The sequence below is a fragment of the Bradyrhizobium sp. AC87j1 genome, from assembly GCF_002936975.1.
Classification (GTDB): Bacteria; Pseudomonadota; Alphaproteobacteria; order Rhizobiales; family Xanthobacteraceae; genus Bradyrhizobium; species Bradyrhizobium shewense.
In genome coordinates, this window is the sequence record NZ_PTFE01000034.1 from 1 (window position 1) to 57,671 (window position 57,671).

41 protein-coding genes, 1 tRNA gene and 2 pseudogenes (1 of these 44 running past the window's edge) are annotated in these 57,671 nt (G+C 64.0%); 27 read left to right on the top strand and 17 right to left on the bottom strand.

Translation table 11 applies throughout. The features are described from left to right. From CV770_RS18920 to CV770_RS18955, 4 genes and pseudogenes are all read left to right on the top strand, one after another. Positions 1-4,825, top strand: a 4,825-nt coding sequence (locus CV770_RS18920) for a non-ribosomal peptide synthetase (protein ID WP_146101322.1), incomplete at its 5' end; no start/stop codon positions are given. A 1,130-nt stretch (positions 4,826-5,955) separates the two neighbouring features. Next, on the top strand, positions 5,956-7,197 hold the full coding sequence (locus CV770_RS18940) for a tyrosine-type recombinase/integrase (RefSeq protein ID WP_201759921.1): 1,242 nt from the start codon (positions 5,956-5,958) through the stop codon (positions 7,195-7,197). A gap of 625 nt (positions 7,198-7,822) precedes the next feature. Continuing rightward, positions 7,823-7,933: pseudogene (locus tag CV770_RS18950) on the top strand (Rho termination factor N-terminal domain-containing protein); the annotation flags it as partial. Between the two features lie 199 nt (positions 7,934-8,132). Next, the gene (locus CV770_RS18955) at positions 8,133-9,176 is read left to right on the top strand and encodes a GSU2403 family nucleotidyltransferase fold protein (protein ID WP_104463384.1); all 1,044 of its coding nucleotides are present in this window, start codon (positions 8,133-8,135) and stop codon (positions 9,174-9,176) included. Between the two features lie 528 nt (positions 9,177-9,704). Here the strand turns inward: CV770_RS18955 and CV770_RS18965 are convergent. Further along, positions 9,705-9,780: transfer RNA gene (locus CV770_RS18965), tRNA-Ile, on the bottom strand. Between the two features lie 348 nt (positions 9,781-10,128). Further along, positions 10,129-11,103: a Bug family tripartite tricarboxylate transporter substrate binding protein gene (locus tag CV770_RS18970; protein ID WP_104463421.1), complete on the bottom strand. Its 975-nt coding sequence runs from the start codon at positions 11,101-11,103 to the stop codon at positions 10,129-10,131. Positions 11,104-11,209: 106 nt separating this feature from the next. On the opposite strand from CV770_RS18970, the gene CV770_RS18975 reads away from it, so the two are divergent. Then, positions 11,210-12,187: a TAXI family TRAP transporter solute-binding subunit gene (locus CV770_RS18975; RefSeq protein ID WP_104463385.1), complete on the top strand. Its 978-nt coding sequence runs from the start codon at positions 11,210-11,212 to the stop codon at positions 12,185-12,187. Between the two features lie 70 nt (positions 12,188-12,257). Here the strand turns inward: CV770_RS18975 and CV770_RS18980 are convergent, their stop codons facing one another. Together CV770_RS18980 and CV770_RS18985 are read right to left on the bottom strand one after the other, a co-directional pair. After that, positions 12,258-13,472, bottom strand: a complete 1,215-nt coding sequence (locus CV770_RS18980; RefSeq protein WP_104463386.1) for an ABC transporter substrate-binding protein — start codon at positions 13,470-13,472, stop codon at positions 12,258-12,260. Positions 13,473-13,570: 98 nt separating this feature from the next. Continuing rightward, a complete protein-coding gene (locus tag CV770_RS18985; RefSeq protein ID WP_104463387.1) occupies positions 13,571-14,464 on the bottom strand; it encodes a substrate-binding domain-containing protein in 894 nt (297 codons plus the stop codon). 270 nt (positions 14,465-14,734) lie between these two features. Here CV770_RS18985 and CV770_RS18990 point away from each other — a divergent pair, with 270 nt between their 5' ends. The 3 genes from CV770_RS18990 to CV770_RS19000 are packed head-to-tail and all read left to right on the top strand — an operon-like array spanning position 14,735 to position 18,689. Continuing rightward, positions 14,735-15,565, top strand: a complete 831-nt coding sequence (locus tag CV770_RS18990; RefSeq protein WP_104463388.1) for an ABC transporter substrate-binding protein — start codon at positions 14,735-14,737, stop codon at positions 15,563-15,565. Between the two features lie 54 nt (positions 15,566-15,619). Continuing rightward, positions 15,620-16,726, top strand: a complete 1,107-nt coding sequence (locus CV770_RS18995; RefSeq protein WP_104463389.1) for a molybdopterin-binding protein — start codon at positions 15,620-15,622, stop codon at positions 16,724-16,726. 13 nt (positions 16,727-16,739) lie between these two features. After that, positions 16,740-18,689, top strand: a complete 1,950-nt coding sequence (locus CV770_RS19000; RefSeq protein ID WP_245453791.1) for a molybdopterin biosynthesis protein — start codon at positions 16,740-16,742, stop codon at positions 18,687-18,689. 386 nt (positions 18,690-19,075) lie between these two features. Here CV770_RS19000 and mobA read toward each other — a convergent pair whose 3' ends face one another. Beyond that, positions 19,076-19,708, bottom strand: coding sequence for a molybdenum cofactor guanylyltransferase MobA (mobA, locus tag CV770_RS19010; RefSeq protein WP_502693603.1), 633 nt, complete (start codon positions 19,706-19,708; stop codon positions 19,076-19,078). Continuing rightward, a complete protein-coding gene (fdhD, locus tag CV770_RS19015; protein ID WP_104463392.1) occupies positions 19,698-20,588 on the bottom strand; it encodes a formate dehydrogenase accessory sulfurtransferase FdhD in 891 nt (296 codons plus the stop codon). Before fdhD ends, mobA begins: the two co-directional genes overlap by 11 nt. A gap of 211 nt (positions 20,589-20,799) precedes the next feature. Here fdhD and mobB point away from each other — a divergent pair, with 211 nt between their 5' ends. From mobB to ybaK, 10 genes are all read left to right on the top strand, one after another. Continuing rightward, the gene (mobB, locus tag CV770_RS19020) at positions 20,800-21,327 is read left to right on the top strand and encodes a molybdopterin-guanine dinucleotide biosynthesis protein B (RefSeq protein ID WP_104463393.1); all 528 of its coding nucleotides are present in this window, start codon (positions 20,800-20,802) and stop codon (positions 21,325-21,327) included. Between the two features lie 9 nt (positions 21,328-21,336). After that, entirely contained in the window at positions 21,337-22,593 is a 1,257-nt protein-coding gene (locus tag CV770_RS19025) for a molybdopterin molybdotransferase MoeA (protein WP_104463394.1), read from the top strand. A 45-nt stretch (positions 22,594-22,638) separates the two neighbouring features. Next, positions 22,639-22,872, top strand: coding sequence for a sulfurtransferase TusA family protein (locus CV770_RS19030; protein WP_091956259.1), 234 nt, complete (start codon positions 22,639-22,641; stop codon positions 22,870-22,872). A 241-nt stretch (positions 22,873-23,113) separates the two neighbouring features. Continuing rightward, on the top strand, positions 23,114-24,547 hold the full coding sequence (locus CV770_RS19040) for a sigma-54-dependent transcriptional regulator (RefSeq protein WP_104463423.1): 1,434 nt from the start codon (positions 23,114-23,116) through the stop codon (positions 24,545-24,547). Beyond that, positions 24,540-26,564 carry a sensor histidine kinase gene (locus tag CV770_RS19045; RefSeq protein WP_104463395.1) on the top strand — a complete coding sequence of 675 codons (2,025 nt, stop codon included), beginning with the start codon at positions 24,540-24,542 and terminating at the stop codon, positions 26,562-26,564. The genes CV770_RS19040 and CV770_RS19045 overlap by 8 nt, the downstream gene beginning before the upstream one ends. A gap of 345 nt (positions 26,565-26,909) precedes the next feature. Continuing rightward, a complete protein-coding gene (locus CV770_RS19050; RefSeq protein ID WP_091956256.1) occupies positions 26,910-28,562 on the top strand; it encodes an OFA family MFS transporter in 1,653 nt (550 codons plus the stop codon). Positions 28,563-28,649: 87 nt separating this feature from the next. Beyond that, positions 28,650-28,931 (top strand): hypothetical protein, encoded by a 282-nt coding sequence (locus CV770_RS19055; RefSeq protein WP_091956255.1) that lies wholly within the window; start codon positions 28,650-28,652, stop codon positions 28,929-28,931. Positions 28,932-29,213: 282 nt separating this feature from the next. Continuing rightward, entirely contained in the window at positions 29,214-30,920 is a 1,707-nt protein-coding gene (locus CV770_RS19060; protein ID WP_091956254.1) for an NADH-ubiquinone oxidoreductase-F iron-sulfur binding region domain-containing protein, read from the top strand. Then, positions 30,917-33,685, top strand: a complete 2,769-nt coding sequence (gene fdhF, locus CV770_RS19065; RefSeq protein ID WP_104463396.1) for a formate dehydrogenase subunit alpha — start codon at positions 30,917-30,919, stop codon at positions 33,683-33,685. Before CV770_RS19060 ends, fdhF begins: the two co-directional genes overlap by 4 nt. Positions 33,686-33,905: 220 nt before the next feature. Continuing rightward, the gene (ybaK, locus tag CV770_RS19070; RefSeq protein WP_104463397.1) at positions 33,906-34,379 is read left to right on the top strand and encodes a Cys-tRNA(Pro) deacylase; all 474 of its coding nucleotides are present in this window, start codon (positions 33,906-33,908) and stop codon (positions 34,377-34,379) included. An 11-nt stretch (positions 34,380-34,390) separates the two neighbouring features. On the opposite strand, the gene CV770_RS19075 is transcribed toward ybaK, so the two are convergent. Next, positions 34,391-35,083, bottom strand: coding sequence for a GntR family transcriptional regulator (locus tag CV770_RS19075; RefSeq protein ID WP_104463398.1), 693 nt, complete (start codon positions 35,081-35,083; stop codon positions 34,391-34,393). A 153-nt stretch (positions 35,084-35,236) separates the two neighbouring features. Here CV770_RS19075 and tcuA point away from each other — a divergent pair, with 153 nt between their 5' ends. From tcuA to tcuB, 3 genes are read left to right on the top strand one after another with little or no spacing between them, the layout of a single operon-like run. Next, entirely contained in the window at positions 35,237-36,628 is a 1,392-nt protein-coding gene (tcuA, locus tag CV770_RS19080) for an FAD-dependent tricarballylate dehydrogenase TcuA (protein WP_104463399.1), read from the top strand. A 22-nt stretch (positions 36,629-36,650) separates the two neighbouring features. Then, positions 36,651-37,679: an alpha/beta hydrolase gene (locus CV770_RS19085; protein ID WP_091956249.1), complete on the top strand. Its 1,029-nt coding sequence runs from the start codon at positions 36,651-36,653 to the stop codon at positions 37,677-37,679. Positions 37,680-37,683: 4 nt separating this feature from the next. Then, the gene (gene tcuB, locus CV770_RS19090) at positions 37,684-38,784 is read left to right on the top strand and encodes a tricarballylate utilization 4Fe-4S protein TcuB (protein WP_104463400.1); all 1,101 of its coding nucleotides are present in this window, start codon (positions 37,684-37,686) and stop codon (positions 38,782-38,784) included. Between the two features lie 4 nt (positions 38,785-38,788). Here tcuB and CV770_RS19095 read toward each other — a convergent pair. Beyond that, positions 38,789-39,444 (bottom strand): annotated as a pseudogene (locus CV770_RS19095) (alpha/beta hydrolase). Positions 39,445-39,449: 5 nt separating this feature from the next. Further along, positions 39,450-42,854 carry an acyl-[ACP]--phospholipid O-acyltransferase gene (locus tag CV770_RS19100; RefSeq protein WP_104463401.1) on the bottom strand — a complete coding sequence of 1,135 codons (3,405 nt, stop codon included), beginning with the start codon at positions 42,852-42,854 and terminating at the stop codon, positions 39,450-39,452. Positions 42,855-43,505: 651 nt separating this feature from the next. On the opposite strand from CV770_RS19100, the gene CV770_RS19105 reads away from it, so the two are divergent. Further along, positions 43,506-44,126, top strand: coding sequence for a TetR/AcrR family transcriptional regulator (locus tag CV770_RS19105; protein ID WP_201759924.1), 621 nt, complete (start codon positions 43,506-43,508; stop codon positions 44,124-44,126). 12 nt (positions 44,127-44,138) lie between these two features. Here CV770_RS19105 and CV770_RS19110 read toward each other — a convergent pair whose 3' ends face one another. From CV770_RS19110 to CV770_RS19120, 3 genes are all read right to left on the bottom strand, one after another. After that, positions 44,139-45,446 (bottom strand): GGDEF domain-containing protein, encoded by a 1,308-nt coding sequence (locus CV770_RS19110; protein ID WP_104463403.1) that lies wholly within the window; start codon positions 45,444-45,446, stop codon positions 44,139-44,141. 248 nt (positions 45,447-45,694) lie between these two features. Then, on the bottom strand, positions 45,695-46,999 hold the full coding sequence (gene pncB, locus CV770_RS19115) for a nicotinate phosphoribosyltransferase (protein WP_091956243.1): 1,305 nt from the start codon (positions 46,997-46,999) through the stop codon (positions 45,695-45,697). Between the two features lie 89 nt (positions 47,000-47,088). After that, a complete protein-coding gene (locus CV770_RS19120; RefSeq protein ID WP_201759922.1) occupies positions 47,089-48,009 on the bottom strand; it encodes a LysR family transcriptional regulator in 921 nt (306 codons plus the stop codon). A gap of 100 nt (positions 48,010-48,109) precedes the next feature. Between CV770_RS19120 and pcaH the strand changes: the two genes are divergently transcribed. Further along, complete coding sequence (pcaH, locus tag CV770_RS19125) at positions 48,110-48,898, top strand: protocatechuate 3,4-dioxygenase subunit beta (protein ID WP_104463405.1); 789 nt, start codon at positions 48,110-48,112, stop codon at positions 48,896-48,898. Positions 48,899-48,901: 3 nt separating this feature from the next. Then, on the top strand, positions 48,902-49,528 hold the full coding sequence (gene pcaG / locus CV770_RS19130) for a protocatechuate 3,4-dioxygenase subunit alpha (RefSeq protein ID WP_091956240.1): 627 nt from the start codon (positions 48,902-48,904) through the stop codon (positions 49,526-49,528). Between the two features lie 24 nt (positions 49,529-49,552). On the opposite strand, the gene CV770_RS19135 is transcribed toward pcaG, so the two are convergent. Together CV770_RS19135 and CV770_RS19140 are read right to left on the bottom strand one after the other, a co-directional pair. Beyond that, on the bottom strand, positions 49,553-50,164 hold the full coding sequence (locus CV770_RS19135; RefSeq protein ID WP_104463406.1) for a LabA-like NYN domain-containing protein: 612 nt from the start codon (positions 50,162-50,164) through the stop codon (positions 49,553-49,555). A gap of 349 nt (positions 50,165-50,513) precedes the next feature. After that, positions 50,514-51,419, bottom strand: coding sequence for a helix-turn-helix domain-containing protein (locus tag CV770_RS19140; RefSeq protein WP_104463407.1), 906 nt, complete (start codon positions 51,417-51,419; stop codon positions 50,514-50,516). Positions 51,420-51,469: 50 nt separating this feature from the next. On the opposite strand from CV770_RS19140, the gene pobA reads away from it, so the two are divergent. Continuing rightward, complete coding sequence (pobA, locus tag CV770_RS19145; RefSeq protein WP_104463408.1) at positions 51,470-52,642, top strand: 4-hydroxybenzoate 3-monooxygenase; 1,173 nt, start codon at positions 51,470-51,472, stop codon at positions 52,640-52,642. A gap of 8 nt (positions 52,643-52,650) precedes the next feature. On the opposite strand, the gene CV770_RS19150 is transcribed toward pobA, so the two are convergent. From CV770_RS19150 to CV770_RS19160, 3 genes are all read right to left on the bottom strand, one after another. Further along, complete coding sequence (locus tag CV770_RS19150; protein ID WP_104463409.1) at positions 52,651-54,801, bottom strand: adenylate/guanylate cyclase domain-containing protein; 2,151 nt, start codon at positions 54,799-54,801, stop codon at positions 52,651-52,653. A 20-nt stretch (positions 54,802-54,821) separates the two neighbouring features. Continuing rightward, a complete protein-coding gene (locus CV770_RS19155; protein ID WP_038972013.1) occupies positions 54,822-55,490 on the bottom strand; it encodes a hypothetical protein in 669 nt (222 codons plus the stop codon). Positions 55,491-55,695: 205 nt separating this feature from the next. Continuing rightward, entirely contained in the window at positions 55,696-56,799 is a 1,104-nt protein-coding gene (locus tag CV770_RS19160; protein ID WP_104463410.1) for an HD domain-containing phosphohydrolase, read from the bottom strand. A gap of 272 nt (positions 56,800-57,071) precedes the next feature. Between CV770_RS19160 and CV770_RS19165 the strand changes: the two genes are divergently transcribed. Further along, on the top strand, positions 57,072-57,395 hold the full coding sequence (locus CV770_RS19165; RefSeq protein WP_018317042.1) for an STAS domain-containing protein: 324 nt from the start codon (positions 57,072-57,074) through the stop codon (positions 57,393-57,395). Continuing rightward, positions 57,395-57,671, top strand: partial view of a response regulator gene (locus CV770_RS19170; RefSeq protein WP_018317043.1) — the 5' portion only. Its footprint extends 89 nt past the window's final position; 277 of the gene's 366 nt are visible here — the first part of the coding sequence; the start codon lies at positions 57,395-57,397; the stop codon falls past the right edge of the window. Before CV770_RS19165 ends, CV770_RS19170 begins: the two co-directional genes overlap by 1 nt.

The window sequence follows — 57,671 nt, forward strand, 5'->3', positions numbered from 1 at the left end:
GGGCTACCTGAACCGCCCTGAGCTGACAGCCGAGCGGTTCATCCCCAGTCCCTTTGTCGAGGGCGACCGGCTGTACCGGACCGGCGACCTGGCACGCTACCTGCCGGACGGCAATCTGGAGTTTTTAGGCCGCAACGACGAGCAGGTGAAGATCCGCGGCTTCCGGATCGAACCGGGCGAGATCGTAGCAAAGCTTTGCGGCCACGCCTGCGTGCGCGAGGCGGTGGTGGTGGCGTGCGAGGATGGTCGCCGCGAGCAGCGCCTCGTTGCGTATGTCGTTGCCGCCGAAGCTGAGGAATTTGATCTTGCCGGCGGTTTGCGAGCGCATGTGAGTGCGGGGCTGCCTGACTACATGGTGCCGAGTGCGTTCGTGCGGCTGGCGGCGCTTCCGCTGACGCTGAACGGTAAGCTCGATCGAAACGCGCTGCCGGCCCCGGGCGACGACGCGTATGCGCGCCGGACCTACGCGCCGCCACAGGGCGAGATGGAGACGGTGCTGGCGCAGATCTGGGCCGAGCTGCTGGGGCTGGAGCGGGTCGGACGGGACGACAACTTCTTCGAATTGGGAGGGCACTCACTCTTGGCCGTGCAGATGATCGAGCGTCTACGGCGGCGGTCACTGCGCATCGAGGTGCGCACCTTGTTCGTCAAGCCGGTGCTGGCGGATCTGGCTGCAAGCCTGGGCCGCCATCAGGAGGTAGCGGTCCCGGCCAACCTGATCACCGAGCGGAGTGCGGCGATCACGCCGCAGATGTTGCCGCTGATCGAGCTGACGCAGGGCGAGATCGACCGGATCATCGCCACGGTACCCGGCGGGGTTTGCAACATCCAGGACATCTACGGCCTGTCGCCGCTGCAGGACGGCATCCTGTTCCATCATTTGCTAGCGGCCAAGGGCGATCCGTACCTACTGGTGTCGCAGATGGCGTTTGCCGAGCGTGGCCTGCTCGACCGCTATCTTGCCGCGGTCCAGCGGGTGGTGGATCGGTATGACATCCTGCGTACCTCGTTTGTCTGGGAGGGCTTATCGCGGCCGGCCCAGGTGGTGTGGCGGGAGGCGCGTCTGGAGGTGATCGAGGTCCAGCTGGATGGCGCTCATGGCGCTGGAGCCAAGCAGCTGCTCAGGGAGCGGTTTGACCCACGTCGGCACCGCATCGAGCTTGGCCGGGCGCCATTGCTGCGGTTTGTGATTGCGCGCGAGCCCGGAAGCGCGCGCTGGCTGCTGCTGGAGCTGCAGCATCATCTGATCGGGGATCACACGACGCGGGACGTGATGCATGCTGAGGTCCGGGCCGAGCTGGAGGGGCGCCAGCATGAACTGACGGCGCCGCAGCCATTCCGCAATCTGGTGGCGCAGGCGCATCTACGCCGTGATGACAAAGCCGATGAAGCGTTCTTCCGGGAGCTGCTGGCCGATATCGACGAGCCGACCACGCCCTTCGAATTGAGCGAAGTGCGCGGCGACGGCGGCGGGGTTCGAGAGGCGCATCGGACGCTGCCGTCAGTTCTCCATGCGAGGCTGCGCGAACAGGCGCGGCGGCTGGGCGTCAGTCTGGCGAGTCTGTGCCATCTGGCGTGGGGACAGGTGGTGGCGCGCAGCAGCGGCCGCGAGCAGGTGGTGTTCGGCACGGTGCTGTTAGGCCGACTGCAGGGCAGCGCTGGCGCCGACCGCGCCATGGGGTTGTTCATCAACACCCTGCCGTTGCGGCTTGATCTCGATGAGACCGCCGTCGAGGCGAGCGTGCGGATGGCGCAGGCCCGGCTGGCCGACCTGCTGGCACATGAGCATGCCTCGCTGGCGCTGGCACAGCGCTGCAGCGCTGTTGCGGCGTCGGCGCCGCTATTCAGCACGCTGTTGAACTACCGTCACAACACGGCGCCGGCTGTGCCCGGCTCCGGGACGGATGACGTCTTGTCGGGCATGGAATGGCTGGGTGGAGAGGAACGCACCAACTATCCCCTGACCGTGTCGGTGGAGGATTTTGGCGAGGCGCTGGGCCTCACTGTGCAGGCGGCGGAGCCAATCTCGGCGGATCGGATCTGCGGCTACATGCAGCGGGTGCTCGAGCAGCTGGCAAAGGCGCTGGAGCATGCCCCGGATACGCCCATACGCGAGCTGGACATCTTGCCGGCTGAGGAGCGCACCTATCTACTGGAGGATCTGAACCGGACGGCGCAGGCCTATCCATCGGACCTGTGCGTCCATGAGCTGTTCGAGGCGCAGGTGCAAAAGGCGCCGGAGGCGTTGGCGCTGGTCTGCGAAAACGAGCGGCTGAGCTATGGCGAGCTCAACGCACGGGCCAATCGGCTGGCGCATCACCTGATCGCCCTCGGGGTCAAGCCGGATCAGCCGGTCGCGATCTGCCTCGAACGCGGTCCGGCGATGGTGGTTGGTGTCTTGGCGATCCTCAAGGCTGGCGGTGCCTATCTGCCGCTGGACCCAGCCTATCCCAGCCAGCGGCTGCATCAGGTTGTCGACGATGCCGCGCCGCGGCTGCTGCTTTGCGACGTCGTCGGTCGCGCAGCACTCGGCCCCGAGGTGCTGACCGATGTGACGGTCATCGATCTGGAGACCGGCACGCCCGCCTGGGCCGAACGGGCGGCTTCAAACCCTGACCGGCGCACGCTTGGCTTCACAGCGTGCCATCTCGCTTATGTGATCTACACCTCAGGCTCAACCGGAAGCCCAAAGGGAGTCATGGTTCAGCATCAGGGGTTGGTCAATCTGCTGTCGGCTCAGGTCGGCCTCTTTGGCGCTTCTTCCAACAGCCGCGTCGTGCAGTTCGCCTCCATTGCTTTTGATGCAAGCGCTTGGGAGCTTGTCATGGCGTTTGGCTCCGGAGCCGCTTTGCACTTGCCTGCGGAAGAGATCCGTCAAGCGAGTAACAAGCTATCGGATTATCTCCAAAGCGAAGCCATCACCCACGCGACGTTACCCCCAGCGTTGCTTCAGACAAGCAAGGATCCGGAAGGTTTGGCTGCGCAAGTTCTCATTCTTGCTGGGGAGCTGCCGAAGGCAGAACTCATCCGAAGTCTGACCCCAGCATCAATTGTCAACGCTTATGGCCCGACCGAGGCGACAGTCTGCGCGACGCTCTGGACTTGCCCGGCTGACTTCAATGGGTCAGTGGTCCCGATCGGGCGTCCAATCGCCAACACGCGGGTGTACCTGTTGGATGGCCATGGCGCGCCCGTGCCATTCGGCGCGGTGGGCGAGCTTTACATTGGCGGGGTGGGGGTGGCACGGGGCTACCTGAACCGCCCTGAGTTGACAGCCGAGCGGTTCATCGCCAGTCCGTTTGTCGAGGGCGATCGGCTGTACCGGACCGGCGACCTTGCACGTTATCTGCCGGACGGCAATCTTGAGTTCCTGGGCCGCAACGACGATCAGGTGAAGATCCGCGGCTATCGCATCGAGCCGGGCGAGATCGTAGCAAAGCTTTGCGAGCACGCCTGGGTGCGCGAGGCGGTGGTGGTGGCGCGCCAGAACGGCGCCAGCAACAACCATCTGATCGCCTATGTGGTCTGCGCGCCCGCGGCCGGCTCGGAGGAGGGCGATGGAGGCGGGCTTGCGGCCGCCTTGCGGGCGCACTTGAGTGCGCGGCTGCCGGACTACATGGTGCCGAGCGCGTTCGTGCGGCTGGCGGCGCTTCCGCTGACGGTGAACGGCAAGCTCGATCGGAACGCGCTGCCGGAGCCGGCCGATCAGGCCTATGCGCTGGCGGCCTACCAGGCGCCGCAAGGTGCGGTCGAGACGGCGCTGGCACGGATCTGGGCCGAACTCCTGGGTGTCGAGCGCATCGGGCGCAACGACCACTTCTTCGAACTGGGCGGCCACTCGCTCTTGGCCGTGCAGATGCTCAGTCGAGCATTACATCTTGGGCTGAGTTTTAGCGCCACCGACCTCTTCCGAGCCCCTGTTCTGAAAGAGCTTGCATCGAAGATTCGTTTGCAGGTGCAGCCCAGTAACACGGCGGTGATTCCCGTTCGACCGACCGGATCGCAGCCACCTCTCTTCTTTGTCCCCACAGGTTTTGGGGATTGTTCGTATGTCCTCGGTTTGGCAGCGGAAATGGATGCAGACTGCCCGGTCTACGCTCTGCCATGGCCCCCTTTCGATGACGTTCGTCCACCGACACTTGAGGCGATGGCCACGGAGGTGATCCTTGCGATCAAACAGATCCAGCCACGTGGCCCATACCGCTTTGCTGGATACTCATCAGGTGCAATCCTGGCTTATGCAATTGCCGAGCAATTACTGAGTGTTGATGAAGTTGTGTCATTCATGGCGTTCATTGATGTTAGTCTACCTGCGGCTTCTTCAAACGGATCACTGAAGAATTTGGCGCGAGAATTTGTCTTGGATCGTTGTGGAATCTTGCGCGATGAATATCACGAGGTTTTGGAACGCGACACCGAACAATGTTCCATCTCTGAGTTGCTCGAAAAGGCGCAGAAAATAGGAGCGTTAACTCCAGATCACGATCTTCACAGTGACGTTTCGATGTATCAAAGGGCCGCGACATTTCACCGCGCGCTACAATCGTACCGCGTTCCGCCGCTCGCGATTGAAATACATCAGTTCTATGCGAGTGAGCCTCTCATCAGTCGTTGTCGACCACCTGATAAACAACCCAGTAGCGGCTTGCCAAACCAGGGGTGGGACCGGGTCGTGAATGCTGGGGCTATTCGTGCCGTACCGGTTCCAGGCAACCACACGACAATGGTGAGCAATCCAGAAAACCGCCGAGTTCTGGCTCGAGCCATTTCAACAGCCTTGATCGGGACTGATGAACAGACCGAGAGAACTTTCTCCGAAAGCTGAGGGTTCGAAGGTTCGTCTCGAGCCCCGGCGCCGCTCCGATAAGGGCGGAAGCTAATCATTTCCTTATGTTTATGTCAGCGATCGCTGACATCCCGAAATGTTGGCGATCGCCGACGTTTAAGGTATCAGCGATTGCTTACACATGCGGATGGACTATGTGCATACGCACACCTGCTGATCTCGGCGCCGTCATTTGCGACAGCCGAGAACACCTCAAGCCCGACCAGGCGACCCTGGCGACGAAGATCGGCGTCAGCCGACAATGGGTGATCGACCTCGAGCGAGGCCACCCGCGCGCTGAATTGGGCTTAGCACTGCTGAGCCGGACCCAGGCGATTAAGAAAATCGATGAATCAGTCGTTCCCTCCGTAAGCCAAAGAGAGTTATTAGGCGAAGCAAACTGCCGCGATTTCATTCAGAATAGGGGAGGCGACTGGCGAAAACGACGAGATCGTCGATCACATCGATGGTGATACGTTCTCGGCCGATCACGCTCTCTCCCCCCGAGCAGGCTGGCGCTGAGGATCATCAAGTATCCTCGAGTGTGTCCTCTTCACTGTCCGTCTGAAGGATGGCTTGCGACAGGAGCGCGGCGGCTCTTTCAAGTGGAGGAAGGAAGTGATCAAGCTCCCCACCGATGCGCGCGAAAGGCGCCGACACGCCAAGGCAGGCTATTAGCTCTCGGTCCGGGGAAACGGGCAACGAAAGGGCGCTTGCGATTTCCGGCGCTTCCGTAAGCTGATCTGCTATTGCGTTTATTCTGGCATGCCACCTTAAGAAGCTGCGTGACGCTCAGTCCCTCCTTCAAGTTACGCTCTATCTCGTCAATTTTACGATGAAATTGCCAATCCTACGATCGAAGGAAGGAAAGGTTTACTTTCAATAAGGCGCTGACATCTTAGTTCGGTTTTTAACAGCCGCGCTGTGGCGTCGATGCCGCGTCGAACGCAACCTGAAATTACACCTGGCGCCCCTCTTCGCCTTGCTGATGCCGTGAAAATCGCGTTCCCTCTGGGAGGAATGACGGTCGCGGGCCTACGTCGCGAGCGCGATCGTAACCGATTGGTTATTGAGAAGATCGCCGGCAAGGAATTTACGACGCTGGCTCATATCGAACGGATGCGAGAGCTATGCCGCGAAGAAGCAAGGGGACCAGACTTCGGCTCAAAGCCGCACGCCGAAACAAGAGCGGAAAGATCACCCACCGAGCGACCTGGATCATCAGAGACAACGGCCGGGATGTCGGCACAGGCTGCGCTGCAGATGAGATTGCGGCCGCGGAGGAAAAACTAAGGGACTATATAACCTCTAAACACACCCCGAAGCGACGAATTCGCCACATAGACGATATCGCAGTTGCGGACGTTCTCTCGATCTATTTGGACGCGCAATTGGACAAGCTTCGCGGCCGTTTCAGTGTCGATGGGGAGAGCGAAGATACCATCCCCGATATCCGCAAGTTCAAAAAGCGCATCGAGCGGTTGAACGACTGGTGGGGAGCAAAAATGCTGGGCGAGGTAAATGGGGAGGCGTGTCGCTCGTACGTCAAGAAGCGCGCCAAGAGGGGAGGTGCGCGCCGAGACCTTGAAGACCTCCGCGCAGCCATTGGTCACCATGCGGCTGAAGGATATCATCGGGAAATCGTCAAGATATCGCTGCCAGAGAAGGGCCAACCTCGAGACAAGTGGCTGACGCGGAGCGATGCGGCCAAACTGATTTGGACCTGCTGGCGCTATCGCGAAATGCAAAAGGGCTCGCGTCGGCCGATCGACGACCTGAAGGTCCCGACAAGCAAGCGTCCACTGCGCCATCTTGCACGGTTTATTTTATTGGGGATCTACAGCGGAACTCGTGCTGGAGCTATCGCAGCTGCATCTCCTATTCCCGCGATTGGTCGCTCTTATGTCGACTTAGAGCGCGGCCGCTACTACCGCCTGAAGCAGGGCAACGCGATAACCAACAAACGGCAACCGACCGTGCCGATCCCCTTGCGCTTGCTCGCGCACCTGCGGCGCTGGCACCGAGCTGATCCAGAGGCGAAGCATTTCGTGGAGTACAATGGGAAGTCTGTGACCTCAGTCAAGACGGCATTCAAGAGTGCTGTTAGGCTCGCAGGGCTCGGCCCGGGAATCTCCCCTCACACTTTGCGACATACCGCAGCGACTTGGCTTATGCAGCGAGGCGCGGATCCATGGCAGGCAGCGGGCTATCTCGGAATGTCGCTTGAGGTGCTGCTCAACACTTACGGCCATCACCATCCCGACTATTTGTCTGATGCCGTCGACAAAATCGCCAAGCGCGATCCAGCCAGCGAACGGAAAGCGCACGTATCTGGTGCGGTGATTCCGATCGGGCGAAATGGCGCCCGATAAGTTACTGACTTATGACCCCGGACGGCGGATCCCGCATAGCTTTATCGAAGGCGCGCTCGCGTGCGTACCGGTCGGCCCGGTCCTGTGCCCAGCCGTGCTCCACGCATTCGTGCATGGCGCCGGCCTCCTGCAGCACGTTGCATGACAGTTGGCGGATGCGCCGCAACCGCCGAGATAGGCGTGCTCCGCGAACTGAGAAGTGCCATCTCCAAGTGGGCTCGCTCGGCTGGCGAGCGAGCGAGGCGGATCGGGAATTATGAGGAGTTCTTGCGGAGCCGTTCCGTCCGCGGAAGTACGACCCTGATCTTCGGGTCGACCTCGTCAATTACGGACGATCGCTGCCGCAGCATCTGAGAGAGACTTTCAAGCACAACGAAGAAGGCGTCCCGCTGCGCGTCATCGAAAGCGAAGCAGTCGATCTGGTGCCCGCTTTGGGCGTATATTATCGATATCCCGCCCAACGCAGCGGATGTGGTTGTGTCTGAGCTTTCCAGAGGCCGGACGCGCCGCATCAGGTTTGAAGCCTCACCGGCACTCTCCTTGCCAGACCTGCGGACCTTATCTTCTCACGTCCGCAATTTCAGAGCCTTCTCGTCCCCCTTCCAAAGGTTAGAGGACCACCCCAATGCGGGAAATTAAACTCCAGGACCTCAAGTCGAAAACCTCGTCTGAGCTGGTCTCGTTCGCGGAAGAGAACGGGATCGAGAATGCCAGCACCATGCGCAAAGCGGAGTTGGCGGACCTGATCTGCCAATTGTGATGTTGCCTTCGCGGAGGGAAACAGATCAGTGCGCTTGGGGGCGGTCACGATGTGAGCGAGTTCCCTGTTTCAACAGTTCGGACGAGTTTTTAGTGGAGCTGTTGAAGTCATTGATTTTAAATGATAAATATCGTTCCAGCACTAGGGTTCAAAATCAGGTTGAAATGTTGAAACGATGGATTTTCAAGAGCTTAACAACGATCAACGCCGTGAGGTGGTCAATAGTCAGCAGCGCTTCCAGGCCTTGAGGGACGCCAAGGAGGCCTACGGTGCCCATCGGGGTTCCCTGACCTGGGTGGAGTCGAAAGGCCGCGAATACCTCGTCCGGAGCTACTACGACAAGGCCGGCCTCAGGAAGCAAGCCTCGCTCGGCGCGCGTTCGCCCGAAACTGAAAAGATGAAGGCGGACTTCGAAGCTAAACGTGCTGCTGCAGAAGACCGGGTGAAGAACTTGCGCGATACCATGGAGCGTCAAGCCGCGGTCAATCGTGCGCTCGGCTTGGGCCGCGTACCGCTGATTGGAGCCCGGATCGTGCGCGCTCTCGACGGCTTCGGAATGTTGGGCTCTGGGATTCGCATTCTCGGGACGAACGCGATCTACGGTTATGAGGCCTCTTCCGGTGTCAGACTCGATCCGGGCTTGGCTACGACGGAAGACATCGATCTGCTGCTTGACGCGCGCGGCGGGCTTACGTTCGTCGCAGACGACGACGTGTCAGAGTCATCGCTCATGAAGATACTCAAGCGAGTGGACACCAGCTTCGAACGCGCCAAGCAGACGTTCCGCGCTATAAACCGGGACGGCTATCTCGTCGATTTGATTAGGCCAATGCAGAGCCCACCTTGGCGGAAGGCTCCAGACAAGATCGGCCCGGACCCGGAAGATTTGACCGCTGTGCAAATCGAAGGACTCGATTGGCTGCAGAATGCTCCCGCGTTCGAGGCAGTCGCGATCGACGAAAAGGGCGAACCGGTACGCATCGTGGCTCCAGATCCGCGGGTTTGGGCCGCCCATAAGCTATGGCTGTCCCGTCGTGCGGACAGAGAGGCGCTCAAACGCCAACGCGATGCAGCGCAGGCTGAAGCGGTAGGCGCTCTGGTGGCCAACTATCTTACTCACCTCCCGTTCGACGCAGAGCAATTGAGGATGCTTCCGAAAGCGGTGGTGGAGAGTGCGGCGCCTCTTTTCGCTAAGAAAGATGGCGCTGCGCGAGCCTAGCAGGCAGGGTCGGCATAAACGGCTCCGGCATATCCGGCGCCGCCGATCATCAGCGGCACCATGATGATGATCAGCATGCTGCTGCTCATCGACATGCCGACGATCATGATGCTGGCATCATCACCATCATCCCCAGCATCAGCTTGAGCATCGGCGCCGCTGGCAGCCCAGCGGCTGCTGGCCTCTCATTGGACGAGCGCTCCCCGAGACAAGGGCGCGATTGCCGCGGCGTCCCGTTACGAGCATCCATCAGTGCTGGCGTTGAAACGCAACGCTACGACACACCGCAGCGACTTGGCTTATACGAAAGGGCGCGGATCCTTGGCAGGCATTGAGCTATCTCGGAATGTAGCTTGAGGTGTTGCTCAACACGTATGGCCATCACAATCCCGACCATTTGTGCGATGCCGTCGACAAAATCGCCAAGTGCGACCCAGCCAGGGAACGAAAAGCGTACGTATCTGGTGCGGTTTCTGGTGCGGTGATTCCGATCGGGCGAAATGACGCCTGATAAGTTATTGATTTGTTTGGTGGGCCCGGCAGGACTCGAACCTGCAACCAGACCGTTATGAGCGGCCGGCTCTAACCATTGAGCTACAGGCCCCGCCGCGAGACAGCTCGCGGAAACGCGCGGCCGGCAACGGTGCGCGGTTCGTTTACAGGGATGGGGGCGGGGGTGCAATGCTGGCTCTGGCGGATGGGAACGCCGGCGCGGCACCGTGAGTCAATTTTGAATAACCGAAATTGGCGATGATGCCTCTATACCCCTGTTTTGGCCGACGAAGCAAACCGACTTGCGAAGGACCTGCTTTTCAGGTCCGGTAACCCATTGAAATTGCTTGCCTATTCTACTGTGCATGGGGTTGTTTTGCCGTTTTTGATGAGAGGGGGCCTTCCGTGGTCCCCTCCGATGTCTCGCCGGCGAACCGCAGGCTCGCGGCTAAGCCCGGCTTTAGTCCACCGACACCCCCGCGAACTCCACCACCTTGCGCCACTTCTCGGTCTCGTCGGTGACCAGCTTGCCGAACTCGGCTGATGTCATCGGCTTGGGGATGCCGCCGGTCTCCGCGAGGCGCGCCACCAGCTTGGGGTCCTTCAGCGCCTCGCCGACGGCCTTGTTGAGGGTCTCGATCACTTCGCTTGGGGTGCCCTTCGGCGCGGAGATGCCGTAGAAGCCGACCGATTCGAAGCCGGGCACGGTCTCGGCGATCGCGGGCACGTCGGGCACGCTCGGCCAGCGCTGCGGCGAGGTCACGCCCAGCGCGCGGACATTGCCGCCCTTGGCCTGCTCCAGCGCGGAGGGCAGGTTGTCGAAGATCAGCTGCACCTTGTTGGAGATGATGTCGGGGAAGGCGATCGCCGAGCCGCGATAGGGCACGTGCACCATGTCGCACTTCGTCATCACCTTGAACAGCTCGGCCGACATGTGCACCGAGGTGCCGTTGCCGGACGAGGCAAAGGAGATCTTGCCGGGATTGGCCTTGCAATAGTCGACGAACTCCTGAACCGTCTTCGCGGGGAACGCGTTGGAGACGACCAGCATGTTGGTGAGCTGCATGATGCTCGCCACCGGCACGGTGTCGCGCAAGAAGTCGAACGGCAGCTTCTTGTAGAGCGAGGTCGAGATCGCGTTGTTGGGCGCGACGAACAGCAGCGTGTAGCCGTCGGGCGGCGAGTTGATCGCGGCGGCGGCAGCGATGTTGCCGCCGGAGCCGGTGCGGTTCTCGACGATGAATTGCTGGCCGAGACGGTCCGACAGCCACTGCGCCATGATCCGCGCCACGATGTCGACGGGGCCGCCGGCGGCAAATCCAATCAGCCAGTGCACGGGGCGGTCGGGATAGGCGGCGGCGGCGGGAGGAGTGGCGCTGAAAAGACCTAAAAGGACAGTTAGCCCGAAAAAACCGTTACGCAAAATTCGCAACATGACGCCTCCCATTGTTCTATTGTCGTTGGCGACATGCTTTCACAAAACCCGCTCCCTGCCTACATCGCCGCAAGTCGGTGTTGACGCAGGTCCGTCAGGGACGACCATGAGATTCGCGATCCTCACCCTTCTCGGCGCGGCGCTGCTCGCAAGCCCCGTTGCTGCTCAAACCGGAGGCACGGCCATTCCGACCACGACGATCAGTCCTATGATCAGCCTTGGCACCGCGACGCCCGGCGGCGGCTTTCCGCTCTATGGCAACGCTTTTGCGGAGGTGATGAACGCGGCCGATCCGCAAATCTCCATCGCGCCCCGCAACACCAAGGGCAGCAACGAGAACATTCCGCTGCTCGAGAAGGGTGAGCTCGATCTCGCGCTGGTCGCGGGCGAGCCGGCCTATGAGGCCTTCGCCGGCATCGGCCGTGCGCCGGTCCGGCTGAAGATTCTCACGGCGATCTATTCCAACCCCGGCATGTTCGTGGTGCGCGCGGACAGTCCCTACAGGACGATCCGCGATCTCGTCGGCCAGCCCGTCGCGTTCGGCGCCAAGGGCTCGGGCCTGCCGATCCTGGCGCGCTATGTGCTCGATGGGCTCGGCCTGAAGCAGGACGAGGACTTCAAGGCCATCTATCTCGACCGCGCCGGAGACGGCCCCGCGATGGTCGAGGACGGCCGCGTCGCCGCGCTGTGGGGCGCCGGCATCGGCTGGCCCGGCTTTGCCGCGGTCGCATCGAGCGCGTCAGGCGCGCGCTTCATCGCGCCTGACGCCGAGGAGATCGCGCGCATCCGCGCCAAGCATTCCTTCCTGAAGCCACTGACGGTGCCGGCGGGTAGTTATCCAAAGCAGGACGCGCCGATCGCCTCCCTCGGCTCCTGGAGCTTCGTGCTGACGCGCGAGGATCTGCCTGACGATGTCGCCTATCGCCTGGCAAAGACGCTGCACGGCAATGAGGCGACTTTCTGCAAGAAGCTCGCGCAGGCCTGCGAGACCACGGCGTCGAACACGGTTGCCGCGGCGCCGAGGCCGGAGCTGATCCATCCCGGCGTGATGAAGTATTTTCGCGAGATCGGCGTGGTGAAATAAACGAATGGCGAGTGGTGAGTAGCGAATGGAGTTGGTCCATTCGCCACTCCCTATTCGCCACTCGCCAAACTCACTTCTTCACCATCGCACACGCCTGGTCCGGCGGACCGAACGCCTTGTCGCCCGAGATGGTCGTGAGGATCTTGTAATAGTCCCACGGATATTTGCTCTCCTCCGGCGTCTTCACCTGCACCAGCCAGAGATCGTGGACCATCAGATTGTCCTCCCGCAGCTTGCCGTTGCGGGAGAAGAAATCCTCGATCGGCTTCTCCCGCATCTTGGCGGCGACCTTGAGCGGATCGTCGGTGCCGGCTTCCTTGATGGCGTTGAGATAGTGCATCACGCTCGAATAGACGCCGGCCTGCCACATCGACGGCATCTTGTTCATCTTGGCGAAATAGCGCTTCGACCATTCGCGGGTCTTGTCATCCATGTCCCAATAGAACGACGTGGTCAGCAGCAGGCCTTGCGCCGCCTGCAGGCCGAGGCCGTGGATGTCGGTGATCAGCGCCAGCAGCGCCGCCATCTGCTGGCCGCCCTTGAACACGCCGAACTCCGAGCCGGTCTTGATCTCGTTCATGTTGTTGGGCGGGCCGGCCGCGATGCCGATGATCTTGGCCTTGGAGGCCTGCGCCTGCAGCACGAAGGAGGAGAGATCAGGCGTTGCCAGCGGCGGCCGCACCGAGCCCAGCACCTTGCCGCCATTGGCGGTGACGACCGCGGACGCATCGCGCTCCAGCGAATGGCCGAAGGCGTAATCGTCGGTGATGAAGAACCAGCTGTCGCCGCCGCGCTTGACCACGGCGTCCGCGGTGCCAACCGCGAGCGCGCGGGTGTCGAACACCCACTGGATCGCGTAAGGCGAGCAGAACTTGCCGTGGAAATCGGCGGTGCCGGTGGAGTGGGTGATGAACAGCCGCTTCTTCTCGTTGGCGACGTTCTGCACCGCGAGCCCGACCGCGGAGACCGGTACGTCGACGATCAGATCGACCTGGTCGACGTCGTACCAGCGCCGCGCGATGGTGCCGCCGATATCGGCCTTGAGCTGGTGGTCGCCGATCACGATGCTGATCGGCTTGCCGAGCACGGTGCCGCCGAAATCGTCGATCGCCATCTGCGCCGCCGTCACCGAGCCCTGGCCGGTCGGCGCGGAGGCCGGGCCGTTCATGTCGGTGAGCACGCCGATCTTGACGACGTTGTCGGAAACCTGCGCCGATGCCGCACCGGACAGCAGCGCCGCCGTCAAGGCGGCCGCGACCGGCAGTCCAAATCTGATTGGATTCACGCTTGTCCTCCCCTGATCCGGCACGTTGGCCGGTGTTGCCCCGGGTATGCCCGGCTGAATTGGTTTCTTTTGCAACTATTTTGGGGCGGGCGTCAATGTCAGGCTGCGAAGCGGATCCGCCCTGCGGGTGAGGGATCGTAGCCGGTCAGCTCCTCGGCGCGCTGGCGCAGCCGCCGCTCGTTCAGGAATCCGATCAAGGCCTGCATGGCGGGGCGGAAATAGCTGCGCTGCCGCATCGCGAGGTCAAAATTCTCCCAGACCAGCGGCACGAAATCGAGGCCGGCCGAACGCGCGGCGGCGCGCGTCGCGATGCCGCAATCGGCCTGGCCGGCGCGGACTAGTTCCGCAAGATCCGGTCCGGTCAGGGCCGGCGTCTCGACCCGGCGCAAATCCCGCGTCGAGGCGCCTGCGCGCTTCAGGAGCACGTCGAGCAGCATCTGCGCGCCCGTGCCCTGTTGCCGCATCGCCATCCGGGCGCCGAGCGCGAGCACGTCAGTCAGGCCGTGCAGATGCTTGGGATTGCCCTGCGGCAGCACGAGACCCTGTTCGCGGCGCACGAATGCGACCAGCACCGCATCATGCAAATCCGGAGCGGCCCGCAGCGCTTCGACACTGGCATCCCCAGTGAGATCGTCGGAAGCATCCAGGCCGTGGAAATGTATCGCCGCCGCCATCACCTCGTTGCGCTGCAAGCGCTCGAGCCCGCGCACACTACCCTCGCTCATCGATCCCAGGCCCGAGCCGGATTCGCGTAAGGCCCAATCCAGCAGTTCGTCCTGGCTGCCGCCCACGACCGGCGGCGGCTCCGCGATCAGCATGCCGGCCGGACGCGCGAGGCCCGAGAGCACCCAAAGATCGAGTTCGTGGCGTGGGAAGAGCCACTTCCCGGTCACCTTGGTGCAGGGGATCGCGCCTGTGGTGACGAGTTCGTAGAGCTTGCGTTCGCCGAGCCGAAGATAGTCGGCGGCTTCGCTGGTCGTCAGGAATTCCATCCTGCATTCCTATGCAAATTCTTGCTTCTTTTTGACGTCTAACGCAGGTGGAATTCTGCATTTCAATTCGTGTCCGCCGGAACCATGCCTGATCATCTCGCTGCTTTGCAACACATCCGCGCGCGCGTCGTTTGCTTTGGTGAATGATCCTCAATCGCTCGGCGCGTTGCCGAAATTTCCCGGGTGACGTGCGCAAAAGGCAAACGCGTCACGAGTGCGGCGCAATCGATCATCATCATGATCGGGTCGTAGCCAAGGGAACCCCCGATCATGGGCCGCCGCCTGTCCGTTGCATTAGCGCTTGTCTGCGGCCTCATCGCGAGCGCTGCGGCGTCATCTGCGGAGGACCGCGCCATCGTCCTGGCTACGACCACGTCGACGCAGGAGTCCGGCCTGCTCGACTATCTGCTTCCGATCTTCCGCGACAAGACCGGCGTCAACGTGACGGTGATCGCGCGGCGCGCCGACGAGGTGCTCGACGGGCCGCGAAGGGGCGAGGCCGACGTCGTGCTGATGCATGCGCGACCGCAGGAGGAGAAATTCGTCGCCGACGGGTTTGGCGTGAAGCGTTTTGACGTGATGTACAACGACTATGTGTTGATCGGGCCGAAGAACGATCCCGCCGGCGTCAAGGGCAAGGATATCGCGACGGCGCTGAAGGCGATCGAGGCCAAGGGTGCGCCGTTTGTGACGCGCGGCGATCGGTCGGGCACGCATGCTGCGGAGCTGGCGCTCTGGATCGTCGCCGGCATCGACATCGCCGGGGCCAAGGGCGCCTGGTATCGCGAGGCCGGGCAGGGCATGGCCTCGGCGCTCGACGCCGCGCGCGCTGCCAATGCCTATGTGCTGTCGGATCGCGGCAGCTGGATCGCCTTCAAGGATCGCGGCGATCTCGATATCGTCGTCGAAGGCGACCGGCGGCTGCTCAATCAGTATGGCGTGATGCTGGTGAACCCCGAGAAGTTTCCGAACGTGAAGAAGGATCTCGCGCAGACCTTCATCGATTGGCTGACCTCGCCGGAGGGGCAGACGGCGATCGCAGGCTACAAGGTCGACAGACAGCAGCTGTTCTTCCCCAATGCGGACCGGTCGGGCGGTTGACGTCGGCATCGCCGGTGGTTGCCAAACCGGGCGATGCATGGTCCACCATGGCGCATGACCCAGCGCCTGCCGCCATCGCTGACGCCGCTCGACACCGCGCTCGCCGCGTTGCTGAGCGGGCTTGAGCCGCTTGCACCGGTGGAGTTGCCGCTGAGCGAAGCGGCCGGCTGCATCGCGGCGGGCACGCCGCTGCTTGCGGCCCATCCGCATCACGACATCGCCGCCACGGACGGCTGGGCGCTCTGCGCCAACGATCTCGTCGGCGCGTCCTCTTATTCGCCGCTGCCTTTGACACAACCGCCCGCGTGGGTCGAGGCCGGTGATGCGATGCCCGCCGGCTGCGACTGTGTGCTCGATGCCGACGCGGTCGATGCATCGGGGCCGCTCGTGCAGGTGCTGGCGGAGGGCGTGCCGGGGCACGGCGTCAGGCGTGGCGGCAGCGATATCGCGGAGCGCACGCCGGCCGGCGCCGAGGGCCAACCGGTCGTCGCAACCGATCTGCTGCTCGCACGCATTGCCGGTTTGGACAAGCTCGGCGTGCGTCGGCCCCGGCTGCGCATCGTCAACGTGCCGGGTGCAACGGCAACGATGCACATGATCGCCGGGATCGCGCGTGCAGCGGGACTGGATGTGAAGACGTATGAGACCGGCGCGCGCGATGCGGCGTCGATTGCCGATGCGCTCGATACGTCCTCCTGCGATCTGATCCTGACGCTCGGCGGCAGCGGCGTTGGCCGCGGCGATGCGGCCGTCGCCGCGCTGGCTCAGCGTGGTCATGTGATCGCCCACGGTCTTGCGCTTCAGCCTGGGCGGACTGCCGCGGTCGCGAAGCTCGGAAAGGTTCCCGTCGTCGCCTTGCCAGGCTCGCCGGATCATGCGTTGGCAGCGTGGCTCGCGCTCGTGCTTCCGCTCGTCGACCGACTATCGGCGCGCCGGCCGCGCCGGCAGGTGAGCCTGCCGCTTGCGCGAAAAATCGCGTCCACCGTCGGCATCGCCGAGATCGCTTTGCTGGCCCGGGAACATCGCGCGTGGATGCCGCTTGCCGTGGGCGAATGGCCGCTCCAGGCTATTGCCGGTGCGGACGCATGGCTGCTCATTCCCGCCACGGACGAGGGATTTGCGGCGGGCGTGCCGGTCGATGCCTATCTGATGCGGGAATGATATGGATTTTGACATGTCGATGAACCCGCAATCGCAAATCCGCAGCGCGCTCGAACAAGAGCAGTTCCTCAAGATCCTCTCGCGCGAGGAGGCCTTGGCGCGCTTCCAGGCCGCGTTGTTCCCGCGCGCCGTTCCGAGCGAAAAGCGCAAGCTCGGCGATGCGCTCGGCGTGGCTCTCGCTGAAGACATCACCGCGCCGATCGACGTTCCCCCTTTTGATCGCTCCAATGTCGACGGTTTTGCCGTGCGCTCGGCCGACCTTGCGGCGGCTGGCGAAGGCGCTCCTCGGCGCCTCACGCTGAACTGCGAGACCATCCACTGCGGCACCGCGCCAAGGATGCAAGTGGCGGCGGGAACCGCAACCCCGATCGCCACCGGCGGTCCGTTGCCGCGTGGCGCCGACGCGGTCGTCATGGTCGAGCACACCCAGCCGGTTGGATCCGATGCAATCGACGTCCGCCGTGCCGTCTCGCCGGGACAATTCGTGTCGTACGCCGGATCCGACATTGCGCGCGGCGAGGCGCTGCTGCGTGCCGGCACGATCATCGGCTCGCGCGAGATCGGTATGCTCGCGGCTTGCGGCATTGCCGAGGTGACCGTCGCGCGCAAGCCGCGGGTTGCGGTGATCTCCACCGGTGACGAACTGGTTCAGCCCGGCGGGACTCTTCCGCCCGCCGCGATCTACGATACCAACGGCGCCATCGTCGCCGCCGCGATCGACGAGAATGGCGGCGAGGCGATCTTCCTCGGCGCCATTCCGGACGACGAGGCGAAACTCGAATCCGCCATGCGCCGCGCGCTCGCCGAGTCCGACATGCTGGTCCTGTCGGGCGGCACCTCGAAAGGCGCGGGCGACTTGTCCCATCGCATCATCGGCCGGCTCGGCCAGCCCGGCATCATCGCGCATGGCGTTGCGCTCAAGCCTGGCAAGCCGTTGTGCCTTGCGGTGTGCGACGGCAAGCCGGTGGTGATCCTGCCGGGCTTTCCGACCTCGGCGATGTTTACCTTCCACGACATGATCGTGCCGGTGCTGCGCAAGCTGGCCGGCTTGCCGCCGCGCTCGGATGCCAAGGTGAACGCGACCGTGCCGGTGCGCATTGCGTCCGAGCTCGGCCGCACCGAATTCGTCATGGTGTCGCTGGTCGAGGGCAGGGACGGCCTGATTGCCTACCCCTCCGGCAAGGGATCTGGCGCGATCACGTCCTTCGCGCAGGCCGACGGCTTTTTGCGCATCGACGCGCTCGCCGACCAGATGCCGGCCGGGACCGAAGCCGAGGTGACGCTGTTCACGCCGCATGTGCGCGTGCCCGATCTCGTCATCGTCGGCAGCCACTGCAGCGGCCTCGATCTCGTCACCGCACAGCTCGCGCATGCCGGCCTGACAGTGCGCTCGATCGCGGTCGGCAGCCTCGGCGGACTCGCGGCCGCAAGGCGCGGCGAATGTGATTTCGCGCCGATCCATCTGTTCGATGACAAGAGCGAGACGTACAATTCGCCCTATCTCGTCGAGGGCCTCGAGCTCGTGCCGGGCTGGCGGCGGATGCAAGGCATCGTCTTCCGCAAGGGCGACAGGCGTTTCGAGGGCCTCGGTGCGAAGGAGGCCGTCGCCGCTGCTCTCGCTGATCCCGCCTGCATCATGGTCAACCGCAACCAGGGCGCCGGCACGCGCATCCTGATCGACCGCTTGCTAGGTGGCGCGCGCCCGGAAGGCTACTGGAATCAGCCGCGGTCGCACAATGCAGTCGCGGCAGCTGTTGCGCAGCACCGTGCCGACTGGGGCATGACCATTGCGCCGGTCGCCCAAGCGGCCGGCCTCGGTTTCATTCCGTTCGCGGAAGAGCATTATGACTTTGCGCTGGTCACGGCGCGCAAAGACCGGCCGGCGGTGCAGGCGTTTCTCGATGCGCTTGGCTCGAACGAGGCCCGCGCCGCACTGGAGCGCGTCGGATTCCGGCCTGCGTAGCGACGGTGCAGAAGACCTCGCGCATCAAATATCCGGCTGAAGGAGCGGATGATACCGGCTGGATCTGCAGCGACGATGCCTGGTCGGTGCTGCTGGCGGCTTGATCGGACTGACTGCGTTTGCGCTCCCGTTCCTCGGCGAGCGCACGCTGGGCGGCGGCCGGCAACGGTTTCGGGTCCGGCGGGACTTCGACGGTGTCAGGCTTGCTCAGCTGCTTTGTGCGATCGATTGCGTCCGAAACATCGAACGCGATATCGACAACATCGAAAATGACTTCCAAGAGAGAGTCGGTCATGGCTCATCCGGGGCAACGTCCCAATCATTGGTCGTTCGCTTCTTAGGTCCGGTTCATAGCCAGGAGCTCAAGGCCATGAACAGGCAATGCCTCAGGATGCATCATCCAGCGCTGCCAGTCGTTCCGCCTCGGCGATATCCTCGACCGTATTGGCGTTGAAGAACGGATCTAGCGGCTCGGTCGGCCACGTCACCGTTGCGAGTGGATAGCGCGCGGTCCAGCGGTCGATCTTGCGGAGGTCCTCGACGACCAGCGCGTGCCTGAGCTCGTCGCGCAAGGCGACGCGCCACAGGCCGATCACGGGATGCGACTGCTCGCCTGATGCCGCGACCGCGAGCTGGGCGTTCTCTTGGCTCCGCGCTTCATGCAGGCGCGCGACCAGATCGCGCGGCAGGAACGGGCAGTCGCCGGCGGCGCTGAGCACCCATTCGATGCCCGGCCGGTTCGCCGCAGTCCAGTCGAGCGCGGCGAGGATGCCGGCGAGCGGACCGGGAAAGCCGGGCACGTCGTCGGCGACGACTTGCAGGCCGAACGCGGCGAAACGCGCGGGATCGCCGTTCGCGTTGAGGATCAGTCCGCTGCACTGGGGCGAAAGGCGCGCGATCACGCGCGCCAGGATGGTGCGGCCGCCGATGGTGCGCATCGGCTTGTCGCCACCACCCATGCGCCGCGCCAGGCCGCCGGCGAGCAGCACGCCTTGCGTCGGCAGAATGTCAGTCGTCACCAGCTTCACCCTTGCGCTTGTGCTTCGCCGACTCTTCCTCGACGTAAGCGAGGTCCTGGTCGTAGACGATGCGTTCCTCGCCCGCGAGGACGATGAAGCGCTTGCCGCGGGTGCGTCCGACCAGCGTCAGCCCGACCTGTCTTGCGAGATCGACGCCCCAGGCGGTGAAGCCGGAGCGCGACACCAGGATCGGAATGCCCATGCGGACCGTCTTGATCACCATCTCCGAGGTGAGCCGCCCCGTGGTGTAGAGGATCTTGTCGCTAGCGTCGACGCCGTGGCGGTACATCCAGCCCGCGATCTTGTCGACGGCGTTATGGCGGCCGACGTCTTCAGTGTAGCAGAGCGGGGTGCCTTCCTTGCACAGCACACAGCCGTGGATCGCCCCGGCCTCCAGATAGAGCGAGGGCATGGTGTTGATGGTCTGCGTCATCTGGTACAGCCAGGAGGTGCGCAGCTCGGCCTTCGGCAGTGCGACGCTTTCGACCGCCTCGAGCAGATCGCCGAAGGCGGTGCCCTGCGCACAGCCCGAGGTCTGCGTGCGCTTCTTTAGCTTGGCCTCGAAATTGGTGTGGTGCGTGGTGCGCACCACGACCACCTGGAGGTCGTCGTCGTATTCGACCTCCGTGACCACGTCATTATATTTCAGCATGTTCTGGTTCAGCAGGTAGCCGAGCGCCAGATATTCGGGGTAATCGCCGATCGTCATCATGGTGACGATCTCCTGGGAATTCAGGTAGAGCGTCAGCGGCCGCTCCATCGGCACCTTGATCTCGACCCTGGCGCCGGTCTGGTCGGTCCCGGTCACGCTCTGGGTCAGGCGCGGGTCGGCCGTGTCAGGGACGATCAGGGGCACGGGGGCTTTGTCGATCTTCATCATGGTGGCGAGGTTAGCATGACATTCGGGTCAAGCCGATATAAGCATGCTGACGGAAAACGAAATGCCTCCGTTCGTCATTGCGAGGAGCGAAGCGACGAAGCAATCCAGAGTGCCACCGTGGAAGCAGTCTGGATTGCCTTGCTGCGCTCGCAATGACGGGGAGGGATAGCGGTTCCACCAAAACCAAGTCGCTCGCGGAGACGGAGCTGGAATGAAAGTCATCGGCCTTGCAGGCTGGAGCGGTGCGGGCAAGACCACGCTGTTGACGCGGCTGATCCCGCATTTCAACGCGCAAGGGCTGCGCGTCTCGGTCATCAAGCATGCGCATCACCAGTTCGACGTCGATGTGCCCGGCAAGGATTCCTGGCGCCATCGCGAAGCCGGCGCGGCCGAGGTGCTGGTTGCGTCGTCAAACCGCTGGGCCCTGATGCACGAATTGCGCGGGGCGGCGGAGCCGCGGCTGCCAGAGCTCCTAAGCAAGCTTTCCGCGGTCGATCTCGTCGTGGTCGAGGGCTTCAAGCGTGAGCCGCATCGCAAGATCGAGGTGCATCGCGCGGCGAACGGCAAGCCGTTGCTGTTTCCCGACGATCCGGGGATTGCCGGGATCGCGGCCGACACCGCCATTGACACCAAGCTGCCGACTGTCCATCTCGACGATATCGCGGCAGCCGCATCATTGATGCTGCGCGCGGCGATGCCGGTCGAGGAAGCGGTCGCTAGAAGCGCTGCGATGCGCTGACGAGGCACCATGGCGCAACTGTCGGACGATTGCTTTGCCTTCGGCGGCCCGATGATGTCGGTCGACGAGGCCGTCGGCCTGATCACGACGCGCGTCAACGCGATCGCCGATCTGGAGACGGTGGCGCTGGTCGACGCGGACGGGCGCGTGCTGGCGCGCGATGTTGCAGCGCCCCTGCCGCTGCCGCCCTTCACCAACTCGGCCGTCGACGGCTATGCCGTGCGCAACGGCGACATTCCTGAAAGCGCGGAGCGGGCGTTCCCGCTCGATGGCCGCATCCAGGCTGGCGGCCTCGCACAGGCGCCGATCAAGCCCGGCCACACCGCGCGCATTTTCACGGGCGCGCCGATGCCGCCGGATGCAGAAACCGTCTTCATGCAGGAGGACGTTCGCATCGACGATGACGGCAAGATCGTGCTGCCGCCGGGGCTGAAGCCCGGCGCCAATGTCCGCCCCGCGGGCGAGGACATCCCGAAGGGGCACATTGCGCTGCGCGCCGGCCAGCGCTTGCGGCCGCAGCATGTCGCGCTCGCCGCCGCGTTCGGTCTTGTCAGTCTCGACGTCATCAGGCGCATTCGCGTTGCGGTGTTCTCGACCGGTGACGAGTTGGCCTCGCCCGGCGAGCCGCGCGCGGCCTCGCAATTGTTCGATTCCAACCGCTTCATGCTGATGGCGATGCTGCGCCGGCTCGGCTGCGAGGTCAGTGATCTCGGCATCTTGCGCGACGAGCGGACTTCGCTCGCGAATGGCTTGAAGCAGGTGGCCGGTGATCATGACCTGATCCTCACCACCGGCGGCGTCTCGACCGGCGAGGAGGACCACGTCAAGGCGGCGGTCGAGAGCATCGGCTCGCTGGTGTTGTGGCGGATGGCGATCAAGCCTGGCCGTCCCGTGGCAATGGGTATCATCGACGGCACGCCGCTGATCGGATTGCCCGGCAATCCCGTCGCGAGCTTCGTCACCTTCGTCCATGTGGTGCGACCGACGGTGCTGGCGCTCGCCGGTGGCCTGCCGGAGCCGCTTCTGCCGATCCCCCTGCGGGCGGCTTTCACCTACAAGAAGAAGGTGGGCCGGCGCGAATATGTTCGCGTCTCCTTGCGGCGGGCGCAGGACGGCACGCTGGAGGCGGTGAAGTTCCCGCGCGAAGGGGCCGGGCTGTTGTCCTCGCTGGTCGAGACCGACGGTCTCGTCGAGCTCGGTGAGAGCGTCACGGGCGTCGAGCCAGGACAAAACGTAGGCTTTTTGTCCTACGCCGATCTGCTCTAGCGGCCTTGCGTTGACGCCATCGATCGGTCCCGCCATGTTGCGCCCATGACCAGAATGACGCTCGATCTCACCGGACTGAAATGTCCGCTGCCCGCCCTGAAGACGCGCAAGGCGTTGAAGCCGTTACAGCCGGGCGATCAGCTCGAGGTCCACTGCACCGATCCCTTGTCGGTGATTGACATTCCGAACCTGATCCGCGAGACCGGCGACAAGGTCGAGATCACCGAGCGCAACGAGGCGCGCATCGTGTTCCTGGTCGAAAAGAGCGACGCCCCGTAGAAAGGCGAATATTCACGGCGGCGACGTTTGACTATGTTGCCTGTGCGGGACACGGCCGGAACTTCGCTGCAATGCGAAGGCGCCGATTGGTGCCGTGGATGAGCTCAAACCCAAGACTCTCAAACCCAAGACCCGCAAACCCAAGACCCGCAAACCCAAGACCCGCAAACCCAAGACCCGCAAACCCAAGACCCTCAATCCCAAGACTCCCTCAAATCCAAGACTCTCAAAGACGTCGGGCATGACTTTCTCAACATCGAGGGCAGGCGCTGCCGCAGGTCCCGCGGCGGGCCGCGAGCCTGCCGTCAAGCCCGGCAAGACGGCCGCAGGGCCGGAGTTCGGCGCGCTCGCGCAGGCCTCCATCCTGATCGTCGACGACGAGCCGGGCATGCGCAATTTCCTGGTGCGCACGCTTGGACCGCGCTGCAAGCTGGTGGACGAGGCGGCCGATACCGACCAGGCCTCGCGCAAGCTCGATTCCAACCGCTACGACGTCGTCATTCTCGACAACATCATGCCAGGCAAGAACGGCGTCGATTGGCTCGCCGAGCAGCGCGCCGTCGGCTTTTTCGCCGACGCCATCCTGATCACCGCTTATGCCGACCTCGACACCGCGATCCAGGCCCTGCGCGCCGGTGCGGCCGATTTCGTGCTCAAGCCGTTCCGCTCCAACCAGATCCTCAACGCGGTGGCGCGATGCCTCGACCGTGTCCGCCTCCAGCGCGAGAACTATGTCCTGCGCTACGCCCTGCGTGCCTCGTCCGACCGCACCTTTCTGCGCGACAATCTGATCGGACAATCGGCCGCGACGTTGCGCGTGCGTGAGACCATCGCGCGCGTCGCACGCCTGCCGACCTCGGTTCTCCTCACCGGCGCATCCGGCACCGGCAAGGAAGTGGCAGCACGCTCGATCCACTCGTTGTCCGACCGCGCCGACAAGCCCTTCGTGCCCGTGAATTGCGCGGCGATCCCGCCCGAGATGATCGAGGCGGAGCTGTTCGGGCACATCAAAGGCGCCTTCACCGGCGCCGATTCGGGGCGTGAGGGCTTGTTCCTGTATGCGCATGGCGGCACGCTGTTCCTCGACGAGATCGGGGAGCTGCCGCTGCCGATGCAGAGCAAGCTGCTTCGCGTGCTCGAAGACCGCCGCGTCCGTCCGGTTGGCTCCGAGCGTGAAGTTCCGGTCGACCTGCGCTTCATCTTCGCAACCAATGCCGAGCTTCAGAAAGAGGTCGAGAAGGGCCGCTTCCGAGCCGATCTGTTCTACCGGCTCAACGTGATGCAGATCCACCTCCCGCTCCTGAAGGATCGCGGCGATGACGTGCAGGAGCTTGCCGCCATCTTCATGAGCAAGCTGTCGACTCAGCTCGGCATGCCGCCGGTGCCGATCGACGCCTCGGTGCGGGCGGCGCTCGCAAGCTATGACTGGCCGGGCAATGTGCGCGAGCTGCGCAATTTGATCGAGCGTACGCTGATCCTCGGCGCCTTCCCCGACGATTTCGCCGGTCCCCGCAACGACGGTCAGTCGGCGCCTGCCGACAGTCTCGCCGAGCTTGAGCGACGTCACATCCTCGGCGTGCTGAAGGAGGTCAATGGCAATCGCGAGGAGGCGGCTCGGCGCCTCGGTATCTCGCGCAAGACCATCGACCGCAAATGCGCGTTATGGGATGTCTGATGGTGCCCGCCGCAGCGGTGATCTCGTGCGGGGACGCTCCGTTCGCTTCCGGCTGCTCGCGATCGCTCTGCTGCCGATGCTGGTCATCCTGCCGCTCCTGCTCGGCGTTGCAATCTATCGCTGGAACGCGAAATTCGACGCGGCCCTGATCTCCAAGGTGAATGGCGATCTCACCATCGCCCATCAATATCTCGCCCGCATCCTGGAAAAGACCGGCGTCCAGATCCGGGCGCTCGGCCTGTCGGCCCGCTTCCAGGAGGTGCTGGCGCCGGATGCGCGCGGCTCGCTGCAGGACCTGCTCGACGAGACCCGCAAGGAGATCGGTCTCGATTTCCTGTACCTGACCAACGATCGCGGCGACATTCTGGCCTCATCGCCCCCGCTGCAGCATCAACCGAGAGGCGACTGGCCGATCATCATGTCGGCGCTGTCGGGTCAGGTCCCTGCGACCGGCGTCGATATTTTCGGCAATGACGAGCTGGCCGCAATTTCGCCGGCCCTGGCCGAGCGCGCGCGATTGGACCTCGTGCCGACCCCGAATGCGGTGCCGACCGACCGCAGCACGGAGACGCGCGGCATGGTCGTGCACGCGGCGAGCCGGGCGATGCTGCCTGACGGGGGTGCCGCTGCGCTGGTCGGCGGCACGCTGCTCAACCAGAACCTCGAATTCATCGACACGATCAACGATCTCGTCTACCGCGCGGCGAGCCTGCCGGAGGGCAGCCAGGGCACCGCGACGCTGTTCCTGGACGACGTGCGGATATCGACCAACGTCCGTCTGTTCGAGGGACGGCGCGCGCTCGGCACGCGCGTGTCGGCGGCGGTGCGCTCGGCCGTGCTGGGCGAGGGGCACACCTGGCTCGACAGCGCTTTCGTGGTCAATGACTGGTACATCTCCGCTTACGAGCCGCTGGTCGACAGTTATGGCAAGCGGGTCGGCATGCTCTATGTCGGCTTTCTGGAGAAGCCGTTCAGCGAAGCCAAATACCAGACGTTGGTGATCATCATCGCAGCGTTCATCGCGATCACCGCCGCGACCGTACCGATCTTCCTGCGCTGGGCGACCTCCATCTTCATGCCGCTGGAGCGCGTCACGGCGACGATCGGCGAGGTGGAGCGCGGGAACCTCTCCGCCCGCACCAAGATGCCGGTGTTGGGTGACGAGATCGGCCGCGTCGCGGTTCATCTCGACAGCCTGCTCGACCAGATCCAGGAACGCGACCGACAGCTCCGGGAGTGGAATGAGGAACTGAACGTCCGCGTGCTGGAGCGCACCCGGGACCTCGAGCACGCCAATCTCAAGCTCGAGGCAACCACCAAGCAACTCATCATGTCCGAGAAGCTGGCTGCGATCGGCGAGATCACCGCCGGCGTTGCGCACGAAATCAACAATCCGATCGCCGTGATGCAGGGCAATCTCGACGTCATCCGCAGCGTGTTCGGGGCCGATGCCGACAAGGCGAAGGTCGAGTTTCGCCTGCTCGACGAGCAGATTCACCGCATCAGCCAGATCGTGACCAAGCTGTTGCAGTTTGCAAGGCCGGAGGAATATGCCGGCTATGTCGAGCGCCATGCGCCGACAAGCGTCATCTCCGATTGCTTGCCGCTGGTGCAGCATCTTCTGAACAAGACCGAGATCGCCGTGGTCAGGCACGACCGCGCCAGCCGGCTCGTGCTGATGAACCGGAACGAGCTGCAGCAGGTCCTGGTCAATCTCATCGTCAACGCGATCCACGCCATGCCGGACGGCGGAACCCTGACGCTCCGCTCCTTCGATGCCGAGCGCGACGGCCATCAAGGCGTCGCCATCGAGGTCACTGATACCGGCATCGGCATGAGCGCAGACGTGATCGAAAAGATTTTCGACCCCTTCTACACCACGAAACGGCGGCAAGGCACCGGACTGGGCCTCTCCATCAGCCAGACGCTGATCAAGCGCCAGGGCGGACAGATCACGGCCGAAAGCCACCTCGGTTCCGGGAGCACCTTCACGATGTGGCTGCCCGAAGCGACCTGATTGGACATTTTGTCCTTGGATTCAGGACATTCTGTCCGGCGCGGCACGTTGCGCTGCGGGAAGTCGTTGAATCGTCACGATGCGACTTCTGGCACGCGCGTTGCTCTTCTCAAGACAGGGTGTTGAGGGGGACGAGGGCGCGATAGCCGTCACGGCAACGCTGCTTGCGAGGCGAAGGGACATCGCCCGCGATCAGTTGCTTGCTCGGCGCACAAGACGGATGCGCACCAGACGATTCCACTTCGGCATGAATGAAGTCCGACCTGTCATGCGCGGCTGACAAGCACGCACACGACCGGTCTCAAACCGATGTGCCGGCAAGGCCGCGCTTGGGAGGGAATGCTTATGACGACTGCCGATACCGTTCTTGCACCGGTTGGTGCTTCCGGCTTCCTCGATCGTGAACGCACGATCGCGACCGCCGGCTTCAATCGCTGGCTGGTGCCACCGGCGGCGCTGTGCATCCACCTCTGCATCGGCATGGCCTACGGCTTCTCGGTGTTCTGGCTGCCGCTGTCGCGCGCGATCGGCGTGACCGCGCCGAAGACCTGCGGCGACATTTCACTGTTGCAGGAACTGTTCACGACTAGCTGCGACTGGAAGGTCGCCAGCATGGGATGGATGTACACGCTGTTCTTCGTGCTGCTCGGCATTGCCGCGGCGGTGTGGGGTGGCTGGCTGGAGCGAGTGGGTCCGCGCAAGGCCGGCTTCGTCTCGGCGCTGTGCTGGTGCGGCGGACTCTTCCTCGGTGCGATCGGCGTCTACACCCATCAGCTGTGGCTGTTGTGGCTGGGATCGGGCGTGATCGGCGGCGTCGGCCTCGGCCTTGGCTACATCTCGCCGGTGTCGACGCTGGTGAAGTGGTTCCCGGACCGCCGCGGCATGGCGACCGGCATGGCCATCATGGGCTTCGGCGGCGGCGCCATGATCGGCGCGCCGCTGGCGAACCTGCTGATGAACTATTTCAAGACCCCGAGTTCGGTCGGCGTCTGGGAGACCTTCGTCGCGATGGGCGTCATCTACTTCGTGTTCATGATGATCGGCGCATTCCGCTATCGCCTGCCGCCGCCCGGCTGGCAGCCCGAGGGCTGGACCCCGCCGGTCAAGGCCAACGCGATGATCTCGAAGAACAACGTCCATCTCAACGACGCGCACAAGACCCCGCAGTTCTGGCTGATCTGGTGGGTGCTCTGCCTCAATGTGTCGGCGGGTATCGGCGTGATCGGCATGGCCTCGCCGATGCTCCAGGAGATATTCGGCGGCAAGCTGATCGGCCTGCCCGACGTCGGTTTCAACGCGCTCGATGCCGGGCAGAAGGCGCAGATCGCGGCGATCGCCGCCGGCTTCGCCGGATTGCTGTCGCTGTTCAACATCGGCGGCCGTTTCTTCTGGGCGTCGCTGTCTGACAAGATCGGGCGCAAGAACACCTATTACACCTTCTTCATCCTCGGCATCGTGCTCTACGCACTGGCGCCGACCTTCGCGGCGATGGGCTCGAAGCTGCTGTTCGTGCTCGGCTTCGGCATCATCCTGTCGATGTATGGCGGTGGCTTCGCCACCGTGCCGGCCTATCTCGCCGACATGTTCGGTACCCAGTTCGTCGGCGCCATCCATGGCCGGCTGCTGACGGCGTGGTCGACGGCCGGCATCATCGGCCCGGTTGTCGTGAACTACATCCGCGAGTTCCAGCTCGCGGCCGGCGTGCCGCGCGACCAGCTCTACAACACGACCATGTACATCCTGTGCGCGATGCTGATCGCGGGCCTGATCTGCAACTATCTGATCAAGCCGGTCGATTCGAAGTGGCACATGAAGGAGGCCGACGTCGCCAAGTTGCAGGCGGCGAGCGCCAGCGCCGCTGCCGCGGGGCCGCACGGCTCCTATGGCATCGGATTTGGCGGGCTCGACGCCAAGGCGGCGCTATTCTGGGCCTTCGTCGGCGTTCCCTTGGCTTGGGGTGTCTGGAAGACGCTGGAGAGCGCGGTCAAGATATTCTGATCGCCCATTCATCGCGTGCGGGAGCGCGCCATGCGCGCGCTCCCGCCGCTCATTTCGAGAGTTCAAAATCACCCCTGGGGGAATTCGATGGTTCGTAAACTCGTTTGTGTCGCCGCCATGCTGCTCGTTGCCGGCGCCCTGCAATCCGCATCCGCGCAGACCGCCGCTACACCGGCCGCAACGCCGCCCGCCGCGACCGAGGCCAAGCCCGGCAAGATCAAGCTGACCGCGCAGAAGCTCAAGGACATGAAGGCCAAGTGGATCGCCAACAAGCCGAAGCTTAAGGAGTGCCGCAAGGACGTGAAGGCCAAGGGCCTCGCGGGCGACGATCGCTGGTTCTATATCGAGGAGTGCATGGGCAAAAGCTGACCCGTCAGCATCCGAGTCTTGGCGGAGCACCCACTGCCTCGAATGGAGCTTGATACGACTTCGCTATCGCAGCATGGGAAGCCTTTATTGATCTCCAGATCGATTCAGGCTTCGTTCTATCGATTGGCGCGTCGGACGAGCGCAAGGCCGTGTCCGGCAGCGATCCAAAGCTTCCCTAGGGCTGCGCTTAACTGCTTCCGCGAGCGTGATAATTTGCTTGGCATCTGGCATGCCAGGGGCTAAGACTGGACCCGTTCTAAAAGACGAGATCGAGACGAATCGATGAGCCACGACGACGTGCACAAGGTCCGCCCGTTCGAGCATCCCGGTGAGGGACGCAAGCGAGCCAAGGCCACGCCCAAGGGGCGGCAGGTCGATCCCACCGCCGCGCACGAGATCGAGCAGCTGCTCGGCGACAGGCCGCGGCGGCGTGATCTCCTGATCGAATATCTGCACCTGATCCAGGACAGATATCATCAGATCTCGGCCGCGCATCTGGCCGCGCTCGCCGACGAGATGAAGCTCGCCTTCGCCGAGGTGTTCGAGACTGCGACCTTCTACGCGCATTTCGACGTGGTGAAGGAAGGCGAGTCGGATATCGCCCCGCTCACGATCCGCGTCTGCGATTCTATCACCTGCGCGATGCTCGGGGCTGAGAAGCTGCTCGAGGATTTGCAGAGCTCATCGGGTCCCGGCATCCGCGTCGTCCGCGCGCCCTGCGTCGGCCGCTGCGACACCGCGCCAGCCGCGGAAGTCGGCCACAACTTCGTCGACCATGCGACCGTCGCCAATGTGATGGCGGCCGCGAAGGCCGGCGACACCCACGCCCATTTGCCCAAATATGTCGACTACGACGCTTATGTCGCGGGTGGCGGCTACAAGCTGCTCAATCGCGTGCGCTCCGGCGAGTTGTCGAAGGACGATCTGCTGAAGGGGCTCGACGATGCTTCGCTGCGTGGCCTTGGCGGCGCCGGCTTCCCGACGGGACGTAAATGGCGCGCCGTGCTCGGCGAACCTGGTCCGCGGCTGATGGCGATCAACGGCGACGAGGGCGAGCCCGGCACGTTCAAGGATCGCGTCTATCTCGAAAGCGATCCGCATCGTTTCATCGAGGGCATGCTGATCGGCGCGCATGTGGTGCAGGCCTCCGATGTCTACATCTACCTGCGCGACGAATATCCGGCCTCGCGCGAGATCCTGGAGCGCGAGATCGCAAAGCTTCCGCCGGGCGGCCCGACGCTGCACATGCGCCGCGGCGCCGGTGCCTATATCTGCGGAGAAGAGTCCTCGCTGCTGGAAAGCATCGAGGGAAAGCGCGGCCTGCCCCGGCACAAGCCGCCTTATCCGTTCCAGGTCGGCCTGTTCGGCCTGCCGACGCTGATCAACAATATCGAGACGCTGTGGTGGGTGCGCGACATCGTCGAGAAGGGTGCTGATTGGTGGAAGGGCAATGGCCGCCACGAGCGTCATGGCCTGCGCAGCTTCTCGGTCTCGGGCCGCGTCAAGAATCCCGGCATGAAGCTCGCGCCCGCGGGCATTACCGTGCGCGAGCTGATCGACGAATATTGCGGCGGCATGGCCGATGGCCATCAATTCTACGCGTACCTGCCGGGCGGCGCATCCGGCGGCATCCTGCCGGCGTCGATGGACGACATCCCGCTCGATTTCGGCACGCTGGAAAAATACGGCTGCTTCATCGGCTCTGCCGCGATCGTGATCCTGTCGCAAAAGGACAGCGTGCGCGCGGCGGCGTTGAACCTGATGAAATTCTTCGAGGACGAGAGCTGCGGCCAGTGCACGCCGTGCCGCGTCGGAACCCAGAAGGCGGCGCTGCTGATGCAGAAGCCGGTGTGGAACCGCGCTCTTCTGGAAGAATTGAGCCAGGCGATGCGCGATGCCTCGATTTGCGGGCTTGGACAGGCGGCATCGAATCCGCTGGCCACCGTGATCAAATATTTCCCTGACGAGTTCAAGGAAGCGGCCGAATGACCAAGATTACGTTTGAGCTCGACGGCAAGCAGGTCGAAGCCAATCCCGGCGAGACGATTTGGCAAGTCGCAAAACGCCAGGGCCGCGAGATCCCGCATCTGTGCTATTCGCCGGCGCCCGACTATCGGCCTGACGGCAATTGCCGTGCCTGCATGGTCGAGATCGAAGGCGAGCGCGTGCTCGCTGCATCCTGCAAGCGCACGCCGTCGGTCGGCATGAAGGTGAAGTCGGAGTCCGCGCGCGCAGTGTCGGCGCAGAAGATGGTGATGGAGCTGCTCGTCGCCGACCAGCCGGCGCGCGAGACCTCGCACGATCCGGATTCGAAGTTCTGGCACTGGGCCGAGACGACGGGGGTCACAGAGAGCCGCTTCCCCGCCGCCGAGCGCTGGGCAACCGACGCCAGCCATCCGGCGATGCGCGTCAACCTCGACGCCTGCATCCAGTGCGGCTTGTGCGTGCGCGCCTGCCGCGAGGTCCAGGTCAACGACGTCATCGGCATGGCCTACCGCAACCATGGCTCGAAGATCGTGTTCGACTTCGACGATCCCATGGGCGAGTCCACCTGCGTCGCTTGCGGCGAATGCGTGCAGGCTTGCCCGACCGGCGCGTTGATGCCGGCCGTGATGCTCGACGAGAAGCAGACCCGTGTCACCTACCCCGACAAGAAGGTGGATTCGCTCTGCCCGTTCTGCGGCGTCGGCTGTCAGGTGACCTACGAGGTCAAGGACGAGAAGGTGATCTATGCGGAGGGCCGCGACGGCCCCGCCAATCACAACCGTCTCTGCGTCAAGGGCCGCTTCGGCTTCGACTACATCCATCACCCGCATCGCCTGACCAAGCCGCTGGTGCGGCTGCCGAACGCGAAGAAGGATTCCAACGACCAGGTCGATCCCGCCAATCCCTTCACGCATTTCCGTGAAGCGAGCTGGGAGGAAGCGCTCGACATCGCCGCCAAGGGCCTCGTCAAGATCCGCGACGAGAAGGGCGTGAAGGCGCTGGCGGGCTTCGGCTCGGCCAAGGGCTCGAACGAAGAGGCCTATCTATTCCAGAAGCTGGTGCGCACCGGCTTCGGCTCCAACAACGTCGACCATTGCACCCGTCTGTGCCACGCCTCGTCGGTGGCGGCGCTGTTCGAAGGCCTGAGCTCGGGCGCGGTGTCGGCGCCATTCTCGGCCGCGATGGATGCCGAGGTCATCATCGTGATCGGCGCCAACCCGACCGTGAACCATCCGGTCGCCGCGACCTTCATCAAGAATGCGGTCAAGCAGAACGGCGCCAAGCTGTTCGTGATGGATCCGCGCCGGCAGACGCTGTCGCGCCATGCGACCAAGCATCTGCAGTTCAAGCCCGGCTCCGACGTCGCCATGCTGAACGCGATGATCAATACGATCATCACCGAAGGCCTGACCGACGACCAGTACATCGCCGGCTACACCGAAGGCTTCGAGGACCTCAAGGAGAAGATCAAGGAGTTCACGCCCGAGAAGATGGAGGCGATCTGCGGCGTCCCGGCGCAAACTCTGCGCGAGGTTGCCCGGACATATGCCCGCGCAAAATCGTCAATCATCTTCTGGGGCATGGGCATCAGCCAGCATGTCCACGGCACCGACAATGCGCGCTGCCTGATCGCGCTGGCGCTGATCACCGGCCAGGTCGGCCGTCCCGGCACCGGCCTGCATCCGCTGCGCGGCCAGAACAACGTGCAGGGCGCCTCCGACGCCGGCCTCATCCCGATGTTCCTGCCGGACTATCAGCCGGTGGGGCGCGACGATCTGCGCGGCAGCTTCGAAAAGCTGTGGCAGCAGGACCTCGATCCCGTCCGCGGCCTGACCGTGGTCGAGATCATGAATGCGATCCACGCCGGCGAGATCACGGGCATGTATATCGAGGGTGAGAACCCCGCGATGTCCGATCCGGATCTGCAGCATGCGCGCCAGGCACTCGCCATGCTCGATCATCTCGTGGTGCAGGATCTCTTCGTCACCGAGACCGCGTTCCATGCCGACGTCATCCTGCCGGCTTCGGCGTTCGCGGAGAAGGACGGCTCCTTCACCAACACCGATCGCCGCGTGCAGCTCGCGCGTCAGGTGATCAAGCCGCCCGGCGATGCACGGCAGGATCTCTGGATCATCCAGGAGATCGGCAAGCGCATGGGCCTGCCCTGGAATTACGCCGGCCCCGGCGATGTCTTCACCGAGATGGCAGAGCTGATGCCGTCGCTGAAGAACATCACCTGGGAGCGGCTGGTGCGCGAAGGCGCGGTGACCTATCCGGTCGACGATCCCGACAAGCCCGGCAACGAGATCATCTTCACCACGGGCTTTCCGACCGCGAGCGGCCGCGGCAAGATCGTGCCGGCCAAGGTCATCCCGCCGGACGAGATCCCCGACGCCGAGTATCCGATGGTGCTGTCGACCGGCCGCGTGCTGGAGCACTGGCACACCGGTTCGATGACCCGCCGTGCGCAGGTGCTCGACCAGATCGAGCCCGAGGCCGTCGCGTTCATGTCGCCGAAGGACATGCGCAAGAAGAAGCTGGTGCCGGGCGATTTCATTCGCCTGGAGACCCGCCGCGGCGCGGTCGAGGTCAAGGTCCGCTCCGACCGCGACGTGCCGGAGAACATGGTGTTCATGCCGTTCTGCTACGCGGAGGCGGCTGCGAACCTTTTGACCAATCCGGCGCTCGATCCGTTCGGCAAGATCCCGGAGTTCAAGTTCTGCGCGGCCAGGGCCGAACGCGCGGAGATGCGGGACGCGGCGGAGTAGGGTTCGGTATTCGTTTGGCGGTGCGGCTTCGCCAACCCACCGCTGTCGTCCCGGCGAACGCCGGGACCCATACCGCGGGATCTCTCGATTGCGAGCGGTCGCAGTCCCGACCACGAGTCTTCGCCAAACTCCTCCCTGGGGTTATGGGTCCCGGCGTTCGCCGGGACGACGGCCAGTGGTGTTGCTTCGCTCCTCGCAATGACGGTGCTAAACGTGGCCCATGTCCAAAGCCACCCCAGCCACCCGTGCGCTTGAAGCCGCCGGTGTTGCCTTCACCGTTCACACCTACGAGTACGATCCTGATGCCGAGAGCATCGGGCTCCAGGCGGCGGCCGCGCTGGGCGAAGACCCGGCGCGCGTCCTCAAGACGCTGATGGCGCTGGTCGATGGCAAGCCGGTCTGCGTGATCGTGCCGTCCGACCAGGAAGTCTCGATGAAGAAGCTAGCAGCGGCCGCGAGCGGCAAGTCGGCGCAGATGATGAAGCCGCCCGAGGCCGAGCGCGTCACCGGCTACAAGGTCGGCGGCATCAGCCCGTTCGGTCAGCGCAAGCAGGTCGGCACTGTGATCGAGCAGAGCGCGCTCGGGCATGATCAGGTCTATCTCAATGGCGGCCAGCGCGGCTTGCAGGTGCGGCTGAGGCCGGCCGATGTGCGGGACGCGTTGAAGGCGATCATTGCCGACGTCGTGGCCTGAGCGTCAAGCGCCTACTGCTTCTGCAACAGCTTGAGCCGGCAGCGCAGCGCCTCGCGGATGTGTGCGCGCGCAAGCTGCTCGGTCTTGTCGCCGTCGCGGGCGGCGATGGCGTCGATGATCGCCTGATGCTCGCCGTGACTGGTCGAGGGACGGCCTGTCACCGTGAAGGTGGTCGGACCCAGCAGCGCGATCCAGTCCTGTAATTCGCGCGAGGCATTGTCGAGATAGCGGTTGCGCGCGGCGCGGCAGATGGCTTCGTGGAACGCGCGGTTGAGCCTTGCCAATTCTCCTGCCATCTCGGCGGCGTCGGTCGCGGAGGACTCGGCAAAAGCCTGCTCGATATCCCGGAGCGCATCGACCTCAGGCGCCGAAGCGTGTTCGGCGGCAAGGCGCGCCGCGGCGCCTTCCATGATCTCGCGCATGGCGTAAAGCTCAAGTACCTCGGAGATGTCGAGATTGCGCACGATCAGCCCGCGGCCGCCGGCGGGCTCGACGAAACCGCGCGCGGCGAGCCGGCCGAGCGCTTCGCGCACCGGGGTGCGGCTGACCTTGAGCCGCTGCGCGACCTCTTCCTCGCGCAGGCGGTCGCCGGCGCGGTAGTTGCCGGCCTGGAGTGCCTCGCAGAGCGAGCGGAACACGGCCTCGCCCAGGGCAACGCCGCCGCGCGCGATCGATCCACCTGTCTTTACCGGGCGCCTCGCCATGTTCCCTCGAAGCAAGGCGCATCCTGCCCATGCAGAGGTGACGCTTGCACGGCTCTTGTATATCTTTGTATACAAAGGTACGCAATGGCGGCTCGGTCGATCGGGCCGCCGGCGGATAGAATGTCTCCAACTTCGTCGCATCGGACGGACGGCATGAGCAGCAAATACGACGTGCTGGTGATCGGCGGCGGCAACGCGGCGCTGTGCGCGGCGATCGCGGCGCGGCGCGGCGGTGCCTCGGTGCTGGTGCTCGAAGGCGCGCCAAAATTCTATCGCGGCGGCAATACCCGCCACACCCGCAATATGCGTTGCGCCCATGACGCCGCAACCGAAATCCTGACCGGCCCCTACACCGAAGAGGAATTCTGGGAAGACCTGCTGCGCGTCACCGGCGGGCAGACCGACGAGATGCTCGCGCGCCACATGATCCGCGAGTCCAAGGATATCCTGAACTGGATCGTGGAGCAGGGCGTGCGCTGGCAGCCCTCGCTTGGCGGCACGCTGAGCCTCGGCCGCACCAATTCCTTCTTCCTCGGCGGCGGCCGCGCAATGCTGAATGCACTCTATCTCACTGCAGAGCGGCTCGGCGTCGAGGTCAAATACGACGCCGAGGTCACCGACCTCGTGATCGAAGACGGCATGTTCCTCGCCGCGCGCTTGAAACGGCCGATCGGGGACGAGACCGAGATCCGCGCGACCTCGCTGGTCGCCGCGGCCGGCGGGTTCGAGGCCAACATCGAATGGCTGAAGCAATATTGGGGTGAGGCTGCCGACAATTTCCTGATCCGCGGCACGCCCTATAATCGCGGCTCGATCCTGAAGATGCTGCTCGACAAGGGTGTGCAGGAGGTCGGTGATCCCACCCAGTGCCATGCGGTCGCGATCGATGCCCGCGCGCCGAAATTCGACGGCGGGATCATCACGCGGCACGACTCCGTGGTGTTCGGCATTGTCGTCAACAAGCATGCCCAGCGCTTCTATGACGAGGGCGAGGATATCTGGCCGAAGCGCTACGCGATCTGGGGCCGGCTGGTCGCGGCGCAGCCCGACCAGATCGCCTACATCATCTTCGACTCCACCGTGGTCCCGAGCTTCATGCCGACGCTGTTTCCGCCGATCGCCGGACAGACCGTGGCCGAGCTCGCCGGCAAGCTCGATCTCGATCCTGCTGCGCTGGAGAAGACCATTACCGAATTCAACGCCGCGGCGCTATCCGGCACCTTCGATCACACCATTCTGGACGACTGCCGCACCGAGGGCATCACGCCGCAGAAGACGCACTGGGCGCGCAAGATCGAGACGCCGCCTTATCTCGCCTATCCGGTGCGGCCCGGCATCACTTTCACCTATCTCGGCACGCGCGTAACCAAGGAGGCGCGGATGCTGATGGCTGACGGTAAGCCGTCGGGCAATATGTTCGCGGCCGGTGAGATCATGGCTGGCAACGTGCTCGGCAAAGGCTATGCCGCCGGCATGGGCATGACCATCGGCAGCGTGTTCGGGCGGATCGCGGGTCGGGAAGCGGCACGCCATGCGAAGAACTAAAGAAAAGAATCTGGGAGGAACCATGTCGCGCATTGCCATTGCTTCGATCACGGCGCTGTTGACCGTCAGCCACGCCTACGCCGCCGAGCCGATCACCCTGCGCGATATGGGTTCGTTCCACGTCGGCGGACGTCTCGTCGAAATTTCCGGCAAGCCGGTGAAGGAGGTCGTGTTCACGCCCGGCGGCGTGCCGGCCAAGGTCGATCCCAACGGCACGTATCAGGTCGAGCAGATGTACGTGCAGTATTTCCTGCCCGCGAACGAGAAGGGCGCCTATCCGCTGCTGATGTGGCATGGCGGCGGACTGACCGGCGTCACCTACGAGACTACGCCCGATGGGCGCGAAGGCTGGCTGAACTATTTTCTGCGCAAGGGGTGGGCGGTCTACAATTCCGACGCGGTAGAGCGCGGGCGCGCTGGCTGGGCGCAATACCCTGACATATTCAAGAGCGAGCCGGTCTTCCTCACCACCGCCAATGCGTTCGAACGTTTCCGCATCGGCGAAGGGCCCAACTCCTACGATGCCGATCCCGCCAAGCGAAAGCTGTTGCCGGGCAACCAGTTTCCCGTCGAGGGCTACGAGAACTTCGTCAAGCAGAACGTGCCGCGCTGGACCACGACGGATGATGCGATCGTCGCTGCCTATATCGCCGAGATCGATCGCGTCGGCCCCTCGGTGATCCTGTTCCACAGCCAGGCCGGCAGCTTCGGCTTCAAGGTGGCGCAAGCCCGGCCCGGCAAGGTCAAGGCGCTGATCGCGATCGAGCCGGCCGGCATCGGCGATCCCGCCAAGGCGGATGTGCTGAAGAACATCCCGACCCTCATCATCTATGGCGACTATATCGAGCGCGATTCACGCTGGCCCAAGATCCGCGCCAACGGCATCGCCTTTGCCGACGCCATCAAGGCTGCCGGCGGCAGCGTCGACGTCGTCGACCTCCCACAGGCCGGCATCAAGGGCAATTCGCATATGGTGATGATGGACAAGAACAACCTCGAGGTCGCGGGCCTTATTCAGAAATGGCTCGAGACTAAGGGCCTGACGAAGTAAAGCCATGCACGGAACCAAAATTCTGGACGAGGCCGACCGTCTGATGACGGTCTGCAATTCCTGCCGCTACTGCGAGGGGCTGTGCGCGGTATTTCCCGCGATGGAAATGCGCCGCGCCTTCTCCGACGGCGACCTCAACTATCTCGCCAATCTCTGCCATTCCTGCGGCGCCTGCTACGTCGATTGCCAGTTCTCGCCGCCGCACGAGTTCAACGTCAACGTTCCCCAGACGCTCGCAATTGCACGCGCGGAATCCTATGCCGCTTATGCCTGGCCGAGGGTGCTGTCCGGCGCCTTCGCCCGCAACGGCCTCGTCATCAGCATCGTCGCCGCGCTCAGCATGGCCGCCTTCATCCTCGCCTTCGCTGCCCTGAACGACCGCAGCGTGCTGTTCGGCGTGCACACCGGCCCCGGCGCGTTCTACAAACTGATGCCGCACAACGCGATGGCGGCGCTGTTCAGCGTCGCGTTCCTCTATGCGATCCTCGCGTTCGTGATGAGCGTGCGCGCTTTCTGGCGCGACATCGGCGCGCCCGTCGGCGGCCGCGCCGACGGCGGTTCGATCTTTCAGGCGATCCGCGATGCCGGCGAGCTGCGCTATCTCCATGGCGGCGGTGTCGGCTGCTACAACGAGGACGACAAGCCGACCGACCGGCGCAAGCTGTATCACCACCTGACCTTCTACGGCTTCCTGCTGTGCTTCGCCGCCACTTCGGTTGCCACGCTGTATCACTATCTGCTCGGCCGCGAGGCGCCGTATCCGTGGTGGGACCTGCCGGTGGTGCTGGGCACGCTCGGCGGAATCGGTTTGATCATCGGCCCGGTCGGTCTGTTCATGGCCAGGATGCGACGCGATCCGGCGCTGCTCGACGAGTACCGCTACGGCATGGATGTCGGCTTCATCGCCATGCTGTTCCTGACCGGCCTCACCGGTATGGCGCTTCTGGTCCTGCGTGAGACCGCCGCGATGGGGCCGCTGCTGGCGCTGCATCTCGGCGCGGTGTTCGCGCTGTTCGTCACCATGCCCTATGGCAAGTTCGTGCACGGCATCTATCGCTTCGCCGCGCTGGTGCGCTATGCGCAGGAGCGGCGGACTGCAGCGTGACCCGTTACCTCGGTTGAAAGCGGCCCTCGCGCAGGAAGGCGATGGTCTGTTCGATTGCGGCAGCGTGACGCGGAAGCCCGGTATGCGACGTCTTCACGACGATATGGTCGGCCATACCGGCCAGCATCGCGCTCTGCACCGACACCCGCCCGTCATTCGGCTTCGGTAGAACGACGAGACACTTGCGGACGACATTCACCCGGCGATCGCCCGTTTCGCCGAACGCGACGCGCCGTTGCAGCGGCTTCCTGCGATCACGCCGACCGGATAGTCGATGGCGGGGAGGGCATTCGGCGCGGTCGCAGGCGTGGTGGTGAGCTCGAGCCCGGCTGGCCCGTAGAATTTGCGATAGGGCAAAAATCCCCGCAGGAGATCAGCGACCTCGCTGCCGCTGTTCGGCGTGCCCAGCATCACGACGCGGCCAAGCCGGGCCGGCCGGTGTTTCGCGATATAAGCGCGCGCGACGAGCCCGCCCATCGAATGCGCGACGAAATGCCGCGATCGGCTTGCTGCAGCTGGGATAGTCGATGTTGAGCGTTGCGAAGCCGGCCGCGCGGAGCGCCCGTTCCAGCTTCGTCAGGGATGCCGAGGTTCGCGCGAGCCGTGAAGCAGAACCACTCCCGGGCATCGCGCGTCGCCTGATTGAGGCGCCTCGTGCATCTGTCCTACGCGACCTCCCGCTCCGGCGCGGACGCCTGCTCGCGTGCCATCGTCGTTGCGGTGACGTAGTCGGTCTTGCCGGTGCCGAGCAGCGGCACCTTGTCGACCACGATGATCGCCGCGGGAACGGTCAGCTCGGACGCGCCGATCGACTTGGCCTGGCCCTGCATCGCGCTGCGCTCGGCGTTCTTCTCCGTCGTCAGCAGCACGATGCGCTCGCCCTTGCGCGGATCGGGGATCGAGACGGCGACCGATGCAGCCTGCGGCCACAACGTCGCGGCGATGCTCTCGACCGCGGACAGCGACACCATTTCGCCGGCAATTTTGGCAAAGCGCTTGGCGCGCCCCTTGATGGTGATGAAGCCGGCCGCGTCGATCGCGACGATGTCGCCGGTGTCGTGCCAGCCGTCGGGAAGCGTTTCGAGCACGCCGGGATTTTCGGCCCGCAAATATCCGAGCATCACGTTCGGTCCACGCACCGAGAGCCGTCCACCCTCCTCGATGCCGGGGACCGGATCGAGGCGGCTTTCCATCAGCGGTGAGAGGCGGCCGACGGTGCCGGGGCGGTTGGCCATCGGCGTGTTCATCGCCAGCACGGGCGCGGTCTCGGTGACGCCGTAGCCTTCGAGGATGCGGATGCCGTAGCGCTCCATGAACACCTGCCGCGTCCGGTCCTTGACCGCTTCTGCGCCGGCGATCACGAGGCGCAGGGTGCGGAAGTCGTAGGCGTGCGCCGAGCGCGCGTAGCCGGTGAGGAACGTATCGGTGCCGAACAGGATCGTCGCGCCGGTCTGGTAGATCAGCTCGGGCACGATCCGGTAGTGCAGCGGCGAGGGGTACATGTAGATCGGAATGCCTGCGAGCATCGGCATCATCATCCCGCCGGTCAGCCCGAACGAGTGGAATACCGGCAGCACGTTGAACACCTTGTCATTGGCGTTGGCATCGACCCGCGCCAGCGCCTGCGCCGCGTTGGCGAGGATGTTGCGGTGGGACAGCACCACGCCCTTGGGCGTGCCTTCCGAACCTGACGTGAACAGCACGACGGCGGGATCGCTGGCCTGGCGGGCGACGCGCGGAGCGGTGCCTGCGAGCAAGCCCTTGATCTTGTCGGCCGTCCCGATCGAGGCGCGGACGTCCTCGAGATAGACGACCCGGGCTTCCGCGGAGATCGCAGCCATCAGCTTGTCGAGCTTGCCTTTCTCGATGAAGGCCTTCGATGTCAGCACGGTCTTGACCTGCGCGGCCTTCATGGCCGCGAGGACGTTGACCGGGCCGGCCGAGAAGTTGAGCATCGCCGGGACCCGGCCGATGTTCTGCAGTGCCATGAAGACCACGGCGACGCCCGCGGAATTCGGCAACAGCACACCGACATTCTCGCCCACGGCGGTGCCGGTCTCGAGCTTCCGGCTCAAGACCTGCGCGCCAAGGATCAGCTTGCGATAGGTCAGCTTGGTACCGAGCGCGTCCTCGATGATGACCTTGCCGGTGTCGCGATCGCGATAGGCGTGTCCGAGCGCCTCGAACAGCGAGTGATCGAGCATGGCGTTCTTGACCATCGCATCGATCATCACGTCCTGAAGTGCGGCGCCGGCGGCATTGCGGCGCGCCTTGCCCTTCAGCGCCGGGTCGACCGGAAGCTTGACGGGCGGCAGGATGGTGACCGTCACCCGCGGAAACCACGAGCGCTTGATCTGGCTGGAGTTGAGGTAGCTGAGATGCGAGCGCTGCGCACCTTCGATGCGAACGGGCACGACCACCGCGTCGGCCTTGTCCGCGATCATCGCGGTGCCGTCATAGACCTTCATCAACGAGCCGGAGACGGTGATGCGTCCTTCCGGAAAGATCACCACCGGTTCGCCGGCGGCAACCAGCTTGATCAGGTCGCGCGCAGCCAGCGGCTTGCTCGGATCCATGGTGTAGTGCTTGACGACGCGCAGGAACGGCTTGGCCCACCAGGCCTTGGCGATGCCGGTGTCGACCGCGAAGCTCGCGTCGATCGGCAGCACGGCGTGCAGCATTGGGCCGTCGATCAGGCTGACATGGTTCGGCGCGATCAGCATGCGCGTGCCGGCAGGCGGCAGGTTCTCGAGGCCGCGAACCTCGGTGCGGAACAGTGCGCGGAACAGCAGTCCGCCGAAATCGCGCACGCCTTCCTTGCCCCATTTCGTCAGCACGAACCAGACCGCGCCGAAGCTGGCGGCGCCGAGCCCGAAGAAGATCCAGCCGATGTGAAGGCCGGCCGCCTGCAGCAGCGCGACGAACAGCGAGCCGACCACCATGAAGGCGGCCTGCAGCACGTTGCCCGCGGCGATGATGCGGGCGCGCTCGGACGGTGCCGACCAGGCCTGGACGGCGGCGAAGGACGGAACGACGAACAGGCCGCCGCCGAATGCGAAGGCGACGAAGTCGACGAGCATACGCAGGCCTGCGAACGAGGTCGCGAAACCGGCTGCGGTGATGTCCTGGCCCTTGGCCGTCACGCCGATGGCCCAGGCGAGATCGAGGCCGGCAAACCCCATGATGATGGCGCCGATCGGCACCAGCGCGAGGTTCGGGCGAACGTGGCTGAGGCTGGCAGCGAACAGCGAGCCGATGGCGATGCCGATTGCGAAGATCGCAAGGCACAGCGTCACTACACCCTCGGTGCCGCCGACGACATCCTTGACCAGCGCCGGCAGCAGCGACAGCACGATCGCGCCGACCAGCCAGAACCAGGAGACGATCACGGTGCCGTCCCACAGCCGGTGGTCGGCATGCAGGGTCCTGAGAAGGCCCACCGTCGAGGTCCAGGGATTGGCGTCGACTGGCAGATCGGGCGCAGAAGGCGTCGTCTGCGGAATGCGGGAGGCGAAGGCCCATGACAACAGGGCCAGCACGACCACGGCCGATGCGACCCAGCCCATATGCGCGGATCCCGCCACGAACTGGCCGCCGGCGACGGTGCCGAGCAGGATCGCCATGAAGGTCGCGCCTTCGACCAGCGCGTTGCCGGTCGCGAGCTCACCGAGCTCGAGCTGATCCGGAAGCATGGCGTATTTCACGGGTCCGAACAGCGCGGCGATGACGCCGAACAGGGCGAGCGCTGCGAACAAGAGCGGCACCGAGTGCAGGAAGAAGCCGGCGGCGGCAAAGGCCGCGGCGAAGATCTCGGCGAATTTGAGCCGCCTTGCGACGACGGATTTGACGTATTTGTCGGCGAGCTGGCCGCCGAGCCCGGACAGGATGAAATAGGGGAAGATGAAGACGGCGCCTGCCACCGTCACCAGCGCATCGCCGTGGCCGGTTGCGGCACTGTAAAGCAGGATGATGACGAGCGCGTTCTTGAGCACGTTGTCATTGAGCGCCGAGAAGAATTGCGCCCAGAACAGTGGGGCAAAGCGGCGTGACGACATCAATTCCCTGATCATGACTAGTCCTGTTTTGGAAAGGCAGAATGAGGTTCGTTACGTTGTCTTTGAAGCGTCACGACCGGAAGGGGAGGGGACGAACGATTGCGGGCGCTGATGGCCGGCCTGCCTTGTCCCCTCGATCCCTCTGATCCTGTTGGTCTCCAAGCGGTGTCGTTAGGTTCGCAAAATATCTGGGCGCGCCTTATCGGGTATGCGCCGAGCGATGAGGAAAAGCTGAACCGCGTCACTGAAGTCTGGCGAGATCGGCCGCGAACATCGGGACATGGTGAGTCCTTCCTTGCAACCAGTTCTTGCATTCGAGCCGACCCGCGTGTGCAGGTCGCGTGCGCCTCAGGTGAGATGGGCGAGGTGACGAAAGGGCGAGAGGCGGCGGAGCAAGCTGAATCGGCGGCCCTCTTGACGGGCGCGCGCGCGGCTCGATTGCCACATCCGAAAGGTCGCGCGGCGTTCGGCAAGCACGCCGGCGATGTCGCAGGCATTTGCGATGCGATCGATCGGCGTCATGGCGAACCGCAGCAGGGCGCGGCCAAGGCCTGTTACCAGGGCGGTGGCGTCGTCGACGAAGGTGGCGGCGATATCAACAGCGAGGGTTTGCATTTTGGTCGTCTCCGGGTTAATTTGAACAATGTTCACATGAGTAGCTTGAAAATGAACAATGTTCAAGAAGAATCACTGCGGGATCAGAAAAAAAATCGGCGGCGCCTCCAGATCCTGGAGATCGCGCGCGGCATTATCGCGACTAAAGGATTGAGATCGTTGAAGGTTCGGGACGTTGCCGAGGCCGCCGGCTGCTCCGTTGGCAGCGTCTATAACGAGTTCGGCGACTTCGACGGGGTAATCCTGACCGTCAATCGGGAGACCGTTCAGGCCCTCACGGCCCGGCTTCGCGGGGTTCCGGCCGAAGATCCCGTTCGCCAGCTCTATGGGCTTGCCGAGACTTATCTCGAATTCTTCACGGAGCACGCCAATCTGCTGCGCTCACTGTTCGAGCATCGGATGGAGGACGACCGTCCTTATCCCGACGACATCCTGCAGATGGTGATGGACGCTTTTGCGCTGATGCATCCGCCCCTGGTGCGGCTGCTACCGGATGCGGATGACGTGAAGATCGCGCTGTTGTCGCGCACCTTGTTTTCTGCCGTGCATGGCATCATCTCGCTCGGTCTCGAGGAGCGCATGGTGGCCGTGCCGCCGCAGATGCTGCGTCAGCAGGTCGAACAATTCATCGATGCGCATCTGGTGGGTCTCGGGATCGTGCCTCCGCGGTGACGGCGGAGAGCGTCAGGCGCGCGCGGCCTCGCGCGGCCGGGCCGCAACGACGACGACATCAGGTCTTCCGCCGTCGACCTGAACGCGGTTGCGTCCCTTTTCCTTGGCGCGATAGCAGGCGGCATCCGCGCGCCGCATCGCACCTTCGAGCGTGGTGTTGGCGTCGGTGATGCAGGTGACGCCGATGCTGGCGGTCACCGCAAAGCAGCGATCGTCCCAGGCGAAGTTGAACAGCTCGAGCGATCGCCGCAGCCGTTCGGCGATGTCGACCGCGTTCGCAGGCGAGCACTGCGGCAGGATCAGGCCGAATTCGTCGCCGCCCAGCCGGGCCACCAGGTCACGCGGATGCCGATCCTGTTGCAGGAGGCGGGAGACCTGGCAAAGCAGGCTGTCGCCGGCAAGGTGCCCGCAGCTGTCGTTGACGTTCTTGAACTGGTCGAGGTCGAGCAGGATCAGGCCCAGCGAACCCGCCGCGGCAACGTCCAGTTCGCTTTGCAGGCGCGCCTCAAAGGCGCGGCGGTTGGACAGGCCGGTCAGCCAGTCGTGCGATGCCTGCCACGCCAGGCGTTCCTTCTCGGCATGCAGGGCGTCTTCGAAGGACTGCCGCTGCAGTACCAATCGCCTGGTGTGCCAGATCAGGAGCAGGATCAGCGTCACGGCGGTGACGATGTTGATGCCAGTCAGCGCCAGCTTGATGGCGCGGGAGCCTTCGCCGAGCACAGTGGAGAACCGGTTGGCATGCACCGTGAACTGGGTGTTGAGCTCGGAGAGCCGCGACGACAGGAATTGCAGGCGGTTCGTGTCCTGAACGGGACCGTTCTCCAATTCGGACCGGATGACTTCGCCGAAGACGCTGAGCTCGAGCAGCATGGGATCGGTGGCGGCCCACTCGCGGATCGCTTCCTGAAGGAAGCTGACGCGGTTGAAGTAGCGAAACAGCCAGATCAGTCCCGGGACGTCATCGGGATGGTTGCCGCCTTGCAGCAAGCCGATGCGAGCGGTCTCGACGTCGACCGGATCGCGCTCGAGCGCCCAGCGCGCGAACTCGTCGCCGATGGGAACGGCAAGCGAGGCCTGGTATTGCGTGAACTGGCTGGCATCGCCCGAATGCAAATAGAGATTGAGGAAATAGACGGCGTTCTTCTGCGAGCGCGACCACATCGCTTCGCCCGCGACATAGGCGCGGACCGACGACATTACCTCGAGACTGAATCCCGCGATCGCCGCCTGAAGCACGACGACCGTCACGAAAGGCGAGACGAGCTTGATGACATGAAGGAAGCTGTGTCCCTTCGTCGACGTCGCTGTTCTGCGAAACACCCTGCGTTCCCCAAATCGCGCAATGACCCCCAGCGGAGCGCTGCGCCTACAACGCGAAGTAGAGGAGATGGTTGCTTAACTCGGCCTGAAAGGCGGAGGAGACTGCATCGCAGGGTGAAAGCGCTGTGAAGCTGATATGCGCAGATCGCTTCAAATGCCGGCAAATCGGACAAGGCGCGGTATCGACGAAGCAATGCCTCGCATTGGTCGTGCGCGGTTTACCCGATGGAGAGAATTTCGTCGCGCCGTTAGACCAGCACCGGCTTGCGGACGCGGCCGGCGTCGCCGAACACGCGCAGATAACGCTCGATCTCCGAGGGCATGCCGGTCGCCTTCTCCGGATTGTCGGAGAGCTTGACGGCCGGATGGCCGTCGACCGACGACACCTTGCAGACCAGCGAGATCGGATCGAGATTGAACGAGCCGTCCGGCGGGCAGCCGACGAAGTCGTTGGTGAGGTTGGTACCCCAGCCGAAGGAGAGCCGCACCCGGCCGGCGAAGTGGTGATAGGTCTCCTCGATCGAGCCGACATCCATGGCATCGGAAAAGACGAGCAGCTTGTCCCTGGGATTGCGCCCCTTCTTTTCCCACCAGGCGACGATCTCCTCGCCGGCCTGGATCGGCGGCGCGCTGTCGGGGCGGAAGCCGGTCCAGTCCGCGACCCATTCCGGCGCGTCGCGCAGGAAGGCCTTGGTGCCGAAGGCGTCGGGCAGCGCGATCAGCAAATTGCCGCCATAAGTCTGGCGCCACTGGTCGAGAATGCGATAGGGCGCCCAGCGCAACTCCTCGTCGTCCCTGGCAAGTGCCGCGGCGACCATCGGCAGCTCATGCGCGTTGGTGCCGATGGCTTCGAGGTCATTGTCCATCGCGAGCAGCACGTTGGAGGTGCCGATGAAGGACGGGCCGAGGCCTTCCTTCACCGCCTCCACGCACCAGCGCTGCCAGAGGAAGCCGTGACGGCGACGTGTGCCGAAGTCGGACAGGCGCAGATTTTCAAGCTTGCGCAGCCGCTCCACCTTGGTCCACAGCTTTGCCTTGGCGCGGGCATAGAGCACGTCGAGCTCGAAGCGGCCGCGGCCTTTCGTCGCCGCGCGCGAGCGCAGCTCGTTGAGGATCGCGAGCGCCGGGATCTCCCACATCGTGGTGTGGGTCCACGGTCCGTGGAAATGCAATTCGTACTGGCCCTCGACCTTGCGCAGCTCATACTCGGGCAGGCGGAATTCGGCCAGCCAGCGGATGAAGTCCGCCGAGAACATGTGGGTCTTGCCGTAGAAGGTGTTACCAGCCAGCCAGATCAGCTCCTTCTTGGTGAAGCGGATGGTGCGGGCATGGTCGAGCTGGGCGCGCAGCTCGCCTTCGTCGATGATCTCGGCAAGCCGGACATGGCGCGAGCGGTTGATGACCGAGAAGGTCACCTGCTGATCCGGGTAGTCTTCCCGAATCATTTGCAACATCAATAGCTTGTAGAAGTCGGTATCAAGCAGGCTGCGGATGATGGGGTCCAGCCGCCAGCTGTGATTGTAGGTCCGGCTCGCAATATCGGTCACTGTCATGGGGGGATTTTAGCGCGGCGGCCCGCGCGCAACCAGTGGGTTTGGCGAGGGGTGGTCTTCCGAAAGGCGGTATCGGCGATCAGGTCTTATCAAGCCTTGGCGGCCGTCGCTGCGACCGTCTCGAGCTGGCTCCTGACCCAGCGATGAGCCGGATCTTTCTGATAGCGTTGGTGCCAGACCATGAACATGGGCAGCTCGGCCAGCGTCCGCGTGCGGGACGCCAGCGGAATCCGCGTTTGCGCAAAACCGCGCATCACGCCGGATGCGAGCAGGCTCGGCATGCTCGCCAGCATCTGCGAGCCGCGCAGGAAGGACGGCACGCCGGAAAAGCTCGGCACCGAGATCGCGATGTCGCGGTGAAGACCGTTGGCCGCCAGCCGGCGGTCGAAATCGAGCCGCTCATTGTCGGTATAGACGACGGTGATGTGGCGCGCGGCGAGATAGGCGCTGCGGCTGGCCGGTGCGGTACGTGCCTTGGCATCGAAGTAACAGACGTAATGGTCCTGGAGCAGGCGCTTCTGCACGATGTCGATGCCGGACGGTGGCAGCGGCGTGATCAGGAGATCGCAGCGGTTTTCGCGCAGCATCGCGGGCGAGGGCGATTGCGAGGGGATCACGCGCAGGTTCAGGCTCTTCACCTGGCCGGCGACATAGTCGAAGAACCGGGGCAGCAGCAGATCGCGCTGGAAGTCATTGGCGGCGACCGTCAGCGAAAGCTGCGCGCGTGGCGGCTCGAAGCTGACGCCGCCGGCAAAGCTCCGCATCTCGTCGATCAGTGCGCGCGCCTTTGCGGCCAATGCTTGCGCATGCGCGGTTGCGACGATGCCTCGGCCGGATTTGGCGAACAGCGGATCGCCCGCGATCCGCCGCAGCTTGTTCAGGGCGTGGCTGACGGCGGATTGCGTCAGGCCGAGCCGGGTGGCGGCTGCCGTGACCGAGCCTTCCTCCAGCACGGCGAGGAACAGTTCGAGAGCGTGGCCGTCGAGCGCCAAATGATCGATTTCTTTCATGCAATATATTATAATCGATCTATTTATCTGTGGAATAGACCGGCCCATGGTCTCCCAATAAGCCGCGCGTCCGGTCCCGGGCGCCCCAGGGAGAGACACGATGAATGCCCAGGCGCCAGCCTTGCGGGATCCCCGCCTCAACAGTCCCGAGCCCTTGACGCCCCCACTCGGCGACGGCGGCTTCTTCCAGCGCGACCGCTCGATCCATCCGCCGGCACATGCGCCCGGCTACAAATCGTCGGTGCTGCGCTCGCCGCGCCAGTCGCTGCTGTCGCTGGAGAACTCGGTCTCCGAGATTACGGGGCCAGTGTTCGGCCACAACGACCTCGGCCCGCTCGACAATGATCTGATCCGCAACTACGCCAGGGACGGCGATCCCGTCGGCGAGCGCATCATCGTCCACGGCCGCGTGCTGGATGAGACCGGCCGGGGCGTTCCGAACACGCTGGTCGAGTTCTGGCAGGCCAATGCCGGCGGCCGTTACCGGCACAAGAAGGACACCTATCTGGCGCCGGTCGACCCGAATTTCGGCGGCTGCGGCCGCGCGCTCACCGACGACACCGGTTACTATTATTTCCGCACCGTGAAGCCGGGGCCTTATCCCTGGCGCAACTACGTCAACAGCTGGCGTCCCGCCCACATCCATTTCTCGGTGTTCGGTTCGGGCTTTGCGCAGCGGCTGATCACGCAGATGTATTTCGAGGGCGATCCCCTGATCCCGGTTTGTCCGATCCTGACGACGATTCCGGACAAGGATGCGCTCGACCGCCTCGTGGCGCCGCTCGACCTCAACGCCTCGACGCCGTTCGACTCGCTGGCCTACCGCTTCGACATCGTCCTGCGCGGCCAGCGCTCCACCTATTTTGAAAACCGCACCGCGGGGAACTGAGCCATGCCGCAGCCGCTCAACTATCTCAAGGAAACCGCCTCGCAGACGGCCGGGCCCTACGTCCATATCGGCTTGATCCCGGCGATGGCCGGCTTCGATATCTTTGAGAAGAACTTCTCGAATGTCCTGACGACGCCGAATACGGAAGGCGAGCGCATCACGCTGGAAGGCAAGGTGCTCGACGGCGCCGGCACGCCGCTGCGCGACGTGCTGCTGGAGATCTGGCAAGCCAATGCGAGCGGCCGCTACAACCATCCGGCCGATCGCTCGGCCGGCGCGCTGGAGCAGGAGTTTCGCGGCTGGGGCCGCGCCGGCTCCGACTTCGAGAGCGCTCTCGTCACCTTCGAGACCATCAAGCCGGGCGCGATCCTCGACAAGGCGGGCCGGACATGCGCGCCGCACATCAATGTCTGGATCGTCGCGCGCGGCATCAACATCGGTCTCAACACGCGGCTCTATTTCTCGGATGAAGAGGCCGCCAACGCCGCCGACCCCGTGCTCAACCTGATCGAACAGCCGGCCCGGCGTTCGACGCTGATCGCAAAGCGCAGCGAGCGCGCCGGCAAGGTCGTGTATTCCTTCACGATCCATCTGCAGGGGCCGGAGGAGACGGTGTTCTTCGACGTGTGAGGATCCGGCCGCCGTCCGGCAGGATCACTCCACCGGATCGCCGCGATTGATCGCTCCGCGCGCGAGGAATTGCGGCGACTGACGCATTTCGCGCGATCCCGGCCGGTCGACCGGATCGCGCCCCACTTTGTGTCTCAGTTCTGCCAGGTCAATGAATATGTCGGCCTGTCGGCGAAGGTCGTCGGCGACCATGGGTGGCTGGGTGGAGAGTGTGGAGACGACCGTCACGCGGACGCCGCGGCGTTGCAGGGCTTCCACCAGCGAACGAAAATCCCCGTCGCCCGAGAACAGCACGATCTGATCGACGTGCTTGGCGAGCTCCATCGCACTTACGGCGAGATCGACATCCATGCTGCCCTTCACCTTGCGGCGGCCCGTGGTGGCGTCGACGAACTCCTTAGTGAGCTTGGTGACGACGGTGTATCCGTTATAGCCGAGCCAATCGATCAACGGGCGGATCGACGAATACTCCTGATTCTCGATGACGGTCGTGTAGTAGAAGGCCCGCAACAGCACACCCCGGCTTTGGAATTCGCCGAGCAGACGCCTGTAATCGATGTCGAAGCCGAGCGCCTTGGAGGTGGCATGGAGATTGGAGCCATCGATAAAGAGTGCGATCTTCTCAATCGAAGACATTGTGCTCAAATCTCCAGTTCCAGACGAAAGCTGGCCGATCAGCTGTCAGGGTACGTATGTCGGCCGAAAATACTGAAGGCGCCGATGGCTCGCCGAAAAAACGGCGCAGACGACCGGACAGGGGTGGCCGTCTTGCGCCAAGGTAAGGGAGGTTCCATGCCACCAGCGCCAGGGCGCCGAATGCAGCCACGCTAAGGCGCGAGCAGGCCCTGCTCAATTGTACTGAGGTAAGGCGCTTCTATGCAAAGGATAGGACGCGATATACGAAGGTAAGTGGCCGCGCCGGCAACAAAGGCAATTGCGGCAACGTGGCTTCACCGTGGGCGCGCTCGGTCTTTCGTCCGACGCGTCAAGCTTCATCGCCATGCAACTGGGTGCGAAAGGCGCGCGGTGAGACCCCCGTGGCTGCGGCATAGACCCGGCTGAAATAGGCGGGGTCCTCGAAGCCGAGCGTGTAGGCAATCGTCGAGACCGGCAAATTGGTGTAGACGAGGTTGCGTCGCGCCTCGCGGATCAGCCGGTTGAGGATGAGGTGCGAGGCGGTATCACCGGTCGCCGCCCGCGTGATCCGGTTGAGATGTGTCGGAGTCACCGCCAGCGCCTCGGCATAGTCCGCGACGCTCCAGCGTTCCAGGTGATGCTGCTCCAGCAGCGCCTCGAAACGGCGGAACAGGCTGGATTCGACCGTGCCGTTGCCGCCGCTCTCGCTCGTGAGCGCGCGGGCCACCAGCCCGATCATGGCCGACGACAATGCCCGCAGCACATGCGCGCGGCCGAAATCGCGCGCGGCATGTTCGGCGAAGATCTGTTTCATGGTGGTGCGGATCTGCGGCGTTCCGCGCACCACGGCCGAGCGCGCCAGCGCACCGCGCAGGCCCTCGGCGGCGAGCAGCGCCTCGTCCAGAATTTCCGCGGCGATGGTCAGCACCCACCCTTGCGTATCAGGCACGAAGCGGAAGCCGTGGACGTGACCGACCGGCACGTTGACGATCTGCATCGGCTTCAGCTGCACCACGCGCCCGTCAAGCGTCGCCTCGCCGCCGCCGCGCTCGATCAGCAGCACCTGGTGCAGCCGGGCATGGCGGTGCACGGCCAGGGTCCAGTCGTGCAGCACCGAGCGGGACGCAATGGTCTCGCAATGCACGACATCAGGCAGATCGCCGGACTCGCCGAACAAATTGTAGACCCGGATGGCCGGGGCAGGGAGCATGCTTCTCATGTTCGAATAGTACAAGACAATGACGAAACCCTCCATCGGTCTGCGCCGCCAAATCTGCAAAAAAGTGCCGACGGGAGGACGCAAGAATGAAGGTTCAGGTCTGTATCATCGGCGGCGGGCCGTCCGGGCTGTTGTTGTCCCAGCTGCTGCACCTGAAGGGCATCGACGCGGTCGTGCTGGAGAAATACAGCCGCGACCATGTGCTCGCCCGCATCCGCGCCGGCGTGCTCGAGCATGGCTTCGCCGAGTTGATGCGCGAGGCGCAGTGCGGCGAGCGGATGGACCGCGAGGGCGAGATCCACACCGGTTTCGAGATCGCCCATGACGGCGTGCTGTCCAAGATCGATCTGCACAAGCATTCCGGCGGCAGTTCGGTGCTGGTCTACGGCCAGACCGAGCTGACGCGCGATCTCTATGAGGCGCGGGACCGCCTCGGCGGCAAGGTCGTGCACAATGCGCAGGAGGTGACGCCGCATGATCTGACGTCGGACCGTCCCTACGTGACCTATCGAGCGAACGGCGAGACCGTCCGTGTCGATTGCGACTATATCGTCGGCGCCGACGGCTTTCACGGCGTCAGCCGCAAGTCGATCCCGAAGGATGTGCTGCGCGAATATGAGAAGGTCTATCCGTTCGGCTGGCTGGGGGTACTGTCGCGCACCAAGCCGGTGTCACCCGAGCTGATCTATGTGAAGCACGAGCGCGGCTTTGCGCTCTGTTCGCTGCGCTCGCAGGTGCTGAGCCGCTACTACATCCAGGTGCCGCTGACCGACAAGGTCGAGGATTGGAACGACGATGCGTTCTGGGCCGAGCTAAAGCGCCGCCTGCCGGAGGAGGTCGCCGGCAACCTGATCACCGGGCCGTCGATCGAGAAGAGCATCGCGCCGCTGCGCAGCTTCGTCGCCGAGCCGATGAGCTATGGCCGGCTGTTCCTCGCCGGCGATGCCGCTCACATCGTGCCGCCGACAGGGGCGCGCGGACTGAACAGCGCGGCGTCCGACATCTATTATCTCTACCACGCCTTGCTCGCGCATTATCAGAGCGGTGATGATTCCGGCCTTGCAGGCTATTCCGCCAAGGCACTCGCGCGGATCTGGAAGGCGCAGCGCTTCTCCTGGTGGATGACGATGCTCTTGCACCGCTTCCCCGACCGCCTCGAATACGAGGACCGGCTTCAGCAGACCGAGCTGGACTATCTGCTCTCGTCCGAGACGGCGCAGCGCCTGCTCGCGGAGAATTACGTGGGCCTGCCGTTTTAAGGCGGCCGCTACTTCCCTTCCAGCGTATTCACCGGAGTCCAATCCGCAGGCGGCGGATTGGCGGTGAATGCCTGGGCGCGTTTTGCAAACAGCGCTGACGCCGGATCGGTCTCCGCCATCTGCCCGAACGCATCAGTCGCCCTGGCAAAATCCCGCGCGCGCCAGCGGGCGAGCCCCTCCGCATACACAGCGGCCACCTTCGCCTGATCGGCGCCTTCCGCGCCCTTCTCCGCCAGCGGCTCGAACACCTTGATGGCTTCGCCGCGCCCCAGCACCCTGATCGCATCCAGCTCGCGCCAGGCGAAGGCGTCGCCGCTCTGCGTCATGGTCGTCTCCGAGGCCATGATCGCGGTGTCGTAATATTTGTTGGCGCCCTCGAGCCGCGAGGCGACGTTCACGGTGTCGCTCATCACGGTGTAATTGAAGCGGCGGCGCGAGCCGATATTGCCGACCACGGCTTCGCCGCTGTTGAGCCCGATGCGATGCGACAGGCCGTGACCGGCGAAGGCGGGATTGCCCGCATTGAGCTCCGACAGCTTCTCATGGCACTTCAGCGCGGCGCGAACGGCGTTGGCGGCGTGTGCGGGATCGTCGGCCGGTGCACCGAACATCGCGACGATGGAATCGCCGATGTATTTGTCGACGTAACCGCCATGGCCTTCGATGATATCCGTCATGGCGGACAGATATTCGTTCATCAGCGTCACCAGCTCGCCGGGTGTCATGGTCTCGGCAATGGACGAGAAACCGCTGAGGTCGGAGAAGAACATGGTGACGTTGCGCATCTCGCCGCCGAGCGCGGGCATCTTGCCGGAGGTGACCATGGTCTCGATGACCTCGGGCGCGAGATAGAAGGCAAAGCTCTTGCGCAGGAAGCGCTCGTCGCGATCCGCCAGCATGAATCGGTAGCCGATCATGATCGCAAGCGCGGCAAGGCTGGCGAGTGCCGGCTCCGTCAGCGGCAGCGCCAAGGCATGGACGAACACGCTGACGGCCACGGTTGCGTAGGCGACCGTGAGGCCGAACCAAGCCATCAGCGCGCCACTCGGTGCGAGCAGGCAGGCCGCGCAGGCGATGATCGCCGCGAACGCGATCGTGAGAATGGTCCGCATCGGGAAGCCGAGCTCGGTCACGGCATCGCGCTCGATCAGATTTCGGACCGCGGTGGCGTGCACGAACACGCCCGCAATGTCGCTGCGGGACTTTTGCACAGTGCCTGCCGGCGCGGGCAGGGCACATCGTGCCGCCGGCGTGCCGTCATACCCGCCGGACAGGCGCATCGAGGTGAGCTTGCGATCCTCGAAATTCAGGACCGTACCAAGCAGCACGACCTTGCCGTCGAAAGCGCGGCGAAAAAAGTCGCGGTCACCCTTCTCGACGCAGGCGCGCAGATCGACGAAGGAGAAGGTCGGGATGTCGCGTCCCAGCCCTCGGAAGTTGAGCGTCATCGTATTCGGCACGGCACTCGGGATCGCATAGCCGGACAATTCGGTCGCGCCGGAGGGCGCAATCTCGGGCTTTGCGCCCGTCGCGCGCGCAGTGAGCTCGACCGCCATCGCGGGGACCGGCCGCCCCTCGATGGCAAAGCTCAGCGGCATCCGTCGGATGACGTCGTCGTGGTCGGTGTGGACATTGAGCGCCCGCACGGTGTTGCGCACGGCGACTTGCTGGGCGCGATAGGGCACTTCCGGATGGTCATTGCTCAGGATTTCGCCGAGCACCAATTTGCCGCTGTCGGAGATTTGCCGCAGCGCGATCAGGTAATCCCGATCGAATCCCTTCATGCGGCCGCCAACGGCGGTGTCGCCAAAAGGAATCTCCGATTGCTCGATCGAGCTCGGAAAGATGACGTCGAAGCCGATCACCTTGGCGCCGCCCTCGGTGACGCTGCCGAGCACCCGGCCGATCTCGCGCGTCCAGGTCTGCGTCGGCGATCCCTTGAACGGTGGTGTGTCGTAGGTTTCACTGTCGATCGCCACGACGACGACCGGCGATGTCGCGGTGTTGCGGCTGTCGCCGAGAAGCCTCCCGCGCATCGCCGTGAGGATGTCGAGCGAAAGGCCTTGCAGGGTCTGTAGCGGCGGCGACGTGAAGATCGCGCCAGTCACGAGCGCAATCAGGGTCGCCGCAACGATGTCCCGTCCCCCGATCCGCCGCATCGCCCGGTCGCTAGGTCCGCTTATTCGAGCCGCAGCAGGCGGCCGATGATCGGGGTTGGCGCCGAGGTAGCGCTGGCATCGACCTGGAAGGTGTAACGCTTGGCTCCGAGGCTCGCGAGATAGCTGCCGCCCGGGGTCAGCGACTTCCCGGCCTTGGCAAAGTCATAGAATTTGCCGCGGATCATGATGTCGTTCTTGAGCGGCACGCTGATCGTGGGTTCCTTGCCGTCGGTGCGCTCGATCACCAGCGTGCTGCCGCTCTTGGCCTGGATCAGGGGCGCGACGCCATAGATCGTCGGCAGCTTGGACGGAGCGCTCTTGGCGTCGGACCGCATGGTCCGGAACGTGGTCGCCGCACTCTGGTTCGCCTCGCGTTCGGAGAGCTGCGCCGCCTTGGTGTCACAGGGCACCTTGGCGCGCTGCACATCGCCGAGCTGCACGGTGCTCTGCTCGGCGCCGACCAGCACGACGCCCTCGCTGATGGTCTCGCGCAGGCAGGATTTGAGATAGCTGAGCGTAATGCTGGCCTTGGGCCCGAGCTTGATGATCTTGCCTGCGGCGACATAGTCCATGAACTCGACGCCATCGACCTTGCCTTGCACATCCTCGACGATCGCGGCCGGCGTCTCTGCCAAGGCAGGGGCCGCAGTACAGAACGCGCCGACAACAGCGCCGATCAGGCTTCTCATGACTATTCTCATTCAATTCGACCGATACTTTGCTGGTCCCCGTCCCGGCGCGATTTTTAGCATCGGGGCGCCCAGGTAAGTGTGACCAGAATCACTCTTTGATTATTGGTGCACTCTAGCAGGAAGTGGTTCAAGCCGGCCATCGCCGACAAAGGAGGGTGCCAAGTTGTTGGCCGGACGGCGAAATCAGGTGGCCGTGACAGCCTCAGGCGAACGGCCCTCGGCCTGGAGACGCCATGATCGGAGTGAACGGAGCTTCGGCCTTGTGAAACGGCGTCGCCCGCTCGCCGGCGATCTCGACCACCTCGTCCCAGCGCGACAAAAAGGCCTCGACGCAGGCCGGATCGAACTGCCGGCCCTTGTTCTCGACCAAATAGCCGCGAGCCACCTCGATCGGCATCGGCTCTTTATATGGTCGTCGTGTCGTCAGCGCGTCGAAGACGTCGGCCACCGCGACCACGCGCGCGGCGACCGGAATCTCGTCTGCCTTCAGACCGTTTGGATAGCCCGCACCGTCCCAGCGTTCGTGATGGCCTGCGGCAATTTGTGCACCGAGCTGGATCAGCTCGCAACCGGAGTCCGCCAGGATCCGCTCGCCGATCGTTGCATGGGTGCGGATCACCGCCATCTCGTCGTCGGTCAACCTGCCGGGCTTGAGCAGAATGTTGTCGGGAATGGCGACCTTGCCGACGTCATGCAGGGGCGCGGCCAGGTAAATGTCGCGGCAAAGCCGGGCCGGCAGTCCGAGCTGCTCGGCGATAATGCGGCTGTATTTGGCAACCCGCAGCGTGTGCTCGCCGGTGTCGTTGTCACGGTATTCGACCGCGAGCGCGAGCCGCAGGATGATCTCCTCCTCGCGTTCGCCGAGCTTTCGTGTCGCGGCTGCGACTTCGCTGGCCAGATGCGCGGCACGGTCGTTGAGCTTGCGTACGGCTGCACCAAACTGAATCAAATTCCGCAGGCGCACCGTCATCTCGACGCTCTGCGGCTGCTTGGGCAGGAAATCGGTTGCACCGGCCTGCAGCGCTTCCATCTTGACGTCATCGGTCTGTCGCGATGTGATCATCGCGATCGGGATGTCGGCACAGCCGGGCAGGGCACGGAAGGTGCGGATGAAGCTGATGCCGTCCATGTGCGGCATCTCGTAGTCGACCAGCACGAGATCGAAGCCGCGTTCGCGCGCGCAAGTCAGCGCTTCCACGGGATCGAGGAAGGTGGTGGCCTCGACCAAGCCTTCGGCCTCGATGTGACGTTTCAGGAAGTTGAGGACGGAACGGCTGTCGTCAACCAGAAGCGCTTGAGTCAGCATCGGCGGCCGGGGCTCTCTTCGCTGGCAAAGACACGAACCCAAGCCATAACCCGAGCGAATTTAACGCGAAGCAAATGCGCCGTACGGGAGCACCCGCGCCGTGGATATGCGCGCCGCGCATGAAGGATTTCAGCAGGCTGTGTACGTCTGCATGCAGTTGCGCGAATTCCGCAAAAATGTGACCCGTAGTTGTACGGATACCCCGCGTTAGGGGTTTGCTCACCGGATTCGCGTCAAACGAGTAGTGGAATTTTAGCAAAGGCGGGGCAGCGATGGCGCTCAATCCCACGGAGCCGAAGTGGTCGTTGCGGTTGCCCGCCGATTGCAGCATCGCGGCCATTCGCAATGTCTATGAGCTCATTCGCGAGGCGTTCGGCCGCCAGGAGCGGCTCGAGATCGACTGTTCGAGCGTCGACAAGGCCGACGTGACCTCGATCCAGCTTCTGCTGTCGACAGCCAAGACGGGGCAGGCCCAGGGCCGCCCGGTGGTGCTGACCTCATTCTCACAATCTCTTCGCAACACCCTTCGCCGCGCCGGCTTCACCAGCGAGGCGATGATCGATCAGCATTTCCCGCAAAAGAAAGATGGCACCTAATGGCCACGATTCTGACCGTCGACGATTCCCCCAGCATCCGGCAAATGATCAAGGTGGTGCTCGAGCCGGCCGGTCACAGCGTGATCGAGGCCGGCGACGGTGCGCAAGGGCTCGCCAAGGCGCAGGCCGGCAAGCTCGATCTCGTGATCACCGACCTCAACATGCCCGTCATGAACGGGCTGGAGCTGATCCGGGCGCTGCGCAAGCTGCCGAGCGCGGTCGGCATGCCCATCGTGTTCCTGACGACCGAATCCAACGACACGGTGAAGCAGGAAG

Excerpts from the sequence above, each read along its gene's own strand:
- CV770_RS18955 (WP_104463384.1), top strand. The coding sequence starts at position 8,133 with ATGGATTTTCAAGAGCTTAACAACGATCAACGCCGTGAGGTGGTCAAT.
- CV770_RS19085 (WP_091956249.1), top strand. The coding sequence starts at position 36,651 with ATGTCGCGCATTGCCATTGCTTCGATCACGGCGCTGTTGACCGTCAGC.
- pcaH (WP_104463405.1), top strand. The coding sequence starts at position 48,110 with ATGAATGCCCAGGCGCCAGCCTTGCGGGATCCCCGCCTCAACAGTCCC.
- CV770_RS18990 (WP_104463388.1), top strand. The coding sequence starts at position 14,735 with ATGGGCCGCCGCCTGTCCGTTGCATTAGCGCTTGTCTGCGGCCTCATC.
- mobB (WP_104463393.1), top strand. The coding sequence starts at position 20,800 with ATGAAAGTCATCGGCCTTGCAGGCTGGAGCGGTGCGGGCAAGACCACG.
- CV770_RS18940 (WP_201759921.1), top strand. The coding sequence starts at position 5,956 with ATGCCGCGAAGAAGCAAGGGGACCAGACTTCGGCTCAAAGCCGCACGC.
- CV770_RS19155 (WP_038972013.1), bottom strand. The coding sequence starts at position 55,490 with ATGAGAAGCCTGATCGGCGCTGTTGTCGGCGCGTTCTGTACTGCGGCC.
- CV770_RS19000 (WP_245453791.1), top strand. The coding sequence starts at position 16,740 with ATGTCGATGAACCCGCAATCGCAAATCCGCAGCGCGCTCGAACAAGAG.
- fdhF (WP_104463396.1), top strand. The coding sequence starts at position 30,917 with ATGACCAAGATTACGTTTGAGCTCGACGGCAAGCAGGTCGAAGCCAAT.
- ybaK (WP_104463397.1), top strand. The coding sequence starts at position 33,906 with ATGTCCAAAGCCACCCCAGCCACCCGTGCGCTTGAAGCCGCCGGTGTT.
- CV770_RS19075 (WP_104463398.1), bottom strand. The coding sequence starts at position 35,083 with ATGGCGAGGCGCCCGGTAAAGACAGGTGGATCGATCGCGCGCGGCGGC.
- CV770_RS18995 (WP_104463389.1), top strand. The coding sequence starts at position 15,620 with ATGACCCAGCGCCTGCCGCCATCGCTGACGCCGCTCGACACCGCGCTC.
- CV770_RS19030 (WP_091956259.1), top strand. The coding sequence starts at position 22,639 with ATGACCAGAATGACGCTCGATCTCACCGGACTGAAATGTCCGCTGCCC.
- CV770_RS18985 (WP_104463387.1), bottom strand. The coding sequence starts at position 14,464 with ATGGAATTCCTGACGACCAGCGAAGCCGCCGACTATCTTCGGCTCGGC.
- CV770_RS19060 (WP_091956254.1), top strand. The coding sequence starts at position 29,214 with ATGAGCCACGACGACGTGCACAAGGTCCGCCCGTTCGAGCATCCCGGT.
- CV770_RS19165 (WP_018317042.1), top strand. The coding sequence starts at position 57,072 with ATGGCGCTCAATCCCACGGAGCCGAAGTGGTCGTTGCGGTTGCCCGCC.
- CV770_RS19150 (WP_104463409.1), bottom strand. The coding sequence starts at position 54,801 with ATGCGGCGGATCGGGGGACGGGACATCGTTGCGGCGACCCTGATTGCG.
- CV770_RS19160 (WP_104463410.1), bottom strand. The coding sequence starts at position 56,799 with ATGCTGACTCAAGCGCTTCTGGTTGACGACAGCCGTTCCGTCCTCAAC.
- fdhD (WP_104463392.1), bottom strand. The coding sequence starts at position 20,588 with ATGATGAAGATCGACAAAGCCCCCGTGCCCCTGATCGTCCCTGACACG.
- CV770_RS19100 (WP_104463401.1), bottom strand. The coding sequence starts at position 42,854 with ATGATCAGGGAATTGATGTCGTCACGCCGCTTTGCCCCACTGTTCTGG.
- CV770_RS19120 (WP_201759922.1), bottom strand. The coding sequence starts at position 48,009 with ATGAAAGAAATCGATCATTTGGCGCTCGACGGCCACGCTCTCGAACTG.
- CV770_RS19045 (WP_104463395.1), top strand. The coding sequence starts at position 24,540 with ATGTCTGATGGTGCCCGCCGCAGCGGTGATCTCGTGCGGGGACGCTCC.
- tcuB (WP_104463400.1), top strand. The coding sequence starts at position 37,684 with ATGCACGGAACCAAAATTCTGGACGAGGCCGACCGTCTGATGACGGTC.
- CV770_RS19140 (WP_104463407.1), bottom strand. The coding sequence starts at position 51,419 with ATGGAGGGTTTCGTCATTGTCTTGTACTATTCGAACATGAGAAGCATG.
- CV770_RS18970 (WP_104463421.1), bottom strand. The coding sequence starts at position 11,103 with ATGTTGCGAATTTTGCGTAACGGTTTTTTCGGGCTAACTGTCCTTTTA.
- pobA (WP_104463408.1), top strand. The coding sequence starts at position 51,470 with ATGAAGGTTCAGGTCTGTATCATCGGCGGCGGGCCGTCCGGGCTGTTG.
- CV770_RS19105 (WP_201759924.1), top strand. The coding sequence starts at position 43,506 with ATGAACAATGTTCAAGAAGAATCACTGCGGGATCAGAAAAAAAATCGG.
- CV770_RS19050 (WP_091956256.1), top strand. The coding sequence starts at position 26,910 with ATGACGACTGCCGATACCGTTCTTGCACCGGTTGGTGCTTCCGGCTTC.
- CV770_RS18975 (WP_104463385.1), top strand. The coding sequence starts at position 11,210 with ATGAGATTCGCGATCCTCACCCTTCTCGGCGCGGCGCTGCTCGCAAGC.
- pcaG (WP_091956240.1), top strand. The coding sequence starts at position 48,902 with ATGCCGCAGCCGCTCAACTATCTCAAGGAAACCGCCTCGCAGACGGCC.
- CV770_RS19055 (WP_091956255.1), top strand. The coding sequence starts at position 28,650 with ATGGTTCGTAAACTCGTTTGTGTCGCCGCCATGCTGCTCGTTGCCGGC.
- CV770_RS19135 (WP_104463406.1), bottom strand. The coding sequence starts at position 50,164 with ATGTCTTCGATTGAGAAGATCGCACTCTTTATCGATGGCTCCAATCTC.
- pncB (WP_091956243.1), bottom strand. The coding sequence starts at position 46,999 with ATGACAGTGACCGATATTGCGAGCCGGACCTACAATCACAGCTGGCGG.
- CV770_RS19040 (WP_104463423.1), top strand. The coding sequence starts at position 23,114 with ATGACTTTCTCAACATCGAGGGCAGGCGCTGCCGCAGGTCCCGCGGCG.
- tcuA (WP_104463399.1), top strand. The coding sequence starts at position 35,237 with ATGAGCAGCAAATACGACGTGCTGGTGATCGGCGGCGGCAACGCGGCG.
- CV770_RS19025 (WP_104463394.1), top strand. The coding sequence starts at position 21,337 with ATGGCGCAACTGTCGGACGATTGCTTTGCCTTCGGCGGCCCGATGATG.